Annotated in this window: 45 protein-coding genes and 1 pseudogene (1 of these 46 only partly in view); 5 read left to right on the top strand and 41 right to left on the bottom strand. The window is 30.3% G+C overall.

The genetic code is table 4. The features are described from left to right. The 8 genes from SCLAR_RS00485 to SCLAR_RS00450 all read right to left on the bottom strand — a co-directional run. A protein-coding gene (locus tag SCLAR_RS00485) for a family 1 glycosylhydrolase (protein WP_100253993.1) crosses the window boundary here: on the bottom strand, window positions 1-265 show its beginning. It extends 1181 nt beyond the left edge of the window; only the first 265 of its 1446 coding nucleotides appear in the window; its start codon is at window positions 263-265; the stop codon falls past the left edge of the window. Then, a complete protein-coding gene (locus SCLAR_RS00480) occupies window positions 252-2129 on the bottom strand; it encodes a PTS transporter subunit EIIC (RefSeq protein WP_100253992.1) in 1878 nt (625 codons plus the stop codon). The genes SCLAR_RS00485 and SCLAR_RS00480 overlap by 14 nt, the downstream gene beginning before the upstream one ends. A 30-nt stretch (window positions 2130-2159) precedes the next feature. Then, window positions 2160-3098, bottom strand: a complete 939-nt coding sequence (locus tag SCLAR_RS00475; protein ID WP_157795114.1) for an ROK family protein — start codon at window positions 3096-3098, stop codon at window positions 2160-2162. 1 nt (window position 3099) lies between these two features. Beyond that, window positions 3100-3603 carry an RpiB/LacA/LacB family sugar-phosphate isomerase gene (locus SCLAR_RS00470; protein WP_100253990.1) on the bottom strand — a complete coding sequence of 168 codons (504 nt, stop codon included), beginning with the start codon at window positions 3601-3603 and terminating at the stop codon, window positions 3100-3102. 1 nt (window position 3604) lies between these two features. Then, window positions 3605-4039 (bottom strand): RpiB/LacA/LacB family sugar-phosphate isomerase, encoded by a 435-nt coding sequence (locus tag SCLAR_RS00465; RefSeq protein WP_100253989.1) that lies wholly within the window; start codon window positions 4037-4039, stop codon window positions 3605-3607. Window positions 4040-4091: 52 nt separating this feature from the next. After that, window positions 4092-4865: a DeoR/GlpR family DNA-binding transcription regulator gene (locus tag SCLAR_RS00460; protein WP_157795113.1), complete on the bottom strand. Its 774-nt coding sequence runs from the start codon at window positions 4863-4865 to the stop codon at window positions 4092-4094. Window positions 4866-4953: 88 nt separating this feature from the next. Beyond that, window positions 4954-6030: a S66 family peptidase gene (locus tag SCLAR_RS00455; RefSeq protein ID WP_100253987.1), complete on the bottom strand. Its 1077-nt coding sequence runs from the start codon at window positions 6028-6030 to the stop codon at window positions 4954-4956. Between the two features lie 100 nt (window positions 6031-6130). Beyond that, window positions 6131-7816: an SNF2-related protein gene (locus SCLAR_RS00450; protein WP_100253986.1), complete on the bottom strand. Its 1686-nt coding sequence runs from the start codon at window positions 7814-7816 to the stop codon at window positions 6131-6133. A gap of 193 nt (window positions 7817-8009) precedes the next feature. Between SCLAR_RS00450 and SCLAR_RS00445 the strand changes: the two genes are divergently transcribed. Then, window positions 8010-8405 (top strand): MerR family transcriptional regulator, encoded by a 396-nt coding sequence (locus SCLAR_RS00445; protein WP_100253985.1) that lies wholly within the window; start codon window positions 8010-8012, stop codon window positions 8403-8405. 1173 nt (window positions 8406-9578) lie between these two features. Next, complete coding sequence (locus SCLAR_RS00440) at window positions 9579-10157, top strand: lipoprotein (RefSeq protein ID WP_100253984.1); 579 nt, start codon at window positions 9579-9581, stop codon at window positions 10155-10157. Window positions 10158-10179: 22 nt separating this feature from the next. Here the strand turns inward: SCLAR_RS00440 and SCLAR_RS00435 are convergent, their stop codons facing one another. After that, entirely contained in the window at window positions 10180-10920 is a 741-nt protein-coding gene (locus SCLAR_RS00435; RefSeq protein WP_100253983.1) for a DeoR/GlpR family DNA-binding transcription regulator, read from the bottom strand. Window positions 10921-11031: 111 nt separating this feature from the next. Between SCLAR_RS00435 and SCLAR_RS00430 the strand changes: the two genes are divergently transcribed. Next, window positions 11032-11877, top strand: coding sequence for a class II fructose-bisphosphate aldolase (locus SCLAR_RS00430; RefSeq protein ID WP_100253982.1), 846 nt, complete (start codon window positions 11032-11034; stop codon window positions 11875-11877). Between the two features lie 270 nt (window positions 11878-12147). Here the strand turns inward: SCLAR_RS00430 and secA are convergent. The 5 genes and pseudogenes from secA to SCLAR_RS07030 form a co-directional block, all read right to left on the bottom strand. After that, window positions 12148-14913 (bottom strand): annotated as a pseudogene (gene secA, locus SCLAR_RS00425) (preprotein translocase subunit SecA); the annotation flags it as partial. A gap of 270 nt (window positions 14914-15183) precedes the next feature. Further along, complete coding sequence (locus tag SCLAR_RS00420; RefSeq protein WP_186788163.1) at window positions 15184-15774, bottom strand: histidine phosphatase family protein; 591 nt, start codon at window positions 15772-15774, stop codon at window positions 15184-15186. 110 nt (window positions 15775-15884) lie between these two features. After that, window positions 15885-17402, bottom strand: a complete 1518-nt coding sequence (locus SCLAR_RS00415; RefSeq protein WP_100253980.1) for a hypothetical protein — start codon at window positions 17400-17402, stop codon at window positions 15885-15887. Window positions 17403-17417: 15 nt separating this feature from the next. Next, on the bottom strand, window positions 17418-19415 hold the full coding sequence (locus SCLAR_RS00410; protein WP_100253979.1) for an endo-beta-N-acetylglucosaminidase: 1998 nt from the start codon (window positions 19413-19415) through the stop codon (window positions 17418-17420). Between the two features lie 89 nt (window positions 19416-19504). Continuing rightward, window positions 19505-19669, bottom strand: coding sequence for a hypothetical protein (locus SCLAR_RS07030; protein ID WP_157795112.1), 165 nt, complete (start codon window positions 19667-19669; stop codon window positions 19505-19507). A 215-nt stretch (window positions 19670-19884) separates the two neighbouring features. Here SCLAR_RS07030 and SCLAR_RS00405 point away from each other — a divergent pair, with 215 nt between their 5' ends. After that, window positions 19885-20475, top strand: a complete 591-nt coding sequence (locus SCLAR_RS00405; protein ID WP_100253978.1) for an IMPACT family protein — start codon at window positions 19885-19887, stop codon at window positions 20473-20475. 15 nt (window positions 20476-20490) lie between these two features. Then, entirely contained in the window at window positions 20491-21444 is a 954-nt protein-coding gene (locus tag SCLAR_RS00400; RefSeq protein ID WP_100253977.1) for a 5'-3' exonuclease, read from the top strand. A gap of 48 nt (window positions 21445-21492) precedes the next feature. Here SCLAR_RS00400 and SCLAR_RS00395 read toward each other — a convergent pair whose 3' ends face one another. From SCLAR_RS00395 to SCLAR_RS00265, 27 genes are all read right to left on the bottom strand, one after another. Continuing rightward, window positions 21493-23670: a PTS transporter subunit EIIB gene (locus tag SCLAR_RS00395; protein ID WP_100253976.1), complete on the bottom strand. Its 2178-nt coding sequence runs from the start codon at window positions 23668-23670 to the stop codon at window positions 21493-21495. Between the two features lie 232 nt (window positions 23671-23902). Then, the gene (locus tag SCLAR_RS00390; protein WP_244900140.1) at window positions 23903-24898 is read right to left on the bottom strand and encodes an alpha/beta hydrolase; all 996 of its coding nucleotides are present in this window, start codon (window positions 24896-24898) and stop codon (window positions 23903-23905) included. Window positions 24899-25210: 312 nt separating this feature from the next. Then, complete coding sequence (locus SCLAR_RS07265) at window positions 25211-26626, bottom strand: lipoprotein (RefSeq protein ID WP_100253974.1); 1416 nt, start codon at window positions 26624-26626, stop codon at window positions 25211-25213. Window positions 26627-26997: 371 nt separating this feature from the next. Further along, a complete protein-coding gene (locus SCLAR_RS00380; RefSeq protein ID WP_100253973.1) occupies window positions 26998-27936 on the bottom strand; it encodes a 1-phosphofructokinase family hexose kinase in 939 nt (312 codons plus the stop codon). A gap of 184 nt (window positions 27937-28120) precedes the next feature. Beyond that, window positions 28121-30043 carry a PTS transporter subunit EIIC gene (locus tag SCLAR_RS00375; RefSeq protein WP_100253972.1) on the bottom strand — a complete coding sequence of 641 codons (1923 nt, stop codon included), beginning with the start codon at window positions 30041-30043 and terminating at the stop codon, window positions 28121-28123. An 83-nt stretch (window positions 30044-30126) separates the two neighbouring features. Further along, window positions 30127-30375 (bottom strand): hypothetical protein, encoded by a 249-nt coding sequence (locus tag SCLAR_RS00370; protein ID WP_100253971.1) that lies wholly within the window; start codon window positions 30373-30375, stop codon window positions 30127-30129. Then, window positions 30368-31474, bottom strand: a complete 1107-nt coding sequence (locus tag SCLAR_RS00365; protein WP_100253970.1) for an SIS domain-containing protein — start codon at window positions 31472-31474, stop codon at window positions 30368-30370. The genes SCLAR_RS00370 and SCLAR_RS00365 overlap by 8 nt, the downstream gene beginning before the upstream one ends. Before the next feature lie 12 nt (window positions 31475-31486). After that, window positions 31487-32245: a DeoR/GlpR family DNA-binding transcription regulator gene (locus SCLAR_RS00360; RefSeq protein ID WP_169921824.1), complete on the bottom strand. Its 759-nt coding sequence runs from the start codon at window positions 32243-32245 to the stop codon at window positions 31487-31489. Between the two features lie 120 nt (window positions 32246-32365). Then, on the bottom strand, window positions 32366-32656 hold the full coding sequence (gene atpC / locus SCLAR_RS00355; protein ID WP_100253968.1) for an ATP synthase F1 subunit epsilon: 291 nt from the start codon (window positions 32654-32656) through the stop codon (window positions 32366-32368). Continuing rightward, entirely contained in the window at window positions 32656-34047 is a 1392-nt protein-coding gene (gene atpD / locus SCLAR_RS00350) for a F0F1 ATP synthase subunit beta (protein WP_100253967.1), read from the bottom strand. Before atpD ends, atpC begins: the two co-directional genes overlap by 1 nt. A 17-nt stretch (window positions 34048-34064) precedes the next feature. After that, entirely contained in the window at window positions 34065-34913 is an 849-nt protein-coding gene (gene atpG, locus SCLAR_RS00345; protein WP_100253966.1) for an ATP synthase F1 subunit gamma, read from the bottom strand. Further along, window positions 34914-36488 carry a F0F1 ATP synthase subunit alpha gene (gene atpA / locus SCLAR_RS00340; RefSeq protein WP_100253965.1) on the bottom strand — a complete coding sequence of 525 codons (1575 nt, stop codon included), beginning with the start codon at window positions 36486-36488 and terminating at the stop codon, window positions 34914-34916. Between the two features lie 9 nt (window positions 36489-36497). After that, window positions 36498-37043 carry an ATP synthase F1 subunit delta gene (gene atpH / locus SCLAR_RS00335; protein WP_100253964.1) on the bottom strand — a complete coding sequence of 182 codons (546 nt, stop codon included), beginning with the start codon at window positions 37041-37043 and terminating at the stop codon, window positions 36498-36500. Window positions 37044-37046: 3 nt separating this feature from the next. Then, on the bottom strand, window positions 37047-37586 hold the full coding sequence (gene atpF, locus SCLAR_RS00330) for a F0F1 ATP synthase subunit B (RefSeq protein WP_100253963.1): 540 nt from the start codon (window positions 37584-37586) through the stop codon (window positions 37047-37049). A gap of 2 nt (window positions 37587-37588) precedes the next feature. Beyond that, a complete protein-coding gene (locus SCLAR_RS00325) occupies window positions 37589-37897 on the bottom strand; it encodes an ATP synthase F0 subunit C (protein WP_169921823.1) in 309 nt (102 codons plus the stop codon). A 39-nt stretch (window positions 37898-37936) separates the two neighbouring features. Further along, entirely contained in the window at window positions 37937-38767 is an 831-nt protein-coding gene (locus SCLAR_RS00320) for a F0F1 ATP synthase subunit A (protein WP_100253962.1), read from the bottom strand. A 48-nt stretch (window positions 38768-38815) separates the two neighbouring features. After that, entirely contained in the window at window positions 38816-39178 is a 363-nt protein-coding gene (locus SCLAR_RS00315) for an MG406 family protein (RefSeq protein WP_100253961.1), read from the bottom strand. Between the two features lie 232 nt (window positions 39179-39410). Continuing rightward, window positions 39411-41192 (bottom strand): glycoside hydrolase family 13 protein, encoded by a 1782-nt coding sequence (locus SCLAR_RS00310; RefSeq protein ID WP_100253960.1) that lies wholly within the window; start codon window positions 41190-41192, stop codon window positions 39411-39413. Between the two features lie 6 nt (window positions 41193-41198). After that, a complete protein-coding gene (locus SCLAR_RS00305) occupies window positions 41199-43082 on the bottom strand; it encodes an ABC transporter ATP-binding protein (protein ID WP_100253959.1) in 1884 nt (627 codons plus the stop codon). Between the two features lie 28 nt (window positions 43083-43110). After that, the gene (locus SCLAR_RS00300) at window positions 43111-44724 is read right to left on the bottom strand and encodes an alpha-glucosidase (protein ID WP_100253958.1); all 1614 of its coding nucleotides are present in this window, start codon (window positions 44722-44724) and stop codon (window positions 43111-43113) included. A 5-nt stretch (window positions 44725-44729) separates the two neighbouring features. Further along, complete coding sequence (locus tag SCLAR_RS00295; protein WP_100253957.1) at window positions 44730-47027, bottom strand: family 65 glycosyl hydrolase domain-containing protein; 2298 nt, start codon at window positions 47025-47027, stop codon at window positions 44730-44732. Beyond that, window positions 47017-49305, bottom strand: a complete 2289-nt coding sequence (locus tag SCLAR_RS00290; protein WP_100253956.1) for a glycoside hydrolase family 31 protein — start codon at window positions 49303-49305, stop codon at window positions 47017-47019. Before SCLAR_RS00290 ends, SCLAR_RS00295 begins: the two co-directional genes overlap by 11 nt. Beyond that, window positions 49305-50381, bottom strand: coding sequence for an ABC transporter ATP-binding protein (locus SCLAR_RS00285; RefSeq protein ID WP_100253955.1), 1077 nt, complete (start codon window positions 50379-50381; stop codon window positions 49305-49307). Before SCLAR_RS00285 ends, SCLAR_RS00290 begins: the two co-directional genes overlap by 1 nt. Window positions 50382-50387: 6 nt before the next feature. Further along, entirely contained in the window at window positions 50388-52901 is a 2514-nt protein-coding gene (locus tag SCLAR_RS07150) for a sugar ABC transporter permease (protein ID WP_211277553.1), read from the bottom strand. A gap of 14 nt (window positions 52902-52915) precedes the next feature. Continuing rightward, window positions 52916-55330 (bottom strand): ABC transporter permease subunit, encoded by a 2415-nt coding sequence (locus tag SCLAR_RS00275; RefSeq protein ID WP_100253954.1) that lies wholly within the window; start codon window positions 55328-55330, stop codon window positions 52916-52918. Between the two features lie 12 nt (window positions 55331-55342). Further along, the gene (locus SCLAR_RS00270; RefSeq protein ID WP_100253953.1) at window positions 55343-55852 is read right to left on the bottom strand and encodes a hypothetical protein; all 510 of its coding nucleotides are present in this window, start codon (window positions 55850-55852) and stop codon (window positions 55343-55345) included. A 50-nt stretch (window positions 55853-55902) separates the two neighbouring features. Continuing rightward, window positions 55903-57498: a hypothetical protein gene (locus SCLAR_RS00265; RefSeq protein WP_100253952.1), complete on the bottom strand. Its 1596-nt coding sequence runs from the start codon at window positions 57496-57498 to the stop codon at window positions 55903-55905. Window positions 57499-57671 lie beyond the last annotated feature (173 nt).

Raw genomic sequence — 57671 nt, 5'->3', positions numbered from 1 at the left:
TTTTGTTAACTGTTGAGGCATCAGTTGGGAAAATTCTACTTCAAGCAATTGAAAGTCTAAAGACTTCAATACCATATTCTTTTGCTAATTTAATGTCAACATCAAATGACTTGTAAAAGTCACTTGCTGGTTCAGGATTGTACTTGGCAATACTTTTATCATTTAATAGCACATCATCTCAAATACATTTCCCTCTGCCATCTGTCTCTAAGTGCCCCTCACATTGAAAGGCAGCTGTGGCTGTTCCTAGTTTAATTTTTTTCATATGCAATTCCTCTTAACTCTTTAATTTTTTCAATAATTTTAGTTTTTGTAATTTTTTTGTCATTGATCATTTCTAAAAACTCTGGCCCTTTTGTTTGGAACACAATTAAGTCTTTTTTTGTTTTTGCATAATCAGTTATACTCTTTTGTGAAGATCTTGCTTGTGGTGAAATGATTGCAATGTTGGTGTTGTCAATAAACTCTGAGTAATTTCCTAATGAACAAGCCTTAGCATTGACTTTAACTTGTCCATCACTAAATGTTTTATTAATAGTTTCAGCCAACATTGCAGATGTTCCTGCACCAATACAAATAACTAAAATTTCAACTACTTTATCTCCATCTGTTTGAACATTCAAAATTTCCGTATTTAATAAGTTCATTTCTAAGCTGTTAACTCTATTTTTTTCATCTAACTTAAGTTGTTTAATTTCATCATGTTTTTGACAATTAAATAGATAATTTCTTAAGTACTGAACTCCATTTCTATAGTCAACATATTCATTGGGTTCAGCTGTCAGTAATTCTCTTTTGTGATAAATTTTATCTTGAATTAATACAAATGGTGTTCACACTCCAAATGATACTCCAAACCAAATTCATGGCAAGATAAATGAAGTAGCTTGGAATTTACTTGCAATTGGGACTGCAACAACCATTGGCATCGATCACGGCATCGATACAGTGCTTGCATTCATCCCAAATTCATAAACAAAAATCACACCAATAATTGTATTAACTAATGGTGCCACCAAGAAAGGTAGTAACATTAATGGGTTCAGAATTGATGGTAGAACAAATAAGATTGGTTCATTAACTTGAAACAATATTGGTACAAGTGCTACCACTCCAATTGATTTTAGTTGTTTTGATTTACAAAATAAGATAATAATGAAAGGAACTGCAATTTGTGCTCCAGTTCCTCCCATTGAGTATGCTCCCATTCTAAATGGGTTTGGTCATAGATTAGATGGGTGTTCTCCAGCTGCTTGCAAATCAATGTTCTCTTGAAGTCCAAGTGCATCAAGAGTACTTGTGATACCATTTCAAACACTTGTATGAATTCCACAAAACCATGTCAATGATAATACCATTGATCAAGCAATAAAGAATCAATAACTCTTTGCACGAGTCAAGCCATTAAAAATTGCATTTAACATTGTGTCACCCAAAAATTGTACAAACACTCATCCCAAGACACCATAAATAATAATTATAAAGAATGTTGGGAAGATATTTAAAAATGCTTGTGAAATATTTTGAGGTACTTGTTTTGGTAATCTAATTGTTATATTAAATTTATAACATAAGAAGAAGATTCAAGGCACAGATAATCCAGTTAACATAGCTATGAATATTCCTTTTGCACCAAAAATTGCAGTTATTAAACTGAGAACATTGAGCTCAGTTGCACCTGCAACTACACTTACTGTGTTTGGTACTGAAGTTAATAAATATGCAATTGCTGTAGAAATACAAACAATTATAATATTCATTTTTTGATTTGATTTTAATTTTGAAGAAATCTTTTCTGTCATTCTAGACGAAAGAGCAATCACAAGTGCAAAGCCTAATATTCCGTAAGATAGATTATACATTCTTCAACAGAATGCACTATACATTGCATAACCTTCGATAATCACATTCCCATCAGAATCTTTTCATTTATAACCAAATGATGGTGCTAGCTCAGCAGCTAGAATGAAAATTGTTGATGTAATAATGATTGGCATCACCAAAATAAAACCTTCCATAATTGTCGAAACAAATGTGGATTGGGTTATTTTTTGTACAACGTTTAAAGCTTTTTCGCCAAATTGCTTAAGTTTTGATTGCCCTTCTATTTTGTTCTCTTTTGTTTTCATTTTTATTCCCCTTGAAATAATAAGTAAAAATTATTTTAAAAGATTTTTAGCAAAGTGATAGATTCCTCAAATTCCTGCATCATTTTCTAACTTAGCAATTCTAAGATCTAACTTTTCATAAAAGGCTGGTAACAAACTTTGTTTCAAAAGCTCTTTTAGTAAAACTAAAAGGTCATCACCCAAAGCACATGGCCCTCCTCCAATTATCACAATGTCAAAATCTAATAAATGTAAAGATACTGCAATATGATTTGCAAGTGGTGCTAAAGCTATTTTAAATAGATCCATAGTCACCTTGTCTTTTGCATAAAAAAGTGGTGCAATATCTTTGATTGTTAATTTTGATTTATCTAAATTTAATTTTTTACAAAAATAGTCTCTGTTTTTGTTAATTTGTTTTTCAATTCCTGTAGCACTACTCAAACCTTCCACACAACCTTGTAAACCACAATTACATTGGTAAAGGTTTTGAAAACCTCCACCATGTCCTGGCTCACTAGCAAGTTTAGTGTGGTTTCCAAAATAGAGTTGGTGGTTTAAAATAACACCACCCCCAATCCCTGTTCCAATTGTGTAAAATAACACATTTGGTTTTTCTTGGTTTATGCCCCCAACATATTCTCCATATGTGGCAGCTTTAGAATCATTCAAGATAAAAACATGTGGATTTTGAAAAATTCTTTTAATTTCTTTAACCACTTCATAGTTTTCCCACTGAAGATTCCCCGATCATAAGGAAATTCCTTTTTCATAATCTATTAGCCCACAGATTGTGAAGCCAATAAATTGAAAATCAGCAGTTGTAATCTGTAGGTCAACAATTTCTTTTGTTACTGTTTGGTGGATATTTTCAATTACCTCACCAATTTTGGTTGGTACTGTAAATCTTTTGATGATTTGTTCTTGGTGAATCACTGCACACTTAGCTGATGTACCACCCAAATCAACTGCTAAATAATATTTTTCCATTTTAATCTGTATAAAACCCTTCATCTCATTTTTTTAATTCTTCACCAAACATATTTTCATCATAGTTTGGTTTGACAATTAAGTTGTCAATTTTTTTAATTAAGTCTTGGTTTTTGTTTGCATACTTGGTATTAATAAATGCTTCAATCATTTCATACATTAATCCCAAACCAACAATTCTTCCACCAAAACCAATAACATTTGCATCATAGTTTTGACGAGCATCAACAACACTAATAACATCTTTAGCTAAAAGTACTCTAGCTCCTTTGGTTTTTTGTGCTCCATTGCTAATTCCAACCCCAGTACCACAAATGACAATTCCAAAGTCTACTTCTTTTTGAGCAACTTTGCTGGCAACTTTGTTTCCAAAAATTGGATAGTGGGTTCTTTGAAAATCATAGGTCCCACAATCAACCACTTCAATTTTATCTCGTTGTAGCATTTCCACAACTTTATCTTTAATGTCTGTGACAATGTGGTCACATCCAATTGCTATTTTCATTCTATTCCTCCTTTAAAATGACATCCAACATATTAATTCGCACCATATGTCTTCCTGCTTCAAAATTTGCAGTTAAGTAGGTGTTAATAATATCTACCATATTTTCAACAGCCATTACTTGGAATGGTACTGCTAAAACATTTGAGTTGTTGTGCTGAATTGTCATTCTAGCTGAATGATGATCTGAAATTTGAGCGACAACCACTTTTTTAAATTTACCCATAACCAAAAAAGGCAGAGTTCCAAATTCATCAATGATAATTGCTCTAGCAATTTCTTGTTTTTGAATTTGTTGAGCTAAACTAACTAAATCATTGAACTGATCTTTTTCTTCAATTACTTTTAATTGAAAGTTAGTGGCTTTAATGTTTTTTAAGAGATAATCTCTATAAGCTTGTGGACAAGCTTTATTTATATAGATACTTATATTTTCCATTTTTCCTCCTCACTTTTATTATATATAAAAAATGAAATAAAATGATAATTTTTTATCATTTTATTTCAGAATTTATCTTTAATTTTTCTGTTCATTCATCTAGTGGTTGTTGATCTAAAACAAAGTAATCTATGTTTGCTGCATTGGTAATAATGTTTCCATGAGAATCCACTTGTAACTTAGTAACATCAATCATACAAATTGTTTGATTTGAATTTTCAATGACTTTTGATGTAAAAAATGCTTCATCTTCATTATTATTAAACATATCTAATTTATCATTGATGTTAGTAATAGTAATAAATGCTTGAGAAAACCTTAAATTATCAAGGGTTTTGACAGCAATAGGTCCACACATAGCCCCAGATTGGGGTCTTAGTTTACCCCCAATCACTACAACTCTTTTAATGTTTTCATTGTTTTCTGCTAATTTTGCTATTTCAAAACCATTAGTATATAAAAGTTTTATAGGTTTGTTAATGCTTTTAACAAATGCTTCACAAGTTGTTCCTGGACCTACAAAAATTTCTTCTGAATTAATTAATTTAATTGCTGTACGAGCAATTTTAATTTTTTCTTCTTTATTTTCCAAGGTTTTTTCAGCTCTTGTGGTTTCTCTAGCAATTGCTGAATTGTATTTAACTAACCCCATTTCTAAAGTTATGTAATTTAAGTTTTCTAATAGTTTTAAATCTCGCCTTGCAGTAATTTCGGGAATACCTGCACCTATTGCAAAACTATAAAATGCTTTAATAGTAACTGATTGTTCAGCCAATAAGTATTTTGTATAGATTTTAAAACGTTCTCCTTTTTTAAGTTTATCCATAATGTCTCCATTCTTATATAAATTTATCATTTTTTATCTTATTTTTGATAAATATTTATAACTTAATTATATAATAAACCCCTTATATTTAGTCCATAAACATTTTCTCGATAATTTTTAGACTTTTTTTATCAAAATCCACTTGAGCTGTAACACCATAAGGGAGGATAGTTTTGGGATGGGCATGACCAAAATTTATATTATATAAAACCGGAATTTGTAAATCTTTGGTTAAAGCCACTAAAATTTCTTGGTATTGGGTGAAATAACTTTCATCTTGGGGTTTTCCCATAATTAGGGCTTGGGCATTAGCTAGAAGTTGGTTGTCAATTAAGGTTTGTAACATAACTTGGTATTTTGCTGGGGTTGGTTGTTCTTCACTAGTTTCTAAAAAAACTATTAAATCTTTGGTTGTAAAATTTGTTTTAAATAATTCATATTTTTGACAAACTTCTTTTTGTTCTGGGTATCTTTCTCCAACAAGTGCTTCATAAATACTTTCAAGACAGCCACCTCATAATTTTCCTGTTCTCATACCAGTTCCTCTTAAAGTTAAAAAGCCATGAGTTTCTTGGTGACTAACTCTTGGTCTATTTAGATTTTCAACCCCATATGTTTTTCTTTCTTCATATCAGACTGGACTTGATTTGATTTCTTGAACTGCTTGATTGGTAAACATCATTTCAAAACTTTGACGAGAATAAGGTAACATTGCTTGATCAAGTTCAGCGAAATCAACCAAAAAAGCATGGCCATAAAATGTTGTCAAACCCAGACTCTGGAACATTAAATGGTTAATGGTTGAATCTGAATAACCAATAAAAATTTTCGGGTTTGATTTTACTAAGTTTTTAAATTCTGCATCCTCCATTAAATAAGGCAAAATTCTATAAGTGTCCTCACCTCCAATTGCACAAATTATTGCTTTTACTTCCGGATCACTAAAGGCTGTCTTTAAATCTGTTGCTCTGGCCTCAGGGTTTTGGTCTAAAAAGTCAACTCCTTTTAAGGAATTTGGCATAAATTTTGGTTTTAGACCAAACTCTTCTAATCTTTTGATTCCAAGTGCTAAACTGTGGGTACAAAATGGTTCTCCTAAAATTCCACTTGATAAACTGACAATTGCTACTACATCATTACTTTTTAAACTTGCTGGCTTTTTCATATTTTCTCCTTTTGTTATCTTAATTTTAAACCTGAATACTAGTTTAAAAAAATTTATTTTTATCTAGTTTCAAAAAAGACATTTTGCAAATGCCTAGTGGTTAGTGTAGTTTTGATTTGTCAAATGATTTTGCTCGCTTCTTTTTGATGGTTTTTTTCTTCATATACTCTTTAACTATTTTTGCCTTGGCAATTGTTTTATTAATTTCAATCACTTGTTTCATAATTTCATCATCTTCTGTGAATGTTAAACTATCATCAACAAACTTCATATTGTTGAGATTTTTTGAAAGAGAACTTTTAGTAGATAAAGTTTCAACAATATAAGAGTCAATTGATTTGAAGTCAATATTGAAAAAAGTTCGTGGAGCTCTAGTTGTGTAAGAAATCAAATCAATGATTTGTTTATTTTTTTCTCTTTTCAAATTTTTGGTTGGAGGTAAAAACCTCATAATTGCTTGTTCATTGTCTGCTGGAGTTCAACTACGATCTACAAAAATTAAAGTATCCAATTTATCTAGTGTAACTCCTTCTTTAATACATTTTAAATTTGAAATTAGCAACTTGCTCTTACCATTTTGAATTTTATTAATGTATTCTACTCTTTTCATCTGGGGAGTACTTCCTGTAATTAATAATGGTTTAAAAGTTTTTAATTCATCATGTAAAATACTTAGTGTTTTATTTGAAAAATTTGATAGAATTAAGATTTTTTCATCACTTTCAATATCTTTTAAATAGTTTCTAATCCATTTAAACTTATTAGAGAGATACTTATCATCTTTAAAAATCCCATTTGAAATTGGTCTTAACCTTTGCAACAATCCTAAAATCTCAGAATCTTTTGGTACCTTTGATCAATTAAGTTTATTGACCTCAGTTACATAGGCATTTTCTTGTGAATTTTCCATATCTAAAGTCACTAAATCTTTTTGGACTGGTGGTAATCAATCAATTACCTCACTTTGTTTGTGGATGACTCTTCTTGGTTTCAAAAAAGAAATTATGATCTCTTCATCTTTTGGAAACTTATATTTTTTTAATGTAGCATTGAAAAAATCAAATCCTCAAAAATAGTCAACAAAACTACTTCAAGAACCAAAAACTTCTGGTTCAAGAACTTTTAAAATTCCATAAATATCACTTGGGTAGTTAACAATTGGTGTGCCTGTTAACAAGTAAGTTCGGTCAGCAGCTAACGAAGTTCTATACACTTGATCTGCTTGAATTGTGGTGGTACTTCTAGATCTTAAACCCTTCAAGTAGTGTGCTTCATCAACAACTAGAATACAATCCTTTAACTTATCCTCAGTAACAATACTTCTAAAATCTGTTTTTCAAGTGTCTTTTGAAACTAGTAAGTATCTTGAAGATGGGTCATTAAAAAATTGCTCATAAAGTGCCTTTCTCTCATTTACATTCATTGGATAAAACTTGTCATTCTTCTTTTTAAATAATATTTGTGCTTCTTGTCCAGCTCATTCTTTTATTTGTGGTAGTCAGGTTAGATGAACTAATGTTGGAGGAACAATCACAACAACTTTTTGTTTTAAACTTTCACACAACATAATTATGGTTGGAGTTTTTCCAGTTCTTTGTTCTGAAAAATTTGCACCTCTTTTTAAGCTAATTAACTTAGCTAAATCTTTTTTTTGATAATCTCTTAGTTCTTTAGAACCATCAAAAGATTTAGTTATTAAGTCAACACTTACTTCTAAAACATCTGGAGTTGTTGCTTTAATCATATTATTGATAGTGTCTCCACTTATAAAATTACGCTTACTCATTTAGTTTAAACCTCACAAAATCCTGTGTACTACTTTTATTATAAACAAATAATGAACTAGTTAGTGAGAACAAACCAAAAATTATCATTTTTTATGACAAAACAGTGGGAGAAATTGTCTAGTCAACATTTCAAACATTATGGTTGTTAAACTTTAAGGTTGTATGCTATCATTAAATCAGGAGGCATAGCCTATGAAGAAGTTTTATTTAAAAGATATTGCTCAAAAATTTGAAATGAAAGAGTATAATTTGAGATTTTATGATGAAAAAGGTTTAATTAAAGACTTCAAACGTGATGAAAATGGTTATCGCTATTTGCTAGAAGATGATCTTCATGTTATTGATTTGATAATTTGTTTAAAACAAATTGGAATGCCTTTAAAGAATATTAAAAAATATATGCGCTTATTAGATCTTGGTGAAAAAAGCGCTAAGGAAAGATTAAATTTAATTTTACAACAAGAAAAAGTTGTGCTAAAAAACCAAGAAAGTATTCAAAAACAAATTGAATTTATTGAACATAAAAAAAGATACTATAGTAAAATTCTGGAAAATAAAAAAAATCACCCTGATATAGAGAGTGATTAAAACTATTCTTGACACTTGTGTTTGGAAACATGCAAGTAAATTTTGAGAAATACATACTATAAATTAATCAAGATGTAGTTTTTGGTTTCGGTAATATTTTTGAAAATATAATTTTAGGATTGAGTATTTTAATCAAAAATAAATTACACAACATTTAGCAATAATTCTGTTTGCCCAAGTAAAACTTGACGGTTCAAAATTCTATTTTTTAAGTATCAATTATCACATAGAATTTGAGACAAAGTTAACTAACAATGCCTTATGGGTGTTTTTTTTGATCAAAATAAAACGAGGTCAATTAATTTCCTTATCAATTTGTTCGGGATATAAATTGAAGTTATTTATAATTTTTATTTTTTTTATATAATTTGTCGGTGTTAATAAGTTACAAAAAAACAATAACTCAAATATTAAATTTCTTGAATTTTCAAATCTTTTCATTACTATATTTATATATTTAAATATTAGCCAAAGGCACGAGCCGGAACTTTGCACCAGTATAATACATTTTACAACTTCCATTGATATCACCTTCCAAGAATTTAACCTTTACAGATTAAATAGAATTGTGATGCTATTTGTTAAATTTGTAACTTATTGCAATCAAGTGTTTGAAATTTGTTGTATGTAAAAAAATTAAAACCACAAATTTTATCTGAATGAATTTGTTATAAATATTTTCATATATAATTCTAAAAATAGCAGAACACAAAACTCATCACATCACTAATGAAATTTGTATACCAAAATTTTTATTTTACAGGATTGATAATTGATATTGCTGAATACACTTTGTATTGATAATCTTAAAATAAAGACTATAATAAACAATTTCAACGTCCCCACTCTTTCCTTAAAACTATTGTACTATAAAAAAAATGAAAAAATGAAAAAATTAATTTTTAGTGTTAAAAAACATATAGTTACCAATTTCATTTTTTGTGATTGCTTATTAAAAATAAAAACCCTCTAACACTATAAAAGTGGAAGCAAAAGTGGCATCATATTTCATAAAAACTATGACATCTTCTAATCAGAAATAAATATTTTTAAGGAAAAAAGTATCTTTTTTTAAAAATATTTAAAATTTTTGCGCATTTTTAAAAATTAGTGATACTATTTAATGGGAATAATTTATGAATGATTATGTAAACTAAGAATGAAGGTTAAATAATGAAAAAAATACTAACTATAATGGGTTCTTTGGGGCTAATTAGCACATGTGGAGTTAGCTTTGTGGTTTCATGCCAAAATGACAGATATATTTACTCATTGCTGACCAAGCAACCAATTAGTGGTGAAGATGTTGCTAAACTTGAAACTTTATTAGTCAATGTTCTTTTAGAGGAAAAGTCAAAAATTACTACTCAATACTACAAGTTAATTGGGCAAACATCAGCTAGAGCTATTATCAATGATGAAGAAATACTAAATAATCCAATTTATATCAAATACAACCAACTGGACACCAAAATTAATGCTATCAAGTATAAAATTATTCAATATATAATTTTTTCACCTGAAGCACAAGGTTTTAAACTTACCTCAGCAAATTGGTCTTGAGATAAGTCAGCCCTTGATCATTTTAAATTACTCGAATTTCATTTAGATGAAGATGCCAATAATGTTCAAAATGCATCAGATGAGTTGCAAAAATATGTTAACGATACTCTTGAATGAGCAAAAAATGAACAATTTGGTACCACTATCCAAAATTGAGCAGAAGAAAAGCTTAGTGAATTTAAAAACTAAAAACATCCTCTAAAGGATGTTTTTATTTGGCTTCAATCACTTTGAGGTTGGCATTAAGAATCGGTTGATCGCAAATTATAATCACTTCATTTTTATTGACATCAACTTGAACTTTATTCTTTTTGTTAACTTTTGAACTGTCTAAAAGTACATAAGTTGTTTTAGAACTACTAATAACTTTCTCTTTAATGGCAGCTTCTTTAACATTTGTGGTGTACAAAGCATTGTCTTCATAACCATTCATTCCAATAAAAGCTTTGTTAAAATTAAAACTTGAAATATATTTTAAAGCAAGTTCTCCGACAATAGCATGAGTTGATAACATAATTTCACCCCCGATAATATAGAGTTTTAAATCTTGTTCCATTAAGTGTCGAGCAATTGAGTATCCATTGGTAACATAAGTTGCATTTTTGTTTAAAATAACATTTTTTACCATATACCCTGTTGTGGTTCCTGTATCAATAAAAACTAAATCACCATCCTGAATTTGACTTGCTGCTTGACGAGCAATTTTCTCTTTTAAATCTAGATTTAATTTTAATTTTTCTTCTTCAAAAGGTTCAGAAAAATCCTTAGCTTTCTCAATTACCTTAGCTCCTCCATAAACTTTAACAATTTTCCCCAAATCATTTAGTTCATTCACATCTGTAATAATTGTTTGAATTGTTGAATCTGTTAGTTCTGCTAAAGTTAGGTTTTTAACAAAACCCTTTTCTTTAACAATTTTTACAATTAATTCCCTACGTTCATCTCTTAACATCTTATACTCCCATCTTTTATTAATATACCATAAATATTTAGTTTCAAAAAATTTAAAAAAGTTTAAAATTTGTAAAATTGTTATATGATTATCTTGTATAGGAGACAAATTATGAAAGCAAAATTAAAAGAAGAACTTTTAAAAGCAAAACAAGGTAAATATGCAGTACCTGCTTTTAATTTCGATAACTTAGAAATGATGAAAGGAATCATTGAAGCTGCTGAGGCTGAAAAGTCACCAGTTATTTTAATGGTTACTGAAAGTGCAGCAAAATATATGGGGCTAGACTATGTTTTTGCCTTTTCACTAACTGCTGCTATCAAAGCCACTGTACCTGTAGTATTACATTGAGATCATGGTTTTGATATTAGTTTGATAAAAAGAGCCATTGATGCAGGTTTTTCAAGTGTAATGTTAGATTCATCTTTGAAACCTTTTGCAGAAAATGTTAAAGAAACTCAAGAAATTGTAGCTTATGCTCGCCAAAAAGGAGTAGAAGTTGAATCAGAAATTGGTCATGTTGGTGGAAAAGAAGATGACCGCAATTCATCAAGTAAGGGATACACAGATGTTCAAGAAGCAGTTGAGTTTGATAAACAAACTCAAATTGATGCCCTGGCAGTTGCAATTGGAACAAGTCATGGTCTATTTTCTGGGGAAATTAAACTTCAATTTGAACTACTTGCTGAACTTGAAAAAAACATTAAAACACCATTAGTTTTACATGGTTCAAGCCAAGTCCCTTTAGAAGACTTACAAAAAGCAATTGACTTAGGAATTACTAAAATCAATATTGGAACTGATTTAAAAATGGCTTGTGCTGAAGGTATTAAAGCTTGATTTAAAGAAAATCCTAATGGTTTTGATGCTCGTAAATATGGGCGCAATGGGGTTGATTTTGTTAAAGCAGAAGCAATTAAAAAAATCCGCGCTTTTAGATCAAACAATAAAGCCTAAAAAAAACTCCCAATTAGGGAGTTTTTATTAACCAATTTTAATTTTTGTTTGTACTTGTTCTGTGTCTTCTGTTTCATCTTCATTAATTGTTCCATCATCATTGGTAACAATTTTTTTCACAATGTTTCCTTCACTGTCTTTAACAACAAATTCTTGTTTGGTTGGTTCTTTTTTAGCTGTAGATTTTTTGGCAGTAGTTTTTTTACCTTTTTCTTCAACAACAGTTTTTGCATTTTCTGCCATTGCTTTTTGCTTGTTAGCAAATTCCATTGCAATCATCATCAAAACTTGTGAGTCATTAATGATTTTTTGGTGCATTTCTTTTGGACTACTATTCATTTTTTCTTCAAAAGCTTTTTTTACATCTTCTCCTGTGAAAATTTTACCTTGTAAACCAAAGTCATTAACTATTGCATCAATTTTTTCTTGAGTCAGATTTTGAATTGCTTCTTGTTGTTGACGAACAACTTGATCAAGTTTGTCCATTAATCCTCCAACAATTTTTTCTTGAATTAATAATTTTTGTAATTTTTCAGGTTCTTCTTTAAATTCTTCTTTTAATTCAGCTACTCGTCCTTCAACTGCAGTTCTTCCAAAGTTTTCTTTGGCAATTCCTCATTCAGTTAAAATTTCATCAATATCTTTTTCAGTAATATTGATTACTTTTTGTTTTGGAGGTGCTTGAACATTAATTGTTTGGGTTGGTTCATCAGCTTGTTGTCCAGAACTAATAAATGATGAGTTTAGACGATCAATTGTGTCTCGAGCAATATTAACTTTCATACGGTTAAATAAGCGAACTGATTCTTCAACATACTCATGTAGTGGGTTGTTTTGTGCATATTGTTGCAAGTAAATTCCACTTCTCAATTTTTGAGATAAGTTAATGTGTTTAGTTCAGTAATTATCAAAACATTGAATAATGGTTCTTCGCTCCATTTCAGATAAAACATTTGGTGGTACACCATCAGTTTTAGCTTTATACATTTCCATCATTTTTTCTTGAATTAATTTTGCAATTTCTTCTTTATGTAAACCTGCAAGGTCATCAACTTTAATTGCATTTGGTAAAACATAAATTCCATCAATTTTTTTAATAATTAATTCATTACTGATACTTCTAACTCCACGAATTAACTCTGAACTTTCATCAACTAGTTCATAAGCAATTGTGTATTGGAATCTTGAAAGCACCACACTCAAATCTGCTTGATTTAAAATATCATCACGTTGAGCATACATAGCTTCACGTTGTTGAGATAAAATATTATCATAGTCTAGAACATTTTTACGTTGATCAAAGTTCAGTCCTTCAAGTTTTTTTTGAGCATTGGTAATTGCTCGTGTAAACATTTTTGACTTAATGTGATCATCTCCAAGTTTTAAGAACATATTTCTAACTTTTGGTGCTGTAAACCTTACCATTAGCTCATCTTCCATTGAGATGTAAAATCTTGATGTTCCTGGATCACCTTGACGTCCAGCACGTCCACGCAACTGGTTATCAATTCTTCGAGCTTCATTTCGCTCAATCCCCATAACAAACAGACCTCCAGCAGCCTTAGTTTCTTCAGTTAACTTAATGTCAGTTCCACGACCAGCCATATTAGTAGCTAATGTAATAGCGCCCTTTTGACCTGCTTTTTCAACAATTTCTGCTTCACGGTGGTGGTTTTTGGCATTAATCATTTCAAATTTTAAATTTGCTTTTTCTAATCAACGAGCAACTTGTTCAGAAGATTCAACACTGGTTGTTCCAATTAGAATTGGTCTACCAGTAGCATTAATTTCTTTAATATCATCAACCAAGTGCTTTAACTTGGCACTTTTTGTAGCAAAAGTTAAATCTGGTTCATCTCTTCTAACAACTGGACGGTTGGTGGGAGTCGCAATAACTCTAGTGTTATAGATTTTTAAGAATTCTTCTTCTTCAGTTTTTGCAGTCCCTGTCATACCTGCTAATTTACTGTACAAACGATAGAAGTTTTGGTAAGTAATAGTGGCCATTGTAGTAGTTTCTTCTTCAACACTAACCCCTTCTTTGGCTTGTAAAGCTTGTTGTAAACCATCACTATATGCTCTTCCTGGCATTGTTCTACCAGTAAATTGGTCAATCAAAATGATTTCATCATTTTGAACAGTATACTCAATTTCTTTTTTAAAAGTAAAGTTTGCTTTTAAAGCATTCATAATTAAGTGAAAAATTTCAGTATTTCTTACATCAAACAGATTGTCAATACTAAAGTATTTGTGAGCTTTTTTGATACCTACTTCTGATAAGTAAACTTGTTTTGATTCTAAATCAATTTCTGCATCTTCAGGTTCTTTTAGTGTTTTTGCAAAAGCATCTGCTGCTTTATACAAGTTTACACGGTTTTGAGATCCACCTGAAATAATTAAAGGTGTACGGGCCTCATCAATTAAAATAGAGTCAGCCTCATCAATAATTGCATAATTAAGTTTTCTTTGAACTTTTTGTCCTAAATTGTAGACCATGTTATCTCTCAAATAGTCAAAACCTAATTCAGAGTTAGTTGTGTAAGTAATATCTTGAGCATAGGCATTTCTTTTTGCATCTTTTGATAAACTTCTCCCATTTAACCCAACAGTTATTCCTAAAAAACTAAAAACTCGACCATTAATCTCGCTATCCCTTGCTGACAAGTACTCATTAACTGTAACAACATGCACACCTTCTCCTGGTAGTGCATTTAAGTAGGCAGCAAATAGACCTGTTAAGGTTTTACCTTCACCAGTTCTCATTTCAGAAATATCACCTTGGTGTAAAATAATACTCCCAATTAGTTGGACTTTGTAAGCTTTTAGATTTAGAATTCTAAAAGCTGCTTCACGAACAACTGAATATGCATCAATTAAAAGATCATCAAGGGTTTCGCCATTTTTTAAGCGTTCCTTAAATTCATCGGTCTTATCTCTTAATTGTTGGTCTGAATAAACAGAGTATTTTGCTTCATTTGCTATTATTGCCTCTGCAATCTTCCCATGATTTCTTATGATTCTTTTATCATTTGCCATTTTTAAAACTCCTTTTTTAAAATTATTATTAAACAACAAGATAATTATATAATTTTTTAGACACAAATTATACTTAAATATCAAAAGCACCCAAATATTTTAAATATTGCTAGTTTTAAGTGTTGCAAGGTCTAAATTATTGCAATTATTATATCTTATTTCATTTGCAAGTAAGTAATTATTTTAAAGACTCTCAGTAATACAAAAAAACCTTTTTTTGACAAAATCCAGCTACTTTAACCTGAACCTTTTTGTCAAGAAGAGATAATATTATTCTGCTAAATGATCAATTTTTGAATAATCATGATTGATAATTTCTTTAAAATTAAATTTTTCATTTTCATACTCAAAAACAATGATAGAACAGTTGGTAAATCTAGGAAATGTTTGTCCTTCTTTGATTTGACTTCTAATAAATTGTGCTATGACAATCCCATGGGTTACAATCAAAATTTGTTTTTCAGCATCATTAGCTGCAATATCACTAATAGTTTTCACAACCCTATTTTTAAGTTCTGTATCAGTTTCACCACCAGCATACTTGAAAAAATCCCCATATGGTGAAGGTGGGTTTAAAAATTCAGGTTGAGCTTCAAATTTACCAAAACTTTGTTCTTTGATTCCTTTTAGTCTATGGTAAGGAATTTTGGGAACTACATTTTCTAAAGTATCTGAAGTTCTTTCTGAAGTTGAACAATAACCATGTTTAAAGTCTATTTTTTTATTTTTAAATCACTCCCCAGCAATTTTTGCTTGAGCAATTCCATATTTTGTTAATGGTGAATCACATCAACCTTGCATTCTTTTTAATTGATTAAACATAGTTTGACCATGTCTCATAATATAAAGTGTCTTTTTCATTTCTTTGCCTCTATTTGTCTTCCACAATTAAATTATAAAAGAATATTGGAAAAATTAATGTTAAAAATTAAAAAATACACTCCCAGGTTATTGGGAGTGTATTAAATCAACTATTTGTTTTTGTCTAAAATTTCCTTTAATGTATCCATTTTGACATCTTTTTTTTGTTCATTGATTTTAAAGAACTCATCAATTGACATAGTTATGTAACTAAAAACCTCTGGATCATCAACATTTGCTACTCGAAATTTTAATCCTTGTTTTGCATAGCCTCAATAATCAATGGTGTTAACATCATCAACCAAGGGTTGCACTTCATCAACATAGTAGTTAAAAACAGTATTGTCTGAGTATTTTTGTTTAAAGTGTCTTGGGGCAAAGTTCACTTCTTGGTTTTCACCATTAATTGCTACTGTTTTTTGACCATCATAAATATATTTAGCAACTGATTTGGCCATATTGTGAGCTCCAGATAGTGAACCCCTTTCAGTATCACTTATGTCTCCCAAGTTGCCTATTTTTTTTGCTTCTTCTATGTTTGGGGCTGCATCTGCTGCTTTCATTTGAGCCACAATACCGCCATCAAATAATTTTGCAGCATTTGTTCCACTAACAATAAAACCATAACCTTTATCAGAACTATTAAAAGTATTAACATAGTTTTTTATTTCAGTCAGAGAGAAGTTTCCTGTGGGTTGACTTAATTTATAATATTCAAATTCTTCTATAGTTAAATCTTTATTTGAGTCAGTACTAGCATCATAAATTCCATAATTGCTGTAACCAGTTGGTGCAGGTAAAGTCACTTTATACATGTATTGACCAGTTAATTTTTCACCTGTATGACGTGCTATAACATCATGGTATGTTGGTACAAAAAAGCCTCCAAAAAATTTCTTGTCACTTTCATAGACTCTATCTGCAAAAATGTTTGCACTTCAAAATGAATCAAACATTTGCTTGAAAATAACTCTTGCATCATACAACTTAGTATTTAAGTTAAACTTTTGACTTGAAGTTAAGATGTTGTCTAATTGCACTTGCAATTCACTGACAACTGCAATAACATCTTTGGTTTGATCAATATTTTGGTTTAACTTAACTTCAACTTTACCTGGGTAATCAGCTTTTAAATTTAATTTTGTTTTGAAATCAATTGTTTCATTAATGTTTTCAAAGTTCTCTGAAAAAATTGCATTCTTTAAGTCATCAACCACAATAACATTGATAGCATTATTTTTGTTTCAATTAAAAATAATTGTTTCACCAACATCTCCATAGGTACAAACAAATTTTATAAATGAACCCTCAATAACTTCAAAAGTTTTTGGGGTGATGACTACTATTTCTCCTTCAAATGAAAATTTTAAATCTTCTAGTTTATTAAATTTTTCAACAATTTGTGAACTAATTTTTTCTAATTCACTTTTGTCAGTATTTTGAACAATTATGTCTTGACTAATAATGTCATGGTGCTGTAATAAATAAGTTAAAGCACCCCCATTTGTAAAATCCTTTTCTAAATCTTGTTCTGAATTTTGATCAGCTTTGGGATTACATGCTACAATTTGACCAGCAGCCATTGTCGATATACAAAAGCTCCCTAAATAAGTTAATAGTTTTTTCATATTTTTCCTCCTAACTTAATGATTTATACCTCTAATTGTGATTTTAAAATCATTTTCATCATATTTGTTAATTGCTTTAACAGCAATTTTATCACCAAGACTTAAGTCAATGTTTTCAACAAAGTAAGCATTAGTTCTTGTAGTTCCTAAAATTTTGTATTCTCCATTAACAATTTGATAAACTTCATATCTTTCAACAGTTCCTGGTGCTGCATCTCAATACATTCTGATATTAGCAGTGTTAAAGTCATGGTCTTTAATTAAATATTCATATTTGATGTCATCAACAAAGTCCAATTTACTTTCTAGACTTGGTTTTGTTACTGCCAATTCACCTAGATCTACAAAGACTTTATCTAAATCTTTTGTTCCTGTAAATGAAATTCCAATTTCAGTTAAAGTGTCACCACTAAATTCGCTTAAATCAGTTTCTAAGTCATATCAATTTTGTGAACCTTTAACAAATTCAACGCTGGTTGGAGTTATTGTTTTTTCTCCTCCATTAGCAAATTTTAATTCAAAGGCAAAATTGATACTTGGGTCAGATTTAGTAATTAAATCAATAGCTTCTCTCATTGCAGAAACTTTCATTGAAATTTTTTGGTTTGAAATTTTCATATTTGAACCAAACAATTTAGCTTTAGTTTTACCATTGGTTTTTAAGTTTCCACCAATATATTTGGCATTGTTTTCATCTCATTCTTTTGCAGCAAATGAAACACTGTTTCCTTTGGCATAAGCTTTTTCATAACTAAAATCAGCTCCAAAGTTATTGCCATTAGTATTTTCAACAATCCATTGGTAAGTGGGCATGATGTCTGTGACTCCTCGGTGGTTTCAAATAAATTGTTCATCACTGACTTTTTGACCGCCACTATAAAAGTCAATTCCATTTCCTGTTGAAAAATTAGTACTAAATTGTTCTCCAATAATTGGGGTTCTTTCCCCAATTATTGGAGCTATTCCTGTTTCTTTATCAGTTACTTGTGATGGATCTCCATGAGGTCCAACAAATAAGGCTTTATCATTGTCTCTAAAGTTTTTTTGTTTATTGATTGATTGCTTGATGCCAACTCCACTACCTTGGGCAAAATCTTTATAAGTGTCTGCCATGGCAAATGAAGCATAAGAAGTGCTGTAACCATTTTTACCTTTAACTTCATAGTTAAAGTCATAGTTTCCTTGTTTTAAAGAACCTCAATATGAGTTAATATTAATCATAGTGTGATTTTTAAAAGCATATTCTTTATCGTTAGCATTTTCTAGTTTTTGGCCATTACTAAAACCAAAGTCACTAATATAGTTATCAGCTCCATTAGTTAAGTAATCTGTTGCTAATTGGTCTCCATAACCCAAAGCATTGTGATACATAACTATTCTTTGCTTTTTATTTTGTTGTTTTACTTTAGCAGAGTACTGTGCCATAACAGCAGTTACTTCTGCTTCATCAACAGTTCCTGGGTTAGCATTAGCTTGATTGTTTCAAAATCATCCATCAAAGCCAAAGTAGTCAGCAACTTCTATGTGTTTGTCAACAATTTTGTAGTTTCCAGCTTCATCTTTATCAAAGAACCCTTTTAAAGCATCTGCTGTTAAACCAAAAAATCCATCAAAGTAAATTATCCCCAACATTTCTGTTCCATTGGTGTGAGCAGCATCAATGATGTCAGCACTTGGTAAAACAATAATTCCTTCATTAATGGCTCCAGCTCAACCTGTGTATTCATCAACATAAGATCAATTAGTAAAATTATAACCATCAAAGTTATGATTTCCTTGAGCTGGAGTTCCTGAAGTGTTTTTGTTAACTACTCCCATGGCATGATGGCGAGTAGTACCTGTTTTATCTTGATTTTGGTTTGACCCTGCAGCTTGTTGTCTAGTTGCTAGAGGGACACTAGCAACATTAAATTTAGCATCTTTATCTGTTTGTGGATTATAGTTCATAAAACTATTTATTAAATCACTTTTATCAGAATAGCCAAACTCACTTTCTTTTTGTCCTTTTGGCATCCAGTACTTGGCAAAAGGCACTCCATCATTTTTTTGTCTTGAAATGTCTGCTGTGGTTTTATACCCTGTTGAAAAGTTCTCTGAGAAGGTTAGGTTTTCTCCTGAGTTTTCTGGGTTGGCATTTTTGCAAATGTCTTTACATGTTCATCTAGTTTAGGTTTGTTAGTGCTTCCACATGATACAACTAGTGATATGGGAGTTGTGACCAAACTTAAACCAGCAAAAATTTTTAATCAATTGGTAAGTTTTTTCATATTTTTTTCCTCTTTTCCGCTTTCATTTTATTACCAAAAATGACTTAAATTCAGAACCAAATTCCGTATTTTACTCAATTTTTAGATAACTTCTCATCTAAATTGTTTTACTTATTTTTGAGCATTTTTTTATTAAAAATAATAAAAACTCATTATGTCTCTTTCATTTTGACAGGAAAAAAGGTAGAATATTATTGTAATGAAAGGGATTTTATATGAAAGTTCTTCAAGAAAACAAGGTTTATATGTTTGAAGAAGTCATCTTAAAGTCAAGGTTCATTACTTACATTGGTATAGTTAATACCAAGACTGAATTAGAAAACTTTATTAAAAAACATAAAAGCACAAGTGCTCGACATAATTGTTGAGCATACAAAATTGGTTTAGAAAATAACAATTATGGTTATAACAATGATGGGGAACCTACTGGAACTGCTGGGGAACCACTTTTAAAGTTAATACAAGTTAATGAACTCACAAATGTAGTTATTTTTTGTGTTAGATATTATGGGGGCATTAAACTTGGAACTGGAGGCTTACAAAGAGCTTACAGTAATGGTGCCATTCAATTATTAAAAGATGTATTGGTTCGAGAACTACAATTGTTATTCCATGTCAAAATAAAATTCAAAATTTCACAAATTAAATTTATTACTAATACTTTAAACAATCTTGAAATTATAGATCTAAATAAATTATTTGAAGATGATTGAGTAATTTTTGATTTTAAAATTACTGATTTAAGTTTTTTAGCAGCAATAAAAAGTTATTGTGAAATTATCTATCAATCTCAAGCATATTTTTAGAAAGGAAAAACTAGTATGTCTACACAACAAGAAGAAAGGAAAAAAATAGTTCTTGTCGACGGTTACCACCTGTTGCATAAGGGTTATTATGGTTCTTTAAAAAGAAAAAAAATAGCCACAAACCGTAATGGTATTTTAATTAATGCTGTCTATGTTTTTGTAGCCAAAATCCAAGAAATGATTGATAGTGGTGAATACTATACAGTTATTGTAACTTTTGATGTTGGCCAAGAGTGCTGAAGAAAAGAATTATATCCAGCATATAAAGCCACAAGAAAGGACACCCCTTGTGATTTAGTACCCCAAATGCAATTAGTTAGAGACTTTTTAACTGCAGCAAACATTCCTTGATATGAAAAATCTAAATATGAGGGTGATGACATTATGGGTACAATCAGTAGGATTGCTGTTAAATTAGGTTATGATGTTGATATTATTTCAAATGATAAAGACACCTATCAATTAGTTTCAAAAAATGTAAATGTTATTTCACAACAATCAAAAAAGGCAAAAAAAGAAATAGTAACTGAAAAAGAAGTTTTAGAAAAATATGGTTGTCGTCCTTGTCAAATACCAGATATGAAGAGTTTAATTGGAGACCATTCTGATAACATCAAAGGTATTCGAGGAATGCATTTTAGTACGGCAGTAAAGTTAGTGACAAAATACGGATGTGTAGAAAATATGTATAAAAATATTCATGAATTTCCTGAAGAGCACAAGCAAAAGTTATTGAAAGCACAAGATCAAGTCCTTCTGAACAAAAAGATTGCCCGTATTTTAAAAACAGTAGACATTGGTAGAGTTAACTTTAAACCGCTTAATGTGAACTATGTTCGTTTTATGGGATTTTTAAAAAGAGAGAAAATGTGAGCTTTCACAAAAGTTATTGAAGAACGTGCTGAAAAACAAAAAGTTGAATGTGAAAAAAATATCAATGAAAGAAAAAAACAAGTGAAAGAAAAATAATAAAACCCCTTGCTCGGCAAGGGGTTTTTGTTAAGCAATTAACTTTGCTTAAATACGTTCTGCTTTAATTTCCTTATCATGTAAATCATTGAAGAATCTGTTTTTAAATTCTGTTAAGTTTTCATTTGTTATTTTTTCAAATTCTTCAAGTTGTTTTACCAAGATACCATAATGATTTGAAATCTCTGTTTGTAAAAGTTTTTCTTTCTCATCCATTGATTTTTGTGTATCTAAAATTTTTTGATTTAAATCATTAATTCTAGTTTGTTTTCAACTTTCAAGATTTGTCATCATCATTTTGGTTTTTTCATCAACACCACCAAGACTTGCCAATTGTTTTTGCAATTTGGCATCTAGTTTAGCTTGTTTGGTTGCCTTAATTTGTAAAAGACGATTTAAAGTAAAATCTAAATTTTCATTTCTTGCAGTAAGTTTACCATAAGCCTTAGCTGCAGGTGCAAGCTGTTTTAAGTTAACAATATCTTTTTTAATAGCTTCATAAGTATTATTAACATTTGCTTGACGTGGAGATTCAATTTTTACTAACTTATTATTCAATTTTTGTCTAAAGTCTTTATCAGTTTTTAGTGCGTCGTAATTTTTTGTAAAATTTTTAATCAGCTCGCAAGCTTCACTATCTACAGATTGTAAGCCATTAGCTAGACTTTGTAATGTTTTTAATTCATTTGCAAGGTCTAGATTTTTTCTATTACCAAGAATTTTTTTGATTGATTTTTTTGCTGCAATTGCTTGAAAATCATTTTTGCTTGCAAAATATTTAACACTGTTTAAATATTTTAGTGTTTTTAAAGCAAGTAATTTTTCAGATTTATGTTCAACTCATAGTAAATAAGTTAAACCAATTCCTAAAGCAAATGAACCTAGGTCTATTAAAATTGCAGCAACTAAGTCATCAGTATATGCTAGGAAACCAACAATTCCTCCAAGACCAGCTAGATTATCTAAATCAACTCCAAAGATTCCAATTAATCAACCTCCAATTGCACCAGCAATTGTTCCAGTAATAAATGGTAATCCTTTAGGTAAGTTAACTGCATAAATACAAGATTCAGTTGGTCCTGAAATAATTCCAGGTACTGCTGCAGCAATTGCTGCAGATCTATCAATATTTTTTTGTGATTTTAAAGCAACTCCGATAGTTGCTCCCATTTGTGCTCAAGCAGCTGCAAATGCTGCTGCTAAGAAAAGAGATGGTCCTGAACTCATGGCAGTAACAGCTGCAAAGAACAAGATATTGTGAACACCTAAAACCACAAGTGGTTGTCAAGTTAATCCTACAATCATAGTTCCAATCCCAATTGGTAGAGTCATAAATCAGTTAAAAGCAACTAACATTGCATTTTCAACAATTCCCATAATTGGTCCCATGACAAAGAATGCTAGCAAACCCCCAACCAATAAGGTTGCTAAGGGATTTAAAATAAAGTTGGCAACTGGATGCAAGTATTTTTCTAAGGTTTTTTGGCCATAGGCCACTAAAACTCCCATAACAATAAAAACCAACATTGTTGAGTAATAAGGACCAACTTTAATATCTCAGTTTCCAATTGAAAACATTAAGACTCCACCTCCAATTAGGACTGGTGAAATCATAATCAATCCTAAGGCAAGTGCAGTTGGAGTTTTACCACCACAATATCTAACAGTAGATCACATGGCAATAACTCCCATCATTTTAAACCCAGTTCCTGCAATGACATCTAAAATATAATCAAAGAGGTTATAATCAACTCCTAAAGTCATATTGCCATAATCAGGAATAACCACAGCTCCTGCTCGATATAATAGCTGTTGTAGTGCTAAAATTAGCCCCACCCCAATCAAAAATGGAATCAAGGGACCAAATATTGCTGATACAGATTTTAACAATTTTTTTCAAATTGAAAATTTGCTAGTATCTGTTTGAGCATTAACTACAAAACCTCCATTATTTGGTTTAGTTGTTGTTTTATTTAAATAGTTTTTAAAATCTGAAGTTAATCTAGAAACTTCTGCCCCAATAATTAGTTGCAATTCTCCATTGGCAAATAATGCACCTTTAATGATGGGGATTGCTTTTAAATTTTCAAGATTTGCAAGTGTGCTATCATTTAATGTGATACGCATTCGGGTTGCACAATGATAAACATCTTTAACATTGTTTTCACCACCAACTTGTTGAGAAATTTCAACAAGGGTAACAATTTGCTTAGAATCCTTACTCATTTAGATACCTCCTTTATGAGAAAACTCATTTATCTATTTTGGAGAATTTGCAATAATTTTTATTTATATATACTTAATTATGAAAATATCTCCTTAGTTTTATTGTAAACCAAAAGTTTAAAAAAGTTTAAAAGAATTTAAAATACTTTAAAATGACCTAATCAAGTGAGATCTCTAAATATTTACTGTTAAATAAAAAACCATACTACTTGGTATGGTTTAGCTAAATGTTTTATTTACTGATAAAATCCAGGGTTTTATAGATGTAATCATCTAAATTTTTATGCATTGAGCTAGAATGCTTTGCATTGTCATATAAGATTATTTCACTTTGTTTTGTTTTTTCAGTAAGGCTTTTTAAATGATATAAAACCAGAGAATTGTTATACATAATAAAGTCATCTTTTTTACCATGAATAAACAAAACCTTTAAATCACTAATGTCATTATCCTCTTTTAATAGATCAACATCTTTAATATTTAATTTTGCATATCTTCTAAAGTTTCGGTTAATCCCCAGTGACATTAATCATCATGGAATTATTAAGTATTTTTGTAAGAAAAATCTAATTTGAGGTACTGCCTGAGTAAAGGGACAATCTGCAATTAACCAGTCAACTTTATTTTTTTCATAATATTTTTTAGCAAAATATAATGAGGTTGTTGCCCCCATGCTTGTACCAAAAACCCCAATCTCTTCCACCTCATAGGTGTTTTTTAATCACATAATAACATCATTTAATACTTTGGAGTTTGTCAAACCAAAGTCTGAGTATTTGCCATAAGTCAAGCCATGGGCAAACCCATCAAAACAAACAATGTTATAGCCTTTATCATAAAGGTGAAAGACATTTCTTAAACCCATATATTTGTTTCTTTTAAAACCATGCAATCCAATTACCCATTTTTTTGAATCTTTATTTCTCACCATTAAAGCACTAATTAGTTCATTTGTAGGTCCAATATTAAACTCTTTAATTTGATTTTCATTAATATTAAAATTCTCAATTTTTTTTACTTTCAAGTCATAGAGTAAATGTTCATAGGTATTAAATTCAACACCATTATACTTTCCACTTCTTGTGTATTTAAATAAATATGGCACAAATGCTATGGAGCAAATAATTGACAAGATTAAAACAATGGGAAAAAGAATTATCATAATTGTTATGTTAAATCAGTTGTAATGATATCTTTTTATTTTTTTCAAACTTTTTTTGTAGTCCATTTCCATCATTCCTTTACATTATTTTAATCCAAAATTTTAAAAAATCAAACCACCAGATTATGACAAATTATCTTGGCATTTACTTGTATTTATAGTTTAAATAAAAAGAACATCTCTTAATACAATTGTGATAACAAGATCTAATTATCTTGAGACAATTTTACTTTAGATGTTCACTAACGGGTTTTTGTGTTAATACAATAGTACTCAATTTTTAAAATTCTTAGTCAGTAGCAACCCATTGTTGAAAAACAATAGATTATGAGTGGGTTGTTACTATTTTTTTAATTAAAAAATTAAGTGTTTTCTCAATTAATTTGCTTGAGCAGTATTGCTATCTCCTAATGTTTGATTTGATGCTTGATCAACTTGAGTTGGTTGTCCTTGTTGTGAAGCTGGTTGTTCAGGTTGATTTTGATCAGTTCCAGGGTTTGTTGGTTGTTCAGTTTCAGGACCTGATGGTTTTTCAGGTTGAGGTTGCTCAGTTTCAGGACTAGTAGGTTTTTCAGGTTGATTTTGATCTGTTCCAGGGTTTGCTGGTTGTTCAGTTTCAGGACCTGATGGTTTTTCAGGTTGAGGTTGTTCAGTTTCAGGACTAGTAGGTTTTTCAGGTTGATTTTGATCTGTTCCAGGGTTTGTTGGTTGTTCAGTTTCAGGACCTGATGGTTTTTCAGGTTGAGGTTGTTCAGTTTCAGGACTAGTAGGTTTTTCAGGTTGATTTTGATCTGTTCCAGGGTTTGTTGGTTGTTCAGTTTCAGGACCTGATGGTTTGTCTGGTTGAGGTTGTTCAGTTTCAGGACTAGTTGGTTTATCTGGATTTGCTGGTTCAGGTTTACTTTCTGCAACTACCAATGTAGTTTCTCCTTTAAACTCTGCACTTTCCTTTGCAGTGATTTTAATTTGATCTAAGGCTACACTTTCATAGAAGCCATCAAATTTCACATCAGTATCTTTTCTTGTAATTTCAACAATAAAGTCTTTACCAATTTCACCACTTAATTTTGCAATTTTAAATACCCCTAAGATTTTTTCATAACTAAGTCCTTCAGCTACCTCACCGAATTTAAGACTTGATAGTTCAACTCTTTTATCAGTAATTTTCAAAGATACTTGACCACTTAAAAGTGCACTATCTTTAACTGCATAGACTTTAACAGTAGTGTTTTTAGTTATTAATCCACCATTATCATCTTTAATTTCAATATCGTAATCTGTTTTAATAGCTGCGTCTTTAACTTTTTCCTTAATTGCAGTTTCAATTTTACCTCTAACCTCTGAAACTCTAGAGTTTACTGTAACTTCAAAACCAGTTTTGAATATGTCTTCAATTTTTGTAATTGCATCTTTAACAGTATAAGTAGCTGGTTCTAATGCCACTCCATCAAGTTTTCCTTCAATAACAAATGTGAAGGTTTGTCCAGGTTTAGCTACAAAATCTTCATTGACAATTACGACATTTTGTGAACTGTCTTTAACAGTAAATTTGATGTTAATAGCTTTTCCTTTATAATTTTTCTCAGCCATTGCTTTAATGCTTTTTGTGATTTTTCCGTAATTATCATTTGCACTAATCACTAGTCCACTAATGTTTAGCTTTTCTTTTTTAGCGGGTTCTGGTTTTGGTTCTTCAGCTGGTTTTTCTTTTTCACCATCACCACAAGACACGATTTGCCCTGTAGTTCCTGCCACTAATCCTATGGCACTTATTAAACTAAGTAATTTTTTCATATTAGTTTCCTTTCAACTTTATTGTGTTTACAACTCATTTCAAAATAACATCTAGTTTTTTTGAATAAGTTTACCTAAGTAAATAAGTTACACAATAATAGTAAATTGATACATTAATTAAATCTTCAAACGAAAATAACTATGCAAAAAACATATATCATTTTATTAATTTGTTTTTTTGATGTTTTAGGTCACATCAGGGAATTAACTGTTTTGCCATCCTAAGTCCAGTTAATCTACATTATTATTACTCTTTATCCAACTTAATTTAATTGATAATTGATACATAGATATAATAACAAGACATTTGCCTTTTTTTCAAAAAATCTTAAACTTTTTTTAAATTAAAAAGCACTTGTGAGTGCTTTAGCTTAAACTAATTTTTTAGTTTCCATTAAATGATTTTTTTGATTTAATTCATCAATTAACTCCCTTGAAGCAATTCTGCTTGAATAAGCAGTAGCACTACCACAAACCACTGAAAATTTTAAAGCCTCATTAAAATCACTGGTATTAATATATTTGACAATAAAACCAGCCAACATGCTATCACCAGCTCCTGCAGCATTTTCAAGTTTTTTACCCCATTGGTAAATTCCACAAGTTACTATTGAATGCTGGTTGATTAAAACTCCACCCTTTTCACCTCTTGATAATAAAACATTTTGAGCACCAAGATCTATTAGTTTTTGAGCATATTCAAATAACTGTTTTTCTGTGGTAATTTTAACTTTAAATGTTTGTTCTAACTCATCCAGGTTTGGCTTAATTAAAAATGGTTTTGTTTGTAATGCTTGCAATAAACTTTCTCCATAAGCATCAACCACAAAATGACCTTCATTTTGTTTAACGGCAATACCAATTTTTTGATATACATCAGTTGGGCAATTACTTGGTAAGCTTCCAGAAGCCACCACATAATCTCCTGGCTGAATAACTTCTTTAAGATAAGCAAGTAATTTTTCAAATTCACTAGCACTAATTTCAGGACCGGGAACACTACATTCTGTTTGGAATTGATCTATTAATTTTAAGTTGATTCTAATTTCTCCATTAGTTGAAAATTTTTGATATTTGACATGATTTGCTTTTAAATCTTGTATAAAAAAATCAGCAAAATGCCCATTTAAAAAAACTATTGATTCATTTTCAAACTCTAATTCATTTAAAAGCAATGAAATGTGAATTCCCTTTCCAGCAGCATACATATCAGTTTGATATGGGCGATTTGTTTTGTCTAATTTAAGCTCTTTAAACTTTAGCACATAATCAATAGCTGGATTAAGTGAAATAGCATATATTTTTGGCATCTTAGTTACCCCCTTTTTTAACTCTACTTAAATTATATACCTTTTTTAAAATTATTTAAAAAAGTTTAAAAAAGTTTAAAAAATATAGTTCTTAATTTTGCCAACAAAAAAAGAACACTATCTAAATCATACAACAAAATTGTAAATTGTTGGGAATGAATATTAGTGTTCTTTTAAAAAATATCTATTTACCTGTGAGGTTATGCACTGCGTTAGCAACATGCTCAACATCAGTTCCAATAATGATTTGGAGACCTTGTTCTCCTAAACGCTTGACGCCATAAGCTCCTAAAGCTTTGATGTCTTTATCATCAATATTGGTTTGATTATCTTTTACAGTTAATCTTAGTCGAGTTGCACAGTTGTCCACTTTGACAATGTTTTCCATACCAATGATTTTGACAAGTCCTTCTGCCATAGTTTGGTATTTGTTTCCATCACCTTTTTTGGGAGCAACTTTTGAAACTGCAACTTCTTCTCCATCATCTTCTCTACCTGGAGTTTTAATGTCCATTTTTTTAATAACAAATTTAAATGAGAAGAAGTAAGTTGGGAATGCTAGTCCAGCCAGAGCAAACATTCATAATGGGTTTGAAAGTACTCCATAGACTCCACCTCTAGCCATTCCTGTGTAACTACTCATTCCTCATGATGAGGCAAATGAAATAATGTAGTCAATGAATCCTCCACTAAATCCAAATCCAACACGCATTTGCATTGCCACTGCAATGGCTGCAAAGACTGATGTGAAGAAGGCATTCATCACTCATAAGATTGGTCCTACAAAGATGAAGGCAAAGATCAATGGTTCATCGATTCCTGTTAGAGCGGCTACAACAGCAACTCCTCCCAAGAATGTCGCAACTTCTTTACGTTTTTCTTTTTTAGCACTGAAAATCATAGCTAGTGCTGCACCTGGTAATCCTCCTCAGAACATTGGGAAGTAACCAGTTTGGAAGTTACCTGAAATCATAGATTTTTGGAAGGCATTGATGTCCCCAAAAATTGTGTAGGTTCCATCACCAACTGAAATTGCCCCAGTTGGTAATGCACCTGCTCTAACAACAATGTAATCTTTAAAGTTTGATTCATTGATTGTTACATTGAATAATGAACTTAAAGCAGCTAATGCTGTTTCATTTGGTACTCCAGCTGGAGCAACGTCACTAAACATTATTACTTTTCCACTAAAATCAACAATGTGTCCACTAATTGGTAATTGGAATCACAAGAAGGTGTTAATAATGTGGTGTAAACCTGTTGGTTGTACAAGTCTGTTAATAAATGCATACAAGAATGCCCCTGGAATTGCCCAGGCATCTCCTGAAGAAATCTTATTACCAAATGAAACTAGACCATATTGGAATCAAGGTCAAATGATTGCAAATATGAAGGCAACAGGAATTGACAATACCATTACAATCATAGGTACAAATCTTCTTCCGCCAAAGAATGATAAGGCTTGAGGTAATTTGGTTTCTCTAAATTTATTGTATGATCAAGCTGATAAACAACCTGCTACAATACCTCCAAGAACACCAATATTTAAGATGTATGTACCTCCAATTTTGGTGAGCTTGCCATCAATTATTCCATAGTTTGGAACATAGAATAATTGTGATAAACCACCACTTACTTCTCCTGTCACTTTATCATGTACATCAAATTGAAGTACAGTTTTATAGAATAATGATGGTAATCCATTTTCTACTAAAAATGCAGTTAAAATTAAGTAAAATGCTGCTCCAACAAGTCCAGCTTCACCACGTTGGTCTTTAGCAAGACCAAAGGCAGTACCAATTGCAAAAATCAATGGTAATTGATCAAATATAGTTCCACCTGGCTTTTGAATAATGAATCCAAATCATCAACCTACATTATGTAGTGCTTCTTCAGTAGAATTCAGTTCAATCCCTAAACTTCCAAAACGATTAAGTAAGGCTGCAAAGGGAAGCAATGCAATCGGGTACATTAATGATTTACCAAGACCTTGAAGTTTTGCTAAAGTATTACTTCAAAATCTCTTTCATCCATTTGAACCTGGAGTGCTTATTTTTTCTTTTTTAGGCTGTTTTACTGCAGCCTTTTTTTCTAGAATTTTATCCATATGAATTCTCCTTTCCTAGAAATTATAGTACTAAAAGAAAAAAATAGCAACGTACTTTTACATTTTTTTGCAAAATGTTGCTATTATTTACATATTTCTACAAAGAATTGCACTCAACAGAATAAACTTATCAATGCCAAGGCAAAGACAATAAAAACTACTAGTCACCTTCTAAAAAAGACATAAATGAACCTTTGTTCATGACTTGGGGTAATGCTAATTCCTCTTTGTTTGTGTTTTTGGTGAGCTATCACTAAGTAGATGCACCCACCAATCAAACCCAGAGTACCTAAAATTCCTCCAACTAATAAATAAATTTCTAAATTACTCATATGGATATATCACAACTCCTTGAACTACCCTGTTTACTTCACCAGTTGGACAGGGATTGTCAGGGTTGAGCCCTTGTTGGATTGATTTATTTACTGCAAAAATTTGTAATAAATAAATGTATGCTAATCCAATAAAGATTTCTTCATGTAATTGTCCATTCAAGGTAACTAATTCTCCTTGTTTTGCTAAATTGTTTTCATCTAAAGCATCTAGCATAATCAGTTTTTTAATTTGTTTTTGTTGGCTTAATTCCTTAATTAAATCAAGATCATACTTTCTTTCATAACTACTTGCTGATACTAACATAAAAACAATAGTTTTTTCATTTAAAATTGATTTTGGACCATGTCTAAAAGCTAGGGTATTGTCAAAAAAGGCAGGAAATTGCCCTTGAGTTAACTCAAGTAATTTCAAGCGACTTTCTTGGGCAAAGGCTTGATTACAACCACTTCCCAAGTAAACAATTCTTTCAAAGTCTAAGTCTGACAATTTGTTTGCTTCTGTTTCAAGATAATTTGTTAGTCCTGAAAAGTTTTTCAACTCTGCATCTATTTTTTTAATGTCAAAGTCTGCTTGAGCAAGTTTAACAATACCTCAAGCTGCTAACATCATTCCTGAATAACTTGATGTCATTGCAAAACCCAAGTCATTTGCCTCTGCAGGTAATAAAAACATTTTTGTTTTTACTTGTTTTAAACCATTTTGATATAATTGTCCATCTTTATTACAAGTAATAATAATGTGCACAATGTCATCAACAAATTGATTAGCTAAATCAACTGCTCCAACTGATTCAGGCGAGTTTCCACTTCTAGCAAATGACACCAAGATTGTTGGCTTATTTAATAAATACTTTGTGGGAGCACTAACAATGTCAGTTGAAGCAATTGCTTCAGCATCAAGTTGATGTTGGCGACAATAACCAACCAAAGCATTACCAATAAATTCACTGGTCCCGGCTCCTGTAAAAATTACTTTATGATTTTTAAGTGGCTTTAAAAATTCAAGTCATTCTTTTTGGTTTGCTTGCAATTCATGCAAGACTTTTTCTCAAACTTGTGGTTGTTGTTTGATTTCTTTAAGCGTGTTATTACTCATTGTTTTTCTCCTTTATTTGGCAATAACTATGTTATTGAATTTTGTTAATAAGTCCTTGTTAATTTCTTGATCACTAATTACATTGGTAACATTAATCATATTAACAATGGGGTTGATAGCATAGTTGTTTAATTTTGTTGAATCTACCAGTAAATAGTTTTGTTCTGAATTTTCAATAGCCATTTTAATTACATTATTTTCTGGTAAAAAATCATCAAAGGCATTTCCAATTTTATCAAAAGCTATGGCACTATAAAATGCTTTGTGAATTCTAAATTCTTGAAAATACTTATTGGCATTTCCAGGAATAAAGACTTGTGACTTTTCTCGGAAAAGACCTCCCATTAAAACTACATCTTTGATATCGGGATTTGCTACTGCTTTTTGTAAGACTGATAAAGAATTAGTAACCAGTAATCTGATTGTCTTAGAGATATTGGTTACAAACTCTTCAATTGTTGTTCCTGCTCCACAATAAATCATATCTCCATCTTCTAAAAACTCATTTGCTTTTAAAGCTATCTTGTGTTTTTTATCTAAGTTTTTATTTACAACATTATCTTTAACTTGATTTTCATTACCAATGTTAACATTAATACCACCAAAAGTTAATGTGATGGCTCCGGTAACTTCTAATTCCTTTAAGTCTCTGCGGATTGTTGCTGATTTAATTCCCTCTTTTTCAAAAGTATCTAAAAAATCAGTCATAGTAATGAAACTATGTTTTTCAAGTTCTTTTAAATACAATTTTTTGCGTTCAATTTTATGCATTGTTTCATCTCCCATAAATATATTTTACTCCATTTTTTTATAATTATTATATTAAATGTAATATTTTGCAATATTTTGCAAAATTAAAGCAACCAATGTAACTGGTTGCTCACTGAGTTCTTAAAATTTTTCACCAGTTTTTTTACCTTTTTCATCAACTAAGTAAAGTCATTGAGAAAGAATTAAAACTTGATTTTGATTTACTCTTAGTAAACCACGATGCACATGCACATATTGAATTCCTTTGTCAGTTGCATATTTAACAACTCCAATTTTTAAGGTCGAAACAATAGAAGCATGTCTTGAATAAATGGTCATATCTCCAGCAACAGTTTGAGTGTTTACATATTCTACTTCTTTATCTAAATAAATCCCATTGGGGGTAATGATTTTTAATCTTAATCCACTCATTATTTTTTATCTAGATATTTTTCTCAAACTTCATCAACTGAACCAACATACATAAAGTATGTTTCAGGAACTTCATCAAGTTCTCCATTTAAAATTGCTTTAAATGAAGCTACACTATCTTTAACACCAACATACTTACCACTACGACCTGTAAATTTTTCACCAACCGTAAATGGTTGAGACATAAAGTTTCTGATTTTTCTTGCTCGGTTCACAACCAACTTATCTTCATCAGACAATTCATCCATTCCTAAAATAGCAATAATTGATTGCAAATCTTTGTATTTTTGTAGTGTTTCTTGAACCCTTAAAGCCACTCCATAATGTTCTTCCCCCACAACACTTGGATCAAGAATTCTTGAACTTGAACCCAGTGGGTCAACTGCTGGGTAAATACCCAGTGAGGCAATGGTGCGATCAAGTACTACTCTAGCATCAAGGTGAGCAAAAGTAGTTGCTGGAGCTGGGTCTGTTAGGTCATCTGCTGGAACATAGATTGCTTGAACAGAAGTAATTGAACCTTTTTTGGTTGAAGTAATTCTTTCTTGTAAAGCACCCATTTCAGTTGCCAAGGTTGGTTGATAACCTGCAGCTGAAGGCATTCTTCCTAATAGTGCTGAAACTTCTGAACCTGCTTGAGTAAATCTAAAAATATTATCAATAAATAAAAGTACATCTTGGTTCTTTTCATCTCTAAAGTATTCTGCAATTGTCAGACCTGTTAGAGCCACTCTCATTCTGGCTCCTGGAGGTTCATTCATTTGACCAAAAACTAAACTAGTTTTATCAATAACCCCTGCTTCAGTCATTTCATAGTAAAGATCGTTTCCTTCTCGGGTTCTTTCACCAACTCCAGCAAAAACTGAAATTCCACCATGTTTTTTTGCAACATTGTTAATTAGTTCTTGAACTAAAACAGTTTTCCCAACTCCAGCCCCACCAAACAACCCAATCTTTCCACCTTTTGAGAAAGGCATCATCAAGTCAATAACTTTAATTCCTGTTTCTAAAACTTCAGTTGAGGTTGCTAATTGATTATAGGTTGGGGTAGTTCGGTGAATTGGCATGCGGCGAGTTTCCACAGGAGGTTTTTCATCAATTGGGTCTCCCAAAACATTAAACATTCTTCCTAGAACTTCTTCACCAACTGGGACACTAATTGGTGAACCAGTATTTTTACCTTCCATTCCTCGGATTAAACCCTCAGTTGGACCCATAGCAATGGTACGAACAATGTCATCACCAATATGTTGAACTACTTCTAAAACTAATTTAGTACCACCATTATCAAGTTCAATAGTGTTGTACAATTCAGGAATTTCTGATTCTTTGAATCTGACATCAACAACTGGACCTAGCACTTGAATTATTTTTCCAATACTTGTATTCATATAATTTCCTCCCTCAACTAATTATCGCCTTGAGCATCTGCTCCAGCAACAATTTCACTGATTTCTTGTGTAATGTTTTCTTGACGTCTGCGGTTATACAATATGCTCAGAGATTTTGATAAGTCCTTACCATTCTTAGTAGCAGCTTCCATAGCAACTCGTCGACTTGCTTGTTCTGAAACCATTGATTCTAAAATGGTTCCAAAAATAATTGTGTTTAAATACAATGAAACACTTGTTTCCATAACAATGTCTGCATCAGGTTCTAAGATAATATCTTCTCGATGAGAAGCATGTTCTTCTTTTTTAACTATTGGAAAGACATCAATTATTGATGGCTCAAAAGTCGCATTGTTAATGAACTTGGTATAAATTATTTTAACTGCATCTGTTTCTTTTTGAGTAAATCAAGTCAAGATATCTGAAGCAATGTAAGAAGCTTCATCTGCAGAGAAATTAACATCTAGATCAGTTAATTCTTTTTTAATTTTAATTTTTTTAGAATTACAGAAGTTAATTGCTTTAGAACCAATTGCCACAACTTCATCATTGAGACTTAAATTTTCAGTAACTAATTTAAAAATATTTGAATTGTACCCGCCACATAAACCTAAATTTGAGGTGATAACTACTCACAAAGTTTTTTTAATTGGAACATCTATTTTTTTTAAATAAATTGAATCCTCAGTATTTGAAATTATAAAATTAAAAACATCATAAACTCCAGCCAAATACTGGTGGATGTCTCCAATTCTTTTTGAAAGTCTTTTTAATTTTGCAGTTGCTACCAATTCCATTGCACCAGTAATTTTTTGAATATCTTTAACTAAAGCGATTCTTCCTTTTAAAGCACTTAAATTAATCATTTATTTCAGCTTCCTTCATTCAGCTTCAGTTCCAAAATTTACTGATTTTCAATCTTTAACTGTTTTAACTACTCTTTTCAAAACTTTAACTACTTCAGTTTGAACCTGTTCAGTTAAACTTTCATCATAAGCTTTTTCAACATTTAATAATTTTAAAACTGCTTTACCATCTTCATCTTTTTCAAAGTGTTTAATAACTTCAGATTTAAAATTAGCCATTTCTTCAATTGGTAACCATTTTATGTATCTTTCCTTGATTGCAAGTAAGAAAATTGATTGCATGATTTCACTAAGTGGAGTAAACTGACGCTGTTTTAATAGCTCAACGATTTTTGCTCCATGTTCTAATGTTGTTCGAGTGGCATCATCAAGATCACTTCCAAATTTTGCAAAAGCTTGTAACTCATAGTATTGTGCTAACTCTAACTTTAAAGTTCCCCCCATTTGTTTTACAGCTTTAATTTGAGCAGATGACCCAACTCTAGAAACTGATAACCCTGTATCTACTGCTGGACGAATTCCTGAGTTAAACAATTGCTCTGATAAAAAGATTTGCCCATCTGTAATTGAAATTACATTGGTAGGAATATAAGCAGAAATGTCCCCAGCTTGGGTTTCAATAATTGGGAGAGCAGTAATGCTTCCACCACCAAGCTTTTCATTAACATTGGCAGCTCTTTCAAGTAATCTTGAATGTAAGTAAAAAACATCTCCTGGATATGCTTCTCTTCCTGGTGGTCGACGCAGTAGTAATGATAATGTACGATAAGCAATGGCGTGTTTTGATAAATCATCATAAACTATTAAAACGTCATCGCCTTTATTCATTCATTCTTCCGCAATTGTCACTCCAGTATATGGTGAAATATACTGCATTGGGGCTGATTCACTTGCAGATGCAGAAACCACAACTGTATAATCCATAGATCCTGCTTGTTTTAATTTTTGAACTACTTGAGCTACAGTTGATTCTTTTTGACCAATAGCAACATAAACACACTTTACATTTTTACCTTTTTGGTTAATGATTGTGTCAATAGCAATAGCAGTTTTACCTGTTTGACGATCACCAATAATTAATTCTCTTTGACCTTTACCAATTGGGATAATTGAGTCAATGGCAAAAATCCCTGTTTCTAAAGGTTGATCGATTGATTTTCTTGACATAACTCCTGAAGCAATTCTCTCCACTGGAGCAAATTCATTGTTAACAAAAGGTCCATTTCCATCAATGGGATTACCAATTCCATTGACAACTCGACCCAATAATTCATCTCCAACTGGAGTTTTGACAACTTTACCTGTTCGACGAACTTTACCCCCTTGTTTAATTTGTGAATCATCGCCAATAATAACGGCTCCAACTGCACCTTCTTCTAAGTTTAAAGCCATTCCAAAAACATTATCATTAAAAATTAATAGTTCACCCATCATAACCTTATCAAGTCCGAATAGTAGGGCAACACCATCACCAATGCTGGCAACTGTACCTACTTCTTGAACCACTACTTCTTTTCCATAGTCCAAGATTTGTTTTTTAATAACCTCAGTTATTTCATCTATCTTTAATGGCATATAATCACCCTATTTTCTATTTGTTAAAATTTTTCTTTTCAAATCAATTGCTTTTCCTTGGGCTGAAGAGTCATATTTTTGACCTTCAACTTCTACTCTAATACCTGCAATCAGTTCTTTTTTGATTACATTTTCAAGAAGAATTTGTTTTCCTAATTTTTCAGAGAATTTGTTTTCAATTTTTTGAATAATGTCTTGTGATAATGGAGCTACTGAATAAATGTATCCCTTAGCAACACTTTTTGCATTCAAGAGATCATACTCCACTTGTTTAAAAATTTGTTTAGTTGCTGGCACTAAGTTGCGCTCAACAATTAATAACAGTGTGTGCAAAAGGTTTTGGTCAATTTTACCTTTAAAAGTATTGACTAAAATTTTTTCTTTTGCTTTAAAATCTATGTCATGGTTTGCTAAAAAATCTATCAGAATGAAATTATCTTTAAAAACTAATTTAAGATCTCTTGCTGTTTGCAAGTATTCATCAATTTTATTTTGTTCTACTGCAATTGTGGCAATTGCAGTAGACCAGTTACGAATTAATGATTCTTTAATCATAAACTATAAGTTATTTAAAAATTCTTCAATTAGTCTTTCATTAACCTCTTGGTCAACATTTGTTTCCATAATTTTCTCAGCGGCAACAAAGGCAAGGTCAATAATTTCTTTTCTGATATTTTCTTGGGCTTCTTTTTTTTCATATTCAATAGCTTGCTTTGCATGGTTTTGAATATTTTGAGCTTCTGATTTAGCATCATTTATAATGTCAAACTTTAAATCATCAGCTTCAGATTTTGCAAGCAATAAAATGTCTTTTGACTCTTGTCTTGCTTTGGTTAAAATTTTTGATGCATCTTTTTTATCACGGTTTGCTAATGCTTGTTTACTAGCAGCATCATCTAATAGTTCGTTAATTTTTTTACGACGGTCTGAAACTAGTTTTTTAAATGGCTTGTAAACAAGTCTTGATAGAAACATGACAATAACAATTGTTGATAAAATATGGGCAATGAAATTTGGTAGATTCGGGAGCATTGCTTGTTTAATATCAATTATTCCTGGTGTTGAGCTCTCTGCAAATAGTATTGTTAAATTTAGCATTTTTATAACACAAATAAAATTAGTATAGCAGTTACAAGAGCATAAATAGCACCAGACTCACAAAATCCAGCAGTAATAATAAGTGTTGTTGTAATTTTACCAGCTACTTCTGGGTTTCTCCCAATAGCAACACAGGCACCATAGCCTGCAAGTCCTTGACCAATTGAGGCACCAACCATACCAACTCCGGTAAGTCCGGCACCAATTCCAATTAGTCCACGGTTAATGTCTTCTGCCATTAAAAATGGCAAGGTAGATCCCAATAATCCCCCTCATGTAATATAAAAGTTGGTTAACATTTCTGTAAACATTTTAATTTCCTCCATTGTCTTTCTTAATATATTTTATAATTAAATTTCAGTTTTTTCTTCATTTTTATGTTTATGAATTTTTATTTTTCTGACACGCAGTTTTTTGGTATTATACCTTTCAACTGGTTCAGATGAACGTTCATGTTCTCCATTTTTTGCATTTGCTCAATATGATAAGGTCAACATTGAGAAGACCAAACCTTGAATAAACCCATCAAATAGGTCAAAGTATAGGTGCAATCAAGGTAGTAGCGCTGTTGAAAAGAAGTTAAATCCCGCTCACCAGAGTTGGTCTTGATAGGCATTTGAAACTCCAAAGATTTTTCCTTGAAGATTGATTAAAACGGCATAAAATAATCCTAAAATAATTGATCCTGCCACAATGTTCCCAAATAACCTAAATGATAGAGATAAAATTGGCACAAATTGTGTAAAAATATCAATTGGATTATACATATACCTTTGAAAAAATAAGAATTTTTGGTACCTTAAACCATAATAATAGATAGCCACAAAAGTAACTATTGCCATTGCAAGAGTTACAGTTAATGAACTTGTTAGGGGTTCAAAACCTAGCAGAGCTATGATTGATGATACTAAAATGTATAAAAATAAGTACATAACATAGGGAGTAAGGTGCTTAAATTTTTTACCCATTACCCCAACAACCATGTTTTCAAATGATTGAACCATCGTTGCTGCTAAAACCATAAAACCACTTAACTCTTCGCCATCTTTGATATTTCTAATTTTTAAGTTAAAAATAATACTAAAACTACAGATAACTATTGTAGTTAATAGTATTGATGCAAATTGTGGAGTGAATTTATTCCAGTACTCTAAAAAGTTTACTAATAATAACGAAGGCATAATGACTCCCCCCTTCATATTTAACCTTATAAAAATTTACTTGTATCTTTACTTTATGAGCATTTGGTTAAACAATGCCACACTTAAAGTACCGATTAAGACACCAAAAATGTTAATTGCCTCTGACAAATAGACACTTATAAGGAATGGAACCGCATATATTCCTGTTCTTAGTATAGAAAAAAATATAAATTCAAATGGGTTTTCCTCTGAAACAAGCCTGCTTATGGAAAACCTTAAAAATATAAATGAAACTATGCCAAGAATTACAGCTAATAGTAGACCATAAATTCAAGAAACTGTGATGATATCTGTTATGATAAGTGCTGTAAAGCAAGCTGCTACCAATAAATAAAACAAAGTTATGACTCATAACATTGTTTTATTGGGGCGAATAATTTTCTTCATCATTATCAAACCTCTAAAGATTCCATCATAATAATACTACTCCCTTTATATATCTATGTCAATTTTATAACTTGATTTTATTGAATAATACTGTGTAGAAATGGCACTTTTGAGTTATGTAAAATTTATTATTTCAACTCATTACAATAAAAAAATATGTGGTTTTATTTTGCGGTCTTAATCTGATTTACAAAAATGCCAAAAAACAGATTTTAATTATAATCTGTTTTTTCAATTACTTAGTTTTAAATATTTTTATTCCAAATGGTTCTAAACTAATTTCAGTTCCATCTTCTTTCACGTTAGAAATTAAATCAATTTGATTTTTAAATGAACCTTTTACAGAGTTAACTTTTTCTGAGTTATTCATATAAATTATATATTCATTGTTTTCATCATATTTTTTGTAAACTACAACATTGGTTTTGACATCAATTGAAACAAAAGCAAAAGTTCCATAGCTTCCTAAAACTGGATGTTGTTGACGAACTTGAATTAAGTTTTTAAAGTACTTAAAGATTTTTTGATTTCATTTGCCTTGAACTCACTCCATACACTTACGGCACCAAGGATCATTTTCACCATTCATTCCAATTTCATCCCCATAATAAATACTTGGAGCTCCTGTGCAAGTGAATAAAAATGAATAAGCTAGTAAAAATTTATCAATGTTCTCTCCACAAGTTGTCAAAAGTCTAGCAGTATCATGACTGTCTAAGCAGTTAAACATTCCTACTTGAACATTATCTGGGTAGGTGTGCATTGCATCAACAACTCTATTTTGAAACTCTGCTGCCGAAATTGTTTGTTTTGCTATGAAATCATTAATGGCACTTGTTAAGAAATAGTTCATAACTCCATCAAATTGATCACCTTTTAATCAAGCATTTGCTTCAGTTCAAATTTCTCCAAGAATGTATGTTGGTTGTTTTTGATTGACTGTTTTGCGAAATGCTCTTCAAAATTCATGATCTACTTCATTAGCAACATCTAATCTTCAAGCATCAATATTAAATTCTTCAACTCAATAGCTAGCTACTGACAATAAGTATTCTTTTGCTGCTGGGTTGGCTGTGTTAAACTTTGGCATGTAACCTGTATAAGCAAAAGTGTAATAACTTAATTCTTTAACGCTATTTTCAACTCCACCAGCATCCATAGTTTCAACAGGAAATTTTTTAATGAAAAATCAATCTTTGTATTTTGAGTTTTGTTGATTTTTTACTACATCTTGTCAAATTGGACTACGATAACCAATGTGGTTAAAAACTGCATCCAGCATCACTTTAATACCTAGTTTATGACATTTATCCACTAATTCTTTAAATTTTGCTTTATCACCAAAGTCTGGATCAATTTCAAAATAATCAATTGTATCATACTTGTGATTTGTGTAGGCTTTAAAAATTGGGCATAAATATAATCCATTTACACCTAAATCTTGAAGGTGGTCTAAGTGATCTATAATTCCCTGCAAGTCCCCACCAAAGAAATTATTTGGAGTTGGATCTACTTGTCCTCAAGGTAAAACATCTTTGCGATTTAAACTAGGATCACCATTGGCAAATCTTTCTGGAAAGATTTGGTACCAAACTGTGTCTTTAATTCAACTTGGAGTATTTTGAATATCAATTGGGTTCATTCAAGGAAAAGTAAACCCATAACCCCCTTTAAGTAAAGTGGTCTTTTTGTCAATTTCAAAAAATCCTTTTTCAGTATAAAAAACTTTATCTCCACTTGTACCCTCAATTTCAAAAAAGTAAGTGGCTCTTTTGTCTTTTGGAGCAATGGTGATTTTATAATAATCAAATAATGAAGTTTCTCCAGATTTTTCCATAATAACCGTTTTGAAGTTTAATCCATCATTAAAATCAAATGGATCAGAATAAAACAAAGTAACTTTTTTTAAATCATTATGTTTTGCTTTTAAAATTATGTGTAAATTATCTTGGTCTTGAGCATATGCAAAATTACTTTTTGGCACATGCAAAATTGCTGTTCTTTCTATCATAATTATCTCTTCCTATTTTTCTATTTCTCCAGCCTTATAAAGTTTTTGAAAGTGACCTTCTACTTTTGTTAATTCTAAAAAGGTTCCAGTTTGTACAATTCCTTGAGCATTAGGTCCTAAAACAAAAATTTTATCAACATTTTTAATTGTGCTTAAACGATGAGCAATCACAATAGTTGTCTTGTTAACCATAATTTTTTCAAGTTCTTTTTGAATTACTTTTTCAACAATATTGTCCAAAGCACTAGTAGCTTCATCAAGAATTAGTAGATCTGGGTTTTTTAAAATTATTCGAGCAATCACAATTCTCTGTTTTTGTCCTCCAGAAATCAAGGTTCCTTTTTCACCAAGAATGGTTGTGTATTTTTGTGGTCAAGATTCAATCAAGTCATGCAATCCAGCTTTTTTACAAGCTGCCACAACATCGTCATTTGTGGCCTCAAAAATACCATAACGGACATTTTCATAAACATCTCCATATAAAATTTGGGGTTCTTGTTCAACGTAACCCACATGTCTTAAATAAGAATGTAAATTTAATGTCTTCAAATCTAAGTCATTAATTTTTATAGTGCCGATTGTTGGGTCATAAAATCTTAATAACAATTTAGAAATTGTTGATTTTCCACTGCCAGTTTCACCAACAAAAGCATAACTTTTACCTTTTTCAAAAACTAATGAAGTTGGAGGTAAAATTAATTTTTCAATTTTTTCTGGATAAGCAAAGGACACTCCTTGAAAACTAATATTGTTTATTTCTTGATTAAACTTAATCCCATCCTTAATGTTTTCACTTAAAAGTGATTCAGAGCGAACTACTTCATAAATTCTTTGTGTTGAAGTACTGGCTCTTGAAATCCCAGGAATAATTCCTGAAATTTGTCACAAAGGTCTGGTTAGAGCTGTTAGTCCAGCCACAAATGGTGTGATTAAGGCTGTAAAATAAATTGGATCTTTATCACCAAAAATGAAAATTGTACTAGCAATTGTGGCAAGGGCAATAACAACATCTGATATTATCAAAACTGTAATTAGTCATCCCCCAGTTTTTGCTACTGGTTTAAAGTTTTTAATATAAGGTAGGTGAATTTTTTTAATTCTTTCTTCTTCATATAATCGGGTTCCTGATGACTTGACCAATTTAATTGATCCAATTTTATCAGTTACATCTCCATTGATGTCAGTGATGATTGTTCTAATAACTCCAAATCTTTTTCGATAGTTTTTTACAATTAAAACCAAGAAAATAGCCATTAGATAAACTAATCCAACTGAAATTCCAGCAATAATTGAATTTATTAACATCAAAGTTACTGTTCCAAAAACCAAAACCATTGGAGCGGAAATAACATTGGCTAGTAGTCCATTAATTTCATTACCAATCACATTGGTGTCAGAAATTAGTTTTGTCATAATTTCCCCAATTTTTTTGTCTGAGTAATAAGAAATATCTTGTTCTAAAAGCTTGCTAATTAAAATATTTCTTAAATCAACTTCAATTTTAACAGAAATCATATTTCCGATATAATCTCTAAAGTATGTTCCAAAACACATTACCAACAAAACCCCACAAGTTATTACCATTCACCAAAATCATTCTAAACCATAATTTGTTCCGGCTTGACCATCAACATCATAAATTGCTTGTTGAATAATGATATTGGTTAGATATGATATTCTTGCAGTAAAAATTGAATTAATCACAATCAAAGTAATTAATATGCTGAATAAAAATGGGTATTTTTTTGAAAATAAATTAATTAACTTAAAGAATCCAAGTTCTGGTTTCATTCTATTTTTTAAGGATTCTTCAATTTCTTTGCCTTTTTTAAATTCATTTGAATTTTTTAACTTTTTTTCAAGTTCATAAAGATTTGCATCATGTATATTATCCATTCAATAACTCCCGATTCCTTTTTATTTTTTAGATTCTAGTTTCTAACAGAACCACTGTTTGTCATGCTTTTAATTTTAAATCAGCAAAACTATCATGAGTATTTAATAATACTTCTAAGCCTTGTAAATTTAAAACACTCAAGTCTAACTCTTTTTCACTTCAATTTGCTAAAATTTTAATAGTTTTTTGACCATTTGTGCGTGCATAGGCAAACAAATAAGAGTCATCAATTAAAGTTGGCACATACAGACTATTGGCAATTAGATCTGCATACTCGCTTTTGTTTCTAAAGTTTATTAAAGTTTTTAAATAATTATAAATTCCTGAGGGGTTTTTTAAATCATTTTCAACATTAATTGTTTGGTAATTTTCATTAACTTTAATCCAGGGTTTGGCATTTGAAAAACCAGCATTTTCACTACCATCTCACTGCATTGGTGTTCGAGCATGGTCTCGACCATTTGCTTTTAACCCTTGCATAAATTCTTCATGAGTCAATTTCTTTTCATCAAGTACCAAATCTTGGTAGGTGTTTTTAATTTCAACATCTTGATAATCTGTTATATTTTCTCAATTAGTATTTGTCATTCCAATTTCATCACCTTGATAAATGAAGGGTGTCCCTTCCATTAAAAACAAGGTTGTGAATAAAGTTTTGCTTGAAGCTACTCGAAATTCTTGATCATTTCCATATTTTGAAATCATTCTTGGTAAGTCATGATTTCCTAAATATAATGAGTTTCACCCAAGGCCATGTAAACCTTGTTGTCATTTTTTATAAACTTTTTTCAAAGCAATAAAATCAATTTCTTTGTATAAGTATTTTCCTAATTCAGATTGTAATTCAGTGATTTGTTCAAACTGAAAAATCATTGAAAATTCATCATTTTTTTCATTAGAGTACTTGATACCATCATCAATTGAGGCTCCTCAGCACTCTCCTACAGTTAAAAACTCTGCAGAATTTCAACTTTCTGCTCGTAAATCCTTAATAAATTGATGTAAGTTTGGACCATTTGAGTAGATTTTTTTATCGACTTCTTTACCAATTAAGTCAATAACATCTAGTCTAAACCCTTTGACACCAAAATCAACCCATCATTTTATCATTGCACTTATTTCTGAACGCAACTTTGGGTTTTCCCAATTTAAATCTGGTTGCTCTTTTGCAAATTGGTGAAAATAATATTGTTTGGTTGTTGAATCATATGTTCAAGCACTCCCACCAAAGATTGATTTTTTTTCATCAGGTTGATCTCTTCAAATATAATAATCTCGATAAGGATTAGCCTTGCTGGTTTTTGCTTGCAAAAACCAGTTGTGTTGATCACTGGTATGATTCAAAACTAAATCCATAATGATTTTAATTTGTTTTGCTTCAGCTGCTTTAATTAAATTTTTTAAATCAGCAAGTGATCCATAAATTTCATTAATGTTTTGATAATCAGCAATATCATAACCATTGTCAACTAGTGGTGAAGTGTAAATTGGTGTCATCCAAATTGCTCCAACTCCAAGGTCTTGTAAGTAATCAAGTTTTTCAATGATTCCTTTTAGATCACCAACACCATCATTGTTTGAATCTTTAAATGATTGTGGATACAATTCATAAACCACAGTCTTTTTTCATCATTTATCCATTTTTTTTATAAATTAACTGTTAAGACATCTTTTACTAAGTAATCTTGGTCATTAATGCTTAAAGTTAATTCTCCCCCTTCAACTAACTTAATTGTAGCCATTTTATTTGAAATTGTAACATTTAAAATGCGATTTCTAAAATTAATTCTAAACTCATAACCTTCTCATTGTTTTGGTAATTTGGGAGTAAAGTGTAGTTTATTTTCTCTAACCATCATTCCTGCAAAACCCTCAACAATTGCTAAATAACTACCTGTCATACTTGTAATATGTAATCCATCATCTGTATCATTATTATAGTTATCTAAATCTAGGCGAGCTGTGCGAGCATAAAATTCATATGCTTTATCTAGTTTGTCAATTCTGGCTGCGATTATTGAATGAATGCAAGGACTCAAACTTGATTCATGAACTGTAAATTGTTCATAAAAGTCAAAGTTATTTTTAATTTCAGTATTAGTAAATCTATCTCAAAGATAATAGATCCCTTGTAGAACATCTGCTTGCTTAATGTAAACACTTCTTAAAATTTTATCTCAAGATCAATTTTTATTTAATGGTCTTTCTGTTTTTGAAAGTTGATCTTTTGAAATTAATTCTTTATCTAAGAAGCCATCATGTTGAACAAAAATCCCTAGTTTTTCATCAACAGGTAAATACATTTTTTCACAAATATCTTTAAATTTATCTAAATCACTTTTACTCAAATTATACTTGGTAAAATCTAACTGATACTTTGTTAAACTTGTTAAAGTAAAAGTCAAACATCATTGTGCCATTAAATTTGTTAATCAATTATTGTTAACATTGTTTTCATATTCATTTGGTCCAGTAACTCCATGCAGCATATAAACTTTTTTAGTTGGATTTCAGTGGACACGACTAGCTCAAAATTTTGCCACTTCTACCATTACCTTAATTCCATACTCTTTAATATAGTCTTCATCGCCAGTATAGTTTACATAATTTCAAATTGCATAAACCATAGCAGCGTTTCTGTGAATTTCTTCAAAAGTTATTTCTCACTCATTGTGACACTCTTCACCATTAAATGTTACCATTGGGTAAAGTGCACCAGCAAGTCCTAGTTTTTGAGCATTTAATTGAGCATTTTTTAAATGATTAAATCGATATTTTAAAAGTGCTTTGGTAATTTCTGGAGGTGAAGATTTTAAATATAAGGGCACACAATACGCTTCTGTATCTCAGTAAGTGGCTCCTCCATATTTTTCACCAGTAAATCCTTTGGGTCCAATATTTAATCTTTCATCATTTCCATAATAAGTACAAAATAATTGAAATAAGTTAAACCTAATTGCTTGTTGATCAATTGGACTTCCAAAAATTTTTACATCTGATTTTTTTCAACGTTCATGTCACATTTTTGAATGTTCAGTTTCTAAAACACTAAATTCTTTTTCTTTAACTTGATCTAAAAGTTTTTGTGAAACTTTTTGTAAATCTTTGGGAGCAGCATTTAATGAATTTGAAACAACAATATATTTGTTAATCACTAATTTTTCATTTGCTTTAACTTTAAAACTTTGAACAGTACTTGCAAATAAATCTTGTTCTTCAGTACTTGATGTTTGTGGTTTTAAATTAGTTTTTAAAAATGAACTAGCACAAATTTCAAAGTTTTCAATTCCAAAATTATTTGCTTTTAATTTTGAATGAATTTGTTGTTGATTGTTTGTTGCCTTTGAACTAACATGGGTTCAAAATCTTTCCTTGTAATTTGCATCCCGATTAATAACATCTCCATATAAAAAACTATCAACTTCAATGGTTGTATTTTGTGATGGAGTAATTGTGTACTCAATAGCACACAATTCTTTTACAGCCAATGAGACAAACCTCTTTGCTTCAACATCAATTGAAACTCCACCAACTGTTGTTGTAAATTTTCGCATTAAAGTTCCATTGTACATGTCCAAAGTTCTTTGATATGTTTTTGGAGTTTGTTCATTTAAATCTAGTTCAACTTCATTGATGAAAATATTTAAACCAATGTGGTTGATAGCATTAATTGCCTTTCCAAAATAATTTGGATAACCATTTTTTCATCAACCAACAACAGTTTTGTCTGGATATCAGATTCCACCAATGTATGATCCTTGATGTGAGTCACCACCAAATTTTTCTTCAAAGTTTCCACGCATCCCCATGTATTCATTTCCTAATGAAGTAATTGATTCGCTTAGTCTAATGTCATAAGAATTATCTGGAAGTTTGTTTTCAGTTAGTGTTCATTCATCAATATCAAATAAACGTTTGATATTTACATCAGTTTTAATTGCCATAACCTTCCTCCTTAATTTCTATTTGTTTTTTTCCTTGTTCATTTATTAAAATGAATTTAAATTTTTCTTTTATTTCTTTATATGATAAATTTTTGTTTAAACTTTCAACAATTACTTCTTGATTACTGTAACAGAATTTAAAATGCTCAAAGTTTTTTTCAACTTTAATTGTGAGACCGTCATCATCATAGTAACTACCAACAATTGGAGTTGCATGGTTGTTGAAATTGTAAATTTCAACTTCAATTTGTTTGAAGAGTCCGGATTTCTTTTGGCTTGCATCCATTTTAAATAGCATTGAGTTGTTTAAAACAAAAATTCCAAGCTCATCATAAGCAATATGTTTAATAATATTTTGGTTTGGTGCAAAATATTTTAACTCATTTAGATCCACTCAACCAGTTTCATTATCTGGTAAATAAACCAAACGGTCATAAGTATTTTTCTTTAAAATTGGTGCAACCATTAAGTTAGCAACCATATATTGGTCATCAATGTTATATGATTTTAAATCAGTTTCAAAATTATAAAACAATGGTGTGACAAAACTTGCACCAAACTTGTGTACAAGATAGGCTTGATTATAAAGTGTTGGTAAATATTGATTTCTAAACTCTACTGCTTTGGCAATTGCCTTAGTAGTTTCTTCATCAAAAGTTCATGGTTCTTGTGCTCTTTTGTTTATTGAACAATGATTTCTAAACAAACCAAATAAAATATTTGCTTGATACCAACGAGTTAACAATTCAGCACTGCAATCATATTCAAACCCACCAAGATCTTGTCCAGTAAATGGAACTCCAGATAAACTTAGGTTCATGACCATTGGTAAAGATTGCTGTAGTTGGAATCAATAAGAAAAGTTGTCACCAGTTCAAACTGTTGAATATTTTTGAATTCCCGCTGAAAAAGCTCTTGAAACTAAATGAGGTCTTAAATTTGTTTCACTCATAATTTCATAAGTAGCTTTTGCTTCATAAGTTCCATAGTTATTATGAATTTCTTCATGGGATACTTGTTTGTTGTTTATGATATGAGTTGCTTCATTTTCAACAACATGTAAGTCGTTGAAAACTGCAGGTTCATTCATGTCTAATCAAACTCCATGAATATTTTTACTTAAATAAAATTCAAAACATTTTTTTCAAAATTCTCAACCATTTTTATTAAAGAAATCTGGGAAAGCACATTGTCCAGGTCAAACTTCTCCTTGGTAAATTGTTTTGCCATCAGGTTGTTTTATAAAGGCATTCATTTTTTTACCAAGGTTAAATAATGAAAATTTTTCATCGGCTTTGACCCCAGGATTTACAATTGGGACAATTTCAACTTCATGACTTTGACAATATTTTACTAGCTCTGCTAAATTTTCATAGCGAGCTTTATCAACTGTAAATGACTTATATTCTTGCATGTATAAAATATCCAAGTAAATTGCATCAAGTTTAATTTTACTTTCAATTGATTTTTCAATTAGTTCTTTAACTACATTTGTGTTTTCATAACTATGTTTTGATAAATGGTGTCCCAGTGATCACTTTGATGGTAAAAATGGAAAGCCAGTTAGCTGATAATATTTATAAATCACATTTTTAATTGAAGTATCTAAAATGAAATATATATCTAAGTCATTTTTAAAAACACTGACAATAAATTCATCATTACTTCTCATATCATATTTTGTTCTTGAGGGATTATCCACCAAAACTCCAAGATTTTTTTGGGGACCTTTGTTAATGATATTGAAATTAAGTGCCCCATACATTTCTAAATCTTGATCACAATGTGCTTTGTATAAATCAGTTGCATAGTTTGATGTATTTGTGAATTTTTTATCTAAATTAAGACCAGTTTTTTCACCAAACCCATAAAACTTTTCATTTTTATTTGTTTGAATTGACATGTTCAAAAAATTATCTTTAAAAAAGATTGCTTTAATAATTACTTGATGGTTTTGATTTTCAATACAAATATAATTTTTATCAGTAATTGTCAAACTAAAGTTAGTATTTGAAATTTTATTCTTTTCAAGCTGCAATAACTTTGCTTCTAGTTGATGTTGTTGTTTATCAATAATAATTTCTTGATTATAGACAACTTGTAATTGAATTATTTCAGTTTCAAAATTTCTAACCAGTACTTCAACATTATTTGAAAAAATTAGTTGACAGGTTTTTGAATTTAGCAGTTTCATTTCAATAAATTCAACTTTAAAAATTTCATCTGGTTTCAAGTCGGTTGGTTTAACCGATAGACTTGAATTATTTATTTTTGCCATTAACCAATTCTCTTCTCAGTTAATTCACTAAAAAGATGATAATTTTTAACTCTTAATTCGATTTTTTGACCAATTTCCACAGCAGTATCTTTTGGTGCTGTGATAATTACATTGACATCAGGTTTAATTTCACAAACAATTTGCTTGCTCATACCCAATAACTCAACATTGATAACTCTTAATGACATATGGCCTTTTTCTTTAACAATTTCTAATTCTTCAGATCTAACTCCTAAATAGATTGAGTTATTTTGTTCTTCATTGATTAATTTAATTTCTTGATCTGTTAATTTTATTTTATAACCATTATCATTTGAAACAAATTCTTTATCAACAAGTTTTCCTAATAAAACATTCATTGTTGGTGTTCCAATAAATTTGGCAACAAATAAATTTTGGGGCTTATCATAAAATTCTTCAGGTTTACCAACTTGTTGAATGATTTGATTATTCATTAAAACAATTTTAGTAGCCATAGTCATAGCCTCAAGTTGGTCATGGGTCACATAAACTGTTGTAGTTCCTAACATTCTGTGAATTGAAACCAACTCTGTACGCATGCTTTCTCTTAATTTTGCATCCAAGTTACTTAATGGTTCATCCATTAAAAATAATTTTGGTTTTCTGACAATTGCTCTTCCCAAGGCAACACGTTGTTGTTGCCCTCCTGAAAGTTCTTTTGGTTTTTTAAATAAATACTTTTCAATATTTAAAATCTTTGCGGCAGCACGTACTCGATAATTTATTAATTCTTTTTTTTCTTTTTTCATTTCTAGACCAAAGGCCATATTTTTATAAACATTGTAATGTGGGTACAAAGCATAACTTTGAAACACCATTGAGATATCTCTATCTTTTGGTAGTAAATTATTAACTTTAACATCATCAAAAATTAAGTCACCTTTTGTAATTGAATTTAAACCGGCAATAATTTTTAATAAAGTGGTTTTCCCACACCCTGATGGTCCAAGAATTACACAAAAGTCATTGTTATCAATGAACAAATTAATATTTTCTAATGTGTAAAATGAGTTTCCTTCATATTTTTTAGAAACATTTCTTAATTCTACTTTCATATTTATTTATCCTTTCACTCCAGCAGCTGATAAACCACCTGTAATATTTTTTTGTAATCCCAAGAACAGTGCTGAAATTGGTACTGCCACAATTAATGAACCAGCAGCAAAAGCACCTTGTGCTTGGACAGTTCCACTACTTAGTAATGTTCTCAAACCAGTAGCCATTGTGTATTGACCAATGTCTGCTAGTAAAACTTGTGGTAGTAAGACATCTCCAAATGGTCCAATAAATGATCATAGTGCAATAACTGACAACATTGGTTTTGCTAATGGAACTATAATTCTTGTGAAAATAGTTCAGTTGCCACAACCATCAATTTTTGCAGCTTCATCAATGTCCATTGAAATGTTATCCATGTATCCTTTTAGGACAAAAACATTCCCAGGAATTCCTCCACCCGTATAGATTAAGATCAACATAACTTGACCTGTGACTCCAATTAGTTCATTTAAGATTTGTAGCATGATATAAAAGGCCACAAAACTTGAAATGGTTGGAATCATTTGAATTAACATAACTGTCATTAATCCAATTTTTTTACCCTTAAATCTAAATCGACTAAAAGCATACCCAATTAGGGCTACAATTGAAACCATTAAAACCATACTGATAACTGCAATAACAATTGAGTTAATTAATCAATTTTGAAATCTGGTTTCATCAAATAAGTATCCAAAGTTGGCTCCACTAAATTTAAAGTTGGCAAAGTCAAAAACTCCTAAACTCCCAACTTGATCGGGTGTTCCTGTTGAAGCATTTGAAGAATATCAGTTAAATGCTTGAATCAAGACTTGTAAAATTGGCATCGCAATTATTAAAACTCAAAGAGCTAAAATTAAATAAATTACTCCTAGTCCAATTTTTTGAGATGTAGTCATGGGTGGCTTATCTGAAAGATAAAGCTTACCGTATGTTTCAGTCATGAATCTAATATATCTTACATAAATACTAGATTTTTCATTTTTAAACTCACTTTCAATTTCAGATATCAAATTATTTTGTCATTTTGATGCTTCTGAAATTGTTATGGTTTCATAACTAAAAATTGATTTACATTTTTTGTTTGATTCAAATGCTCACAATTCATTTTTCAAAGTATAGTAACGCATAGTTTCAACAATGATTTTTGTGTTTAGTTTCATTTCTGTAAAAATAAACTTAACAACATTTATTAAACTGTTAATTTTGTCAAGGTGTTCATATTCTTGAGGTAAATTTTTTACAATAAAATCATCTTTAAAATTTTTGTTTTGTAAAACTGCATTTAATTTCTCAACTAGTTTTTCATCTTTTAAAGATGCTTGTTTCAACATTAAATACTCAAATAATTTTCTGGCAGCATCATGTTTTAAATTAGTTTTCAGATTCTTTTGAGAATATCCATAAGCTAATGTTGCCAGCTTAATAATTGTTAAATAATTTTTATATTTATTAAAACTTATTTTTTTAGATTTAAAATAAGTTTCACTTAATGCAGTTAGGTAATCAATTTTATCTGTATTGATTAAAATTGCTTTTGCACAAGATAGTTCATTTGAAGAAACATTAAATTTAAGGTTGGAAACATTTAACTCACTAGCATGATTGAAACTTTTGTCAGCAGTTTTTAATTTGTTTGAGATTATTTTTAAATCTTTTCCGATCTCAGACAAAATCTCATCAGAAGCATAGAGTTTAAATTTTTCACCACTTTTTTTACTTGATAAAATATTTTTAAAGAAATTTGTTTTCTTAACTTCAATTTGGTAATTTGGAATTATTGATAATAGATTCTTAAAAATGTCTTTAACTTTTGTTTCTTCACAATTTTGAAATTCTAATTCTTGATAAATATTTTTTAGTAATTCATTTGCTTGATTAAAAGTAAAGTCTTCAGATAAATTTTCACTAGCAATTAAGCTTGAAGAAATAAAGTCATGTAATTCTTTTTTTGATTCATAAGCTATTAAAAATAATTTTGCAATTGCACTTCCTAATTTTTTTTGACCAATTAAATCAAAGTAAACATTGATTACAGCATTAATTCTATTTCACTGGTAAATAAATTCATAGTTAGCTAAATTTTTAAATTCAAAATATTTCAAATCAAATTCTGATTTTGATTTTTGATACTCTGTAATCTTTGTTAAATTTTCAGGACTTGAATTTTTTGCAGCAATGTTATAAAGTAATTCATTAGTAATGCTGATATCTAATTTTAATTTGTCATCAAATTTTGAAAATGCATTAGCAATTAAGTTTAAGCAAAACTCTTTGCTTAAATTTTGATCACTTGAGTACATTGCAAAAATATCTAGCACTGCACCAAAGTCATGGTTATTTTCTAAAAACTTTTTATAAATTTTTTGTTTTGAAGTTGCCACAATTGTTTCATCATTTACAAAATATTGATGAACTGTAGCTCAACTTCCATTTGCTTTAAAATTTTTAAGATCATATTTTTTGTTGGGTTTTAATAAATCACTAAAACTTAACTCAACAATATTTTGTTTGGTATTTAATTTTGCTTGTTCCATAATTAAAACCCTTTCTAATTTTTAAATGCTTTCATATTTTTGAATCCAACTGCAGAAATACTAACAACAACAAATGATGAAACAATCACAAATGATGCTGCAATTCCATATGTATATGCAGTTTGACTTGTTGATAATTTATAAACGAATGAAATTAAAATATCTGTAATTCCTGGTTCACCTGGATAAGGTAAACCATCAGGTCCAAGGGCTGTACCATTAGCACCATACAAACTAATAATTCCAAAGTTTCCAAAGTTAAATGTGAATTGTCCTAAAATCAAGGGTGCAATTTGTCCAAAGACAATTGGTAAAGTTAATTTGACAGTTTGTTTAAAACGACTAGCTCCATCAATTGATGAAGCATCATAAATATCTTTAGAAACTCCTTGTAAAATTCCTGTGATTAATAAGAACATATAAGATTGTCCAAGTCAGGTTTGAATAAAAATCAATGCTACCCTAGCTTGGGTTTGCTGGTTGGTCCAGCCCCTGACTCCAAAAAACTTTTGAGTAAATTCATTAAATGATTCATTGGCAAGTAATAAACTAAACATCATAATCATAATGAAGGCTGGAACTGCTCATGGTAAGATTAAAAATAATCTGAAAAATCCTTTTCCTTTTAATCTGTCATTGTTAACCATTAAAGCAGCTAATGTTCCAGCAACAATTGCTCCAACTGAAGCAAACATAACTCACATTACAGTTCATAACATTACATAACCAAATGATGATGAGTATCTACCTCCAAAAATGGCTGCAAAGTTATCAAAACCTACTCATTCAATTACTTGACCTGGTCTTGCTGGGTCATTTCCCTTTCCATAATTGGTAAAAGCAATAATGATTGTGGCAATAATTGGCACTAATACAATAAATAGAATTCCGATGATTGCTGGGAATGATAACAAATAAGGTGTTCCTTGTGATTTTAAAAATTCATTAGTTTGAGATCAATTTCTTGCTCTTGCACCAATATATTGTTGCTTAGCAACAAGTTTAGCATCAATTACAGATCCAATCATAATGATTACAGAAACTGCAATTAAAATTATGGCAATGATTCCTTCAATCAAATAAAATCTACCATCACCATTTGGATCACTAGCACCAAAGTCAATTAAACCTAGAATACCTGTTCCCTCAATGTTTCCAATTCCAAATCCATACATGATGAATAATAAAACAATTGGAATCAAAAGCATCATAATTAATCCTTTTTTAAATTGATGATTGATTAATTGCCCAACTCCAGGAATTACTGAAGTAACTGGGGCAACTCATGATTTTCATTTTTGTGTTTCAATTGGAGTTGAATTGTTTATGTTTTCTAAATTTGAAACATAGGTTGTTTTAATTTTTTTCAATTCCATTTTTCTAACATAATATTGATATTTTAAATCTGTTTTAGCTTTAATATATTCATTAGTGTGCTTAATCACTTTTTTATCTTGATGATATTGTAACTTAACATCCTTGATTTCACTTGCAGTGACAGCACTACTTAATTTACTTTTGTATTCTTCAAACAAATGGTTTGCTTTTGTTTTTGAACTGGCAAAATATTTGGCTTTATCATTTTTGATGCTATCTCAATGAATTTGGGCTTTACTGATTTGAGCATCAGATTTAGTTTTTGCTTTATTGACTTCATCAAGATAAGAAATTTTTGCTTGTGCACATTTTTCTTTTCATTCAAAAATGTAATCAAAATCTTTACCCTTTTGATAAACCTCAATTTGTTTTGCTAATTTATCTCTAACTGGTAGTTTACTATCAATTTGTTTTAGATCTTTTTTTATTTCACTTGCAACTTGAATTTTGGTTTGTTTAAATTCAACTAAATTTTTATCTTTAGTTTTTGAAAAATAAACATCACCATTAAAAGTAAAGAGCATTTTTAATTCTTCAATTTTTCGCTTAGCAATTTTGTAAGTTGCTTTAATAAATTTTAAATTAAGCTCATATTCTTTTTGAACTAAGAATTTTAAAAAATTACAATAATTTTTATTTAACTTAGTTTTTTCATACTTCAATTCTTTTAATTCAGCTTTTAAACCAATAGTGGCCAGCTGAATTCTACCATTAATTTCAAACATATCTCTAATGAATGTTTCATCTTTGGCAACAAAATATTCTTCAAGTGCATTTTGATTTATATTAAACTTTTTATTTTCTCAACTACTGAACTTTGCAAAATTTTTTGAAGTTAAATAATTAATGTCTTCATAAACTTTTTGTAAACCATATTGATAACAAAATTGAGCAATATTTTTTTCACTTAATTGATTTTGTAATTCAGGCTTGTTCTTTTGTGTTTCATCAAGTGTTTTAAAAAAATCTAACCATTCATAAAATGAGTAGCTTGTGAAGTATTTTCAAACTTCTTCTTTAGAAGAAAGTTGTTTTACTTTTTCAACTAACATGTGTTCCCTCCTTTAAATTTTTTTAATTTGATTTTTCATTTTTAAGTAATTTGTATGTGTTTTTAAAGTGTATAAATCTTTTACTACAAAAAATAGCGAACCTAGAATGGCAATAAAAACTGCCACATCAATTCCATCGTATCATGTAAATTTTTTATTTAAGATGATTGGTGCAAAGGCAAATGCAAATCAAACAATTAGTCAAACTCCAACAAATAAATATCCAACTTGGATCTTACTTGTGGCAAACATAACATAGATTAAATAAGTAATTGCAAAGCTTGTTGCTGCTAAATATTGAATAATTCAGTTTTTAATGGTAGAGTTTACAACTTCATCAACAAAGTCTATAAATTCTTGTGTTCCTGTCACAAGTCCTGCATTCAATGCGCGTTCATTTGCATTTGTGGTGTTATAGGCCAAATCACTAGCAATATGAATTGTGACGAACAGAATAAAGATTCCAACAATCAAAATGGAAACATAGAAATTTCATTTTGAGAAATTAACTTTTGTTTTCATAGTATATTATTAAAAACCACTTTGTTAAGTGGTTTTTAAATTCTTAATTCCTAACCTCATACATATGCGGCTTTATCAGTGTCTCATTTGTTATTGAAAAGTTTTCTGAACTCAGTTTTGGCATGGTCCAAAGTTCAAGCAGGATTCATAGATAATCTATAGTTATCTGCTCATGCTGCTCAATAAATATCAAATAGACTTGTATTTGGACGAGCTGTTACTCCACCATCATTGTAACTAAATGAAATCTGTTCAATTGCTTGTGCAAACAACTCCATACCTTCAGTATCACTAAAGTCCTTATAAGCTTTATCAATATTATCTTGATATGTTGAGTATTTTCCATCACCTTTTGCAAGATCGGTTGCATAATCTTTTTTTGCAAGCTCATCTATAACCATCATTGCTGCTTGTGTTTTAGTAATTTCATCACCATCATTTGTTTGGTTGACTTTATTAGAAATTGTTGATTTTACAACATATCCATACCCACCAGCAAATCCAGATAACTTACCATCAGCTACAGTATTTGTAATTTGCATTGATGATATACTTGCAATTCCTAAATTAGGAGTTCTGTCATTTTCTTCCATTAAAGTTTTATATGATTGTAAATCTCATGGTCCTAAAACTGACATAACAGTTTCTCCGGCTTTTATTTTAGCTGTAAGAGCTTGTAATAATGCATCATCAGATGTTTTCCCATATGTTGCTTCACGCATATCACTACCATATGAAAATCCAATATCTACTAATGTATCTGCTGCCTTATTGAAGGCTTCAACTGTTGATGCCTCTTCTCAAATTGAACTAAAATCATCTTTATTTTCAGATGGATGAGTTCCTGTTTTTTGATAAACAATTGCTTTTGAAGAGCCTGTAACAGGAGTTATTTTATCTTCATTTGCATGTAATACTCCATTTAGGGCATTTCCAGCATAATATCCATCAACAGTTCTAAAATAACCAACAGTTTTCTCTGCTTTTCTATTTATTTTTGCAAGATTTTCAAGAGAAACTACTGGATCATCACCAAGTTCAAGATCAGTTCTATAATCTTCAACATAACTTCCAACAAGTTTTCCATCTTCAATCCCAAGTTTATCTTTGTCAAAAATTCATATTAAATTTTCAATTCATGCTGGAACCATACCATAATAGTCATCAGCACCTGATTGAGCAATTCTTGCTCCTTCTCATGTACTTGTTGCTAAATGAGATTGAGTAATTTGAATCTTATCATTTTCAATAGTTAGACCATATTTTTCTTGTTTTGCTGTTTCTTTAATTAATACTGATTTTATCTCACTTGATAAATCTTTAATATTGTTTTGCGCTTTATAACCTTGATATCTATCATAACCTAACATAAAAATATCTGGTGTGTTTTTATCTCTAACACCTTTTTTACCTATGTTGTCATAGTTGTCAAAAACATCAAGTTCTTTAGTTTTTGCACGGAAGTCAAGTCCCAATGATTCAAATTTTGCATTGATTGCAGTAATCGCTGGATTGTATGCATCAACTCATTGTTTGTTCATTTGGACAATAATTTCATTGTCGTTTCCACCGCCACATGCTGCTACTGCAGATACTGACGATGCTGTAATTGCCATTGCGCTAAGCAATGATATCATTTTTTTCATCTATTTATTTTACCTTTCCTTAAATAATCATCGTAAATTGTTTCATCCAATTTACTTATAATTATTATCATAAATTATAGAAATTATTCTCACATTTATTCCGTTTTCAAATAATATTTTGTATATACACGTTAAAAAAAATAGAGATTGTAAAATCTCTATTTTTATGCTTG

The organism is Spiroplasma clarkii (assembly GCF_002795265.1).
Taxonomy (GTDB): domain Bacteria; phylum Bacillota_I; class Bacilli_A; order Mycoplasmatales; family Mycoplasmataceae; genus Spiroplasma_A; species Spiroplasma_A clarkii.
Note: the sequence above shows the minus strand (reverse complement) of the source record. Positions and strands in the feature narration are given on the sequence as shown.